This window comes from Serratia sp. CY40230, from assembly GCF_052168835.1.
GTDB lineage: Bacteria > Pseudomonadota > Gammaproteobacteria > Enterobacterales > Enterobacteriaceae > Serratia > Serratia nematodiphila.
On the sequence record NZ_JBJNLX010000001.1, the window covers coordinates 1,021,823 to 1,079,302 of the forward strand.

Annotated in this window: 50 protein-coding genes (1 of these 50 running past the window's edge); 11 read left to right on the top strand and 39 right to left on the bottom strand. The window is 60.2% G+C overall.

The features are described 5' to 3' along the window. The first annotated feature begins 94 nt into the window (after positions 1-94). From nrdA to yfaE, 3 genes are all read left to right on the top strand, one after another. Positions 95-2,383 carry a class 1a ribonucleoside-diphosphate reductase subunit alpha gene (gene nrdA, locus ACJ8IJ_RS04810; protein WP_004935912.1) on the top strand — a complete coding sequence of 763 codons (2,289 nt, stop codon included), beginning with the start codon at positions 95-97 and terminating at the stop codon, positions 2,381-2,383. A gap of 67 nt (positions 2,384-2,450) precedes the next feature. Then, positions 2,451-3,581, top strand: a complete 1,131-nt coding sequence (gene nrdB, locus ACJ8IJ_RS04815) for a class Ia ribonucleoside-diphosphate reductase subunit beta (RefSeq protein WP_004935915.1) — start codon at positions 2,451-2,453, stop codon at positions 3,579-3,581. A 3-nt stretch (positions 3,582-3,584) separates the two neighbouring features. After that, positions 3,585-3,845 (top strand): class I ribonucleotide reductase maintenance protein YfaE, encoded by a 261-nt coding sequence (gene yfaE / locus ACJ8IJ_RS04820; protein ID WP_015378558.1) that lies wholly within the window; start codon positions 3,585-3,587, stop codon positions 3,843-3,845. Between the two features lie 59 nt (positions 3,846-3,904). Here yfaE and ACJ8IJ_RS04825 read toward each other — a convergent pair whose 3' ends face one another. Both ACJ8IJ_RS04825 and ACJ8IJ_RS04830 read right to left on the bottom strand, forming a co-directional pair. After that, positions 3,905-4,057, bottom strand: a complete 153-nt coding sequence (locus ACJ8IJ_RS04825; protein ID WP_004935921.1) for a Hok/Gef family protein — start codon at positions 4,055-4,057, stop codon at positions 3,905-3,907. 231 nt (positions 4,058-4,288) lie between these two features. Beyond that, positions 4,289-5,110: an AraC family transcriptional regulator gene (locus ACJ8IJ_RS04830; protein WP_442518319.1), complete on the bottom strand. Its 822-nt coding sequence runs from the start codon at positions 5,108-5,110 to the stop codon at positions 4,289-4,291. 116 nt (positions 5,111-5,226) lie between these two features. Here ACJ8IJ_RS04830 and ACJ8IJ_RS04835 point away from each other — a divergent pair, with 116 nt between their 5' ends. After that, the gene (locus ACJ8IJ_RS04835; RefSeq protein ID WP_442518320.1) at positions 5,227-6,435 is read left to right on the top strand and encodes an FAD-dependent oxidoreductase; all 1,209 of its coding nucleotides are present in this window, start codon (positions 5,227-5,229) and stop codon (positions 6,433-6,435) included. Positions 6,436-6,438: 3 nt separating this feature from the next. On the opposite strand, the gene ACJ8IJ_RS04840 is transcribed toward ACJ8IJ_RS04835, so the two are convergent. Beyond that, positions 6,439-7,635, bottom strand: a complete 1,197-nt coding sequence (locus tag ACJ8IJ_RS04840) for a nicotinamide mononucleotide deamidase-related protein YfaY (RefSeq protein ID WP_004935929.1) — start codon at positions 7,633-7,635, stop codon at positions 6,439-6,441. Between the two features lie 245 nt (positions 7,636-7,880). On the opposite strand from ACJ8IJ_RS04840, the gene tyrP reads away from it, so the two are divergent. Further along, the gene (gene tyrP / locus ACJ8IJ_RS04845; RefSeq protein WP_004935940.1) at positions 7,881-9,089 is read left to right on the top strand and encodes a tyrosine transporter TyrP; all 1,209 of its coding nucleotides are present in this window, start codon (positions 7,881-7,883) and stop codon (positions 9,087-9,089) included. Positions 9,090-9,150: 61 nt separating this feature from the next. Here tyrP and ACJ8IJ_RS04850 read toward each other — a convergent pair whose 3' ends face one another. After that, positions 9,151-9,690 carry a YfaZ family outer membrane protein gene (locus tag ACJ8IJ_RS04850; protein WP_004935943.1) on the bottom strand — a complete coding sequence of 180 codons (540 nt, stop codon included), beginning with the start codon at positions 9,688-9,690 and terminating at the stop codon, positions 9,151-9,153. Between the two features lie 338 nt (positions 9,691-10,028). Between ACJ8IJ_RS04850 and katA the strand changes: the two genes are divergently transcribed. Then, on the top strand, positions 10,029-11,465 hold the full coding sequence (gene katA, locus ACJ8IJ_RS04855; protein WP_015378563.1) for a catalase KatA: 1,437 nt from the start codon (positions 10,029-10,031) through the stop codon (positions 11,463-11,465). Between the two features lie 43 nt (positions 11,466-11,508). Here katA and menE read toward each other — a convergent pair whose 3' ends face one another. The 14 genes from menE to ACJ8IJ_RS04925 all read right to left on the bottom strand — a co-directional run bounded on the left by menE (position 11,509) and on the right by ACJ8IJ_RS04925 (position 26,058). Further along, entirely contained in the window at positions 11,509-12,894 is a 1,386-nt protein-coding gene (gene menE, locus ACJ8IJ_RS04860) for an o-succinylbenzoate--CoA ligase (RefSeq protein ID WP_442518321.1), read from the bottom strand. Further along, complete coding sequence (gene menC / locus ACJ8IJ_RS04865) at positions 12,882-13,865, bottom strand: o-succinylbenzoate synthase (protein WP_442518322.1); 984 nt, start codon at positions 13,863-13,865, stop codon at positions 12,882-12,884. The genes menE and menC overlap by 13 nt, the downstream gene beginning before the upstream one ends. After that, positions 13,865-14,722 carry a 1,4-dihydroxy-2-naphthoyl-CoA synthase gene (gene menB, locus ACJ8IJ_RS04870; protein WP_033635308.1) on the bottom strand — a complete coding sequence of 286 codons (858 nt, stop codon included), beginning with the start codon at positions 14,720-14,722 and terminating at the stop codon, positions 13,865-13,867. Before menB ends, menC begins: the two co-directional genes overlap by 1 nt. An 11-nt stretch (positions 14,723-14,733) precedes the next feature. Next, positions 14,734-15,504, bottom strand: coding sequence for a 2-succinyl-6-hydroxy-2,4-cyclohexadiene-1-carboxylate synthase (menH, locus tag ACJ8IJ_RS04875; protein WP_342577757.1), 771 nt, complete (start codon positions 15,502-15,504; stop codon positions 14,734-14,736). Then, on the bottom strand, positions 15,501-17,177 hold the full coding sequence (gene menD / locus ACJ8IJ_RS04880) for a 2-succinyl-5-enolpyruvyl-6-hydroxy-3-cyclohexene-1-carboxylic-acid synthase (RefSeq protein WP_442518323.1): 1,677 nt from the start codon (positions 17,175-17,177) through the stop codon (positions 15,501-15,503). The genes menH and menD overlap by 4 nt, the downstream gene beginning before the upstream one ends. Positions 17,178-17,557: 380 nt before the next feature. Continuing rightward, positions 17,558-17,869: a stress response protein ElaB gene (gene elaB / locus ACJ8IJ_RS04885; RefSeq protein WP_004935964.1), complete on the bottom strand. Its 312-nt coding sequence runs from the start codon at positions 17,867-17,869 to the stop codon at positions 17,558-17,560. 81 nt (positions 17,870-17,950) lie between these two features. Then, positions 17,951-18,982 (bottom strand): L-idonate 5-dehydrogenase, encoded by a 1,032-nt coding sequence (gene idnD / locus ACJ8IJ_RS04890; RefSeq protein WP_275095007.1) that lies wholly within the window; start codon positions 18,980-18,982, stop codon positions 17,951-17,953. Between the two features lie 22 nt (positions 18,983-19,004). After that, positions 19,005-19,769 (bottom strand): gluconate 5-dehydrogenase, encoded by a 765-nt coding sequence (gene idnO / locus ACJ8IJ_RS04895; protein ID WP_275095008.1) that lies wholly within the window; start codon positions 19,767-19,769, stop codon positions 19,005-19,007. Positions 19,770-20,131: 362 nt separating this feature from the next. Next, positions 20,132-20,641, bottom strand: a complete 510-nt coding sequence (locus ACJ8IJ_RS04900; RefSeq protein WP_004935976.1) for a DUF1097 domain-containing protein — start codon at positions 20,639-20,641, stop codon at positions 20,132-20,134. Positions 20,642-20,875: 234 nt separating this feature from the next. Beyond that, positions 20,876-22,120: an MFS transporter gene (locus ACJ8IJ_RS04905; RefSeq protein WP_442518324.1), complete on the bottom strand. Its 1,245-nt coding sequence runs from the start codon at positions 22,118-22,120 to the stop codon at positions 20,876-20,878. 137 nt (positions 22,121-22,257) lie between these two features. Beyond that, positions 22,258-22,794, bottom strand: coding sequence for a DUF2938 family protein (locus tag ACJ8IJ_RS04910; RefSeq protein WP_154871011.1), 537 nt, complete (start codon positions 22,792-22,794; stop codon positions 22,258-22,260). A gap of 19 nt (positions 22,795-22,813) precedes the next feature. Then, positions 22,814-23,677: a DMT family transporter gene (locus ACJ8IJ_RS04915; RefSeq protein WP_342577760.1), complete on the bottom strand. Its 864-nt coding sequence runs from the start codon at positions 23,675-23,677 to the stop codon at positions 22,814-22,816. A 43-nt stretch (positions 23,678-23,720) separates the two neighbouring features. After that, complete coding sequence (locus tag ACJ8IJ_RS04920) at positions 23,721-24,146, bottom strand: cupin domain-containing protein (protein WP_004935988.1); 426 nt, start codon at positions 24,144-24,146, stop codon at positions 23,721-23,723. Between the two features lie 82 nt (positions 24,147-24,228). Continuing rightward, a complete protein-coding gene (locus tag ACJ8IJ_RS04925; RefSeq protein WP_015378575.1) occupies positions 24,229-26,058 on the bottom strand; it encodes a thiamine pyrophosphate-binding protein in 1,830 nt (609 codons plus the stop codon). Between the two features lie 347 nt (positions 26,059-26,405). Between ACJ8IJ_RS04925 and ACJ8IJ_RS04930 the strand changes: the two genes are divergently transcribed. After that, positions 26,406-27,278, top strand: coding sequence for a LysR family transcriptional regulator (locus tag ACJ8IJ_RS04930; RefSeq protein WP_004935995.1), 873 nt, complete (start codon positions 26,406-26,408; stop codon positions 27,276-27,278). 60 nt (positions 27,279-27,338) lie between these two features. Here ACJ8IJ_RS04930 and nuoN read toward each other — a convergent pair whose 3' ends face one another. From nuoN to lrhA, 14 genes are all read right to left on the bottom strand, one after another. Next, positions 27,339-28,796 (bottom strand): NADH-quinone oxidoreductase subunit NuoN, encoded by a 1,458-nt coding sequence (gene nuoN / locus ACJ8IJ_RS04935; RefSeq protein WP_004936000.1) that lies wholly within the window; start codon positions 28,794-28,796, stop codon positions 27,339-27,341. Between the two features lie 6 nt (positions 28,797-28,802). Beyond that, a complete protein-coding gene (gene nuoM / locus ACJ8IJ_RS04940; RefSeq protein WP_004936002.1) occupies positions 28,803-30,332 on the bottom strand; it encodes an NADH-quinone oxidoreductase subunit M in 1,530 nt (509 codons plus the stop codon). Positions 30,333-30,427: 95 nt separating this feature from the next. Then, positions 30,428-32,275 (bottom strand): NADH-quinone oxidoreductase subunit L, encoded by a 1,848-nt coding sequence (gene nuoL / locus ACJ8IJ_RS04945; protein ID WP_004936005.1) that lies wholly within the window; start codon positions 32,273-32,275, stop codon positions 30,428-30,430. Further along, a complete protein-coding gene (gene nuoK, locus ACJ8IJ_RS04950; RefSeq protein ID WP_004936014.1) occupies positions 32,272-32,574 on the bottom strand; it encodes an NADH-quinone oxidoreductase subunit NuoK in 303 nt (100 codons plus the stop codon). The genes nuoL and nuoK overlap by 4 nt, the downstream gene beginning before the upstream one ends. Then, positions 32,571-33,128, bottom strand: a complete 558-nt coding sequence (nuoJ, locus tag ACJ8IJ_RS04955) for an NADH-quinone oxidoreductase subunit J (protein WP_004936018.1) — start codon at positions 33,126-33,128, stop codon at positions 32,571-32,573. The genes nuoK and nuoJ overlap by 4 nt, the downstream gene beginning before the upstream one ends. Before the next feature lie 13 nt (positions 33,129-33,141). Then, the gene (nuoI, locus tag ACJ8IJ_RS04960; protein WP_004936019.1) at positions 33,142-33,684 is read right to left on the bottom strand and encodes an NADH-quinone oxidoreductase subunit NuoI; all 543 of its coding nucleotides are present in this window, start codon (positions 33,682-33,684) and stop codon (positions 33,142-33,144) included. Positions 33,685-33,698: 14 nt separating this feature from the next. Continuing rightward, positions 33,699-34,676 carry an NADH-quinone oxidoreductase subunit NuoH gene (gene nuoH, locus ACJ8IJ_RS04965; RefSeq protein ID WP_004936022.1) on the bottom strand — a complete coding sequence of 326 codons (978 nt, stop codon included), beginning with the start codon at positions 34,674-34,676 and terminating at the stop codon, positions 33,699-33,701. Further along, positions 34,673-37,411, bottom strand: coding sequence for an NADH-quinone oxidoreductase subunit NuoG (nuoG, locus tag ACJ8IJ_RS04970; RefSeq protein ID WP_031300541.1), 2,739 nt, complete (start codon positions 37,409-37,411; stop codon positions 34,673-34,675). Before nuoG ends, nuoH begins: the two co-directional genes overlap by 4 nt. A gap of 77 nt (positions 37,412-37,488) precedes the next feature. Continuing rightward, positions 37,489-38,835 carry an NADH-quinone oxidoreductase subunit NuoF gene (gene nuoF / locus ACJ8IJ_RS04975; protein ID WP_004936030.1) on the bottom strand — a complete coding sequence of 449 codons (1,347 nt, stop codon included), beginning with the start codon at positions 38,833-38,835 and terminating at the stop codon, positions 37,489-37,491. Continuing rightward, on the bottom strand, positions 38,832-39,383 hold the full coding sequence (nuoE, locus tag ACJ8IJ_RS04980; protein ID WP_004936034.1) for an NADH-quinone oxidoreductase subunit NuoE: 552 nt from the start codon (positions 39,381-39,383) through the stop codon (positions 38,832-38,834). Before nuoE ends, nuoF begins: the two co-directional genes overlap by 4 nt. Before the next feature lie 2 nt (positions 39,384-39,385). Next, entirely contained in the window at positions 39,386-41,182 is a 1,797-nt protein-coding gene (gene nuoC, locus ACJ8IJ_RS04985; protein ID WP_004936036.1) for an NADH-quinone oxidoreductase subunit C/D, read from the bottom strand. 96 nt (positions 41,183-41,278) lie between these two features. Next, on the bottom strand, positions 41,279-41,953 hold the full coding sequence (locus ACJ8IJ_RS04990) for a NuoB/complex I 20 kDa subunit family protein (protein WP_004936039.1): 675 nt from the start codon (positions 41,951-41,953) through the stop codon (positions 41,279-41,281). A 15-nt stretch (positions 41,954-41,968) separates the two neighbouring features. Further along, complete coding sequence (gene nuoA, locus ACJ8IJ_RS04995) at positions 41,969-42,406, bottom strand: NADH-quinone oxidoreductase subunit NuoA (protein WP_004936040.1); 438 nt, start codon at positions 42,404-42,406, stop codon at positions 41,969-41,971. 708 nt (positions 42,407-43,114) lie between these two features. Further along, positions 43,115-44,059, bottom strand: coding sequence for a transcriptional regulator LrhA (lrhA, locus tag ACJ8IJ_RS05000; RefSeq protein WP_004936045.1), 945 nt, complete (start codon positions 44,057-44,059; stop codon positions 43,115-43,117). 855 nt (positions 44,060-44,914) lie between these two features. On the opposite strand from lrhA, the gene ACJ8IJ_RS05005 reads away from it, so the two are divergent. Both ACJ8IJ_RS05005 and yfbR read left to right on the top strand, forming a co-directional pair. Continuing rightward, the gene (locus tag ACJ8IJ_RS05005; RefSeq protein ID WP_004936047.1) at positions 44,915-46,129 is read left to right on the top strand and encodes a pyridoxal phosphate-dependent aminotransferase; all 1,215 of its coding nucleotides are present in this window, start codon (positions 44,915-44,917) and stop codon (positions 46,127-46,129) included. A 107-nt stretch (positions 46,130-46,236) separates the two neighbouring features. Next, positions 46,237-46,836: a 5'-deoxynucleotidase gene (gene yfbR / locus ACJ8IJ_RS05010; RefSeq protein WP_015378582.1), complete on the top strand. Its 600-nt coding sequence runs from the start codon at positions 46,237-46,239 to the stop codon at positions 46,834-46,836. A gap of 27 nt (positions 46,837-46,863) precedes the next feature. Here yfbR and ACJ8IJ_RS05015 read toward each other — a convergent pair whose 3' ends face one another. The 4 genes from ACJ8IJ_RS05015 to yfbV form a co-directional block, all read right to left on the bottom strand. Further along, entirely contained in the window at positions 46,864-48,714 is a 1,851-nt protein-coding gene (locus tag ACJ8IJ_RS05015; protein WP_071591449.1) for an SLC13 family permease, read from the bottom strand. Between the two features lie 79 nt (positions 48,715-48,793). Then, entirely contained in the window at positions 48,794-49,450 is a 657-nt protein-coding gene (locus tag ACJ8IJ_RS05020) for a sugar phosphatase (protein WP_265260980.1), read from the bottom strand. Positions 49,451-49,467: 17 nt separating this feature from the next. Next, positions 49,468-49,962 (bottom strand): YfbU family protein, encoded by a 495-nt coding sequence (locus tag ACJ8IJ_RS05025; protein ID WP_004936059.1) that lies wholly within the window; start codon positions 49,960-49,962, stop codon positions 49,468-49,470. A 142-nt stretch (positions 49,963-50,104) separates the two neighbouring features. Continuing rightward, a complete protein-coding gene (gene yfbV / locus ACJ8IJ_RS05030; RefSeq protein ID WP_004936061.1) occupies positions 50,105-50,560 on the bottom strand; it encodes a terminus macrodomain insulation protein YfbV in 456 nt (151 codons plus the stop codon). A gap of 358 nt (positions 50,561-50,918) precedes the next feature. On the opposite strand from yfbV, the gene ackA reads away from it, so the two are divergent. After that, positions 50,919-52,121, top strand: a complete 1,203-nt coding sequence (gene ackA / locus ACJ8IJ_RS05035; protein WP_004936063.1) for an acetate kinase — start codon at positions 50,919-50,921, stop codon at positions 52,119-52,121. 74 nt (positions 52,122-52,195) lie between these two features. Then, entirely contained in the window at positions 52,196-54,355 is a 2,160-nt protein-coding gene (gene pta / locus ACJ8IJ_RS05040) for a phosphate acetyltransferase (RefSeq protein ID WP_004936066.1), read from the top strand. A gap of 63 nt (positions 54,356-54,418) precedes the next feature. Here pta and ACJ8IJ_RS05045 read toward each other — a convergent pair whose 3' ends face one another. The 3 genes in view from ACJ8IJ_RS05045 to ACJ8IJ_RS05055 are tightly spaced (at most 13 nt apart) and all read right to left on the bottom strand, a layout consistent with a single transcriptional unit that may run on beyond the window. After that, a complete protein-coding gene (locus tag ACJ8IJ_RS05045; RefSeq protein ID WP_049189230.1) occupies positions 54,419-55,378 on the bottom strand; it encodes a transketolase family protein in 960 nt (319 codons plus the stop codon). Then, positions 55,371-56,222 (bottom strand): transketolase, encoded by an 852-nt coding sequence (locus tag ACJ8IJ_RS05050; protein ID WP_004936071.1) that lies wholly within the window; start codon positions 56,220-56,222, stop codon positions 55,371-55,373. The genes ACJ8IJ_RS05045 and ACJ8IJ_RS05050 overlap by 8 nt, the downstream gene beginning before the upstream one ends. A 13-nt stretch (positions 56,223-56,235) precedes the next feature. Then, positions 56,236-57,480, bottom strand: the 3' portion of a protein-coding gene (locus ACJ8IJ_RS05055) for a PTS ascorbate transporter subunit IIC (protein WP_004936074.1). 135 nt of this gene lie beyond the right edge of the window; only the last 1,245 of its 1,380 coding nucleotides appear in the window; its start codon lies off the right edge, out of view — the gene reads right to left on this strand; it ends in the stop codon at positions 56,236-56,238.

Below are 57,480 nucleotides of genomic sequence, written 5' to 3' on the forward strand. Positions count from 1 at the left end.
CACCGACATACAACCCCTATATATAGTGTTTACATACTGAGCAGAGCGACTACACTTCTGCTTAGGGGCACCATACGGACAGGTAAAACACCACATGAACCAAAGTCTGCTTGTAACTAAACGCGATGGCCGTAAAGAGCGCATCAACCTCGACAAAATCCACCGGGTCATCGATTGGGCCGCAGAAGGATTGCACAACGTCTCGGTTTCTCAAGTAGAGTTGCGTTCCCACATTCAGTTTTATGACGGCATCAAAACTGCCGACATTCACGAAACCATCATCAAAGCCGCTGCCGATCTGATCTCCCGCGATGCGCCGGACTATCAGTACCTGGCCGCTCGCCTGGCGATCTTCCACCTGCGTAAAAAGGCTTACGGTCAGTTCGAACCGCCGAAGCTGCACGCTCACGTGACCCGCATGGTCGAGATGGGCAAATACGATAAACATCTGCTGGAAGACTACAGCGCTGAAGAGTTCGAGCAGATGGACTCCTTTATCGATCACTGGCGCGACATGAACTTCTCTTATGCCGCCGTCAAGCAGCTGGAAGGCAAGTATCTGGTGCAGAACCGCGTCAGCGGCGAGATCTACGAAAGCGCCCAGTTCCTGTACATGCTGGTGTCCGCGTGCCTGTTCTCCAACTACCCGCGTGAAACTCGTCTGGACTACGTCAAACGTTTCTACGACGCGATTTCCACCTTCAAGATTTCGCTGCCTACGCCGATCATGTCCGGCGTACGCACCCCAACCCGCCAGTTCAGCTCCTGCGTGCTGATCGAGTGCGGCGACAGCCTGGACTCCATCAACGCCACCTCCAGCGCCATTGTGAAATACGTTTCGCAACGCGCCGGCATCGGCATCAACGCCGGCCGCATCCGCGCGCTGGGCAGCCCGATCCGTGGCGGGGAAGCCTTCCATACCGGCTGCATCCCGTTCTACAAACACTTCCAGACCGCCGTCAAATCCTGCTCGCAGGGCGGCGTGCGCGGTGGCGCGGCAACGCTGTTCTACCCGATGTGGCACCTGGAAGTGGAAAGCCTGCTGGTGCTGAAAAACAACCGCGGCGTTGAAGGCAACCGCGTGCGTCACATGGACTACGGCGTGCAGCTGAACCGCCTGATGTACCAGCGTCTGATCAAGGGCGAAGACATCACCCTGTTCAGCCCGTCCGACGTGCCGGGGCTGTATGACGCATTCTTCGCCGATCAGGACGAATTCGAGCGTCTGTACACTCAGTACGAAAAAGACGACAGCATTCGCCAGAAGCGCGTGAAAGCGGTTGAGCTGTTCTCGCTGATGATGCAAGAACGCGCCTCTACCGGCCGCATCTACATCCAGAACGTCGACCACTGCAACACCCACAGCCCGTTCGATCCGCAGATCGCGCCGGTGCGTCAGTCCAACCTGTGCCTGGAAATCGCCCTGCCGACCAAGCCGCTGGAAGACGTCAACGACGAGAACGGCGAAATTGCGCTGTGCACCCTGTCCGCCTTCAACCTGGGCGCGATCGACAGCCTGGACGATCTGGAAGAGCTGGCGACCCTGGCGGTGCGTTCACTCGACGCCCTGCTGGATTATCAGGATTATCCGATCAAGGCCGCACACCGTGGCGCGATGGGGCGTCGCACCCTGGGCATTGGCGTGATCAACTTCGCCTATTACCTGGCGAAGAACGGCGTGCGCTACTCCGATGGCAGCGCCAACAACCTGACCCACAAAACGTTCGAAGCCATTCAGTACTACCTGCTGAAAGCCTCCAACCGCCTGGCTCAGGAACAAGGCGCTTGCCCGTGGTTCAAAGAAACCACCTATTCGCAGGGTATCCTGCCGATCGACACCTACAAGAAAGACCTGGATGCGATCTGCAACGAACCGCTGCACTACGACTGGGAAACCCTGCGTAAAGAGATCCAGGAAACCGGTCTGCGCAACTCGACGCTGTCCGCCCTGATGCCGTCGGAAACCTCTTCGCAGATTTCCAACGCCACCAACGGCATCGAGCCGCCGCGCGGCCACATCAGCATCAAGGCGTCGAAAGACGGCATCCTGCGCCAGGTGGTGCCGGAGTATGAGCGTCTGAAAGACAACTACGAGCTGCTGTGGGAAATGCCGAGCAACGACGGCTATCTGCAGCTGGTGGGGCTGATGCAGAAATTCATCGACCAGTCGATTTCGGCCAACACCAACTACGATCCGACCCGCTTCCCGGGCGGCAAGGTGCCGATGAAGCAGCTGTTGAAAGACCTGCTCACCACCTACAAGTTCGGCGTGAAAACGCTGTACTACCAAAACACCCGCGACGGCGCGGAAGACGCCCAGGAAGATTTGCAGCCTGCCAAGGCCGGCGATGATGACTGCGAAAGCGGCGCCTGCAAGATCTAAAGTTTGACCTAGCGGGCCGGAATTTTCCGGCCCCTTCATTTAGCCACGTTACGATGGATTCAGGCTTATGGCTTACACCACTTTTTCTCAGACCAAAAACGACCAGCTGCAAGAGCCGATGTTCTTCGGCCAATCGGTAAACGTTGCGCGTTTCGACCAGCAAAAGCATGAAATCTTCGAAAAACTGATCGAAAAACAGCTCTCCTTCTTCTGGCGCCCGGAAGAGGTTGACGTCTCTCGCGATCGCATCGATTATCAGGCGCTGCCGGAGCACGAGAAGCACATCTTCATCAGCAACCTGAAGTATCAGACCCTGCTGGACTCCATTCAGGGCCGCAGCCCGAACGTCGCCCTGCTGCCGCTGATCTCGATCCCTGAACTGGAAACCTGGGTGGAAACCTGGTCGTTCTCCGAGACCATCCACTCCCGTTCCTACACCCACATCATCCGCAACATCGTCAACGATCCGGCGCTGGTGTTCGACGACATCGTCACCAACGAAGAGATCAAGAAGCGCGCGAAAGACATTTCCGGCTACTACGACGATCTGATCGAGATGACCAGCTACTATCACCTGCTGGGTGAAGGCACCCACCAGGTGAACGGTAAAACCGTCACCGTCAATCTGCGTGCGCTGAAGAAGCAGCTGTACCTGTGCCTGATGAGCGTGAACGCGCTGGAAGCGATCCGCTTCTACGTCAGCTTTGCCTGCTCCTTCGCGTTCGCCGAGCGCGAATTGATGGAAGGCAACGCCAAGATCATCAAACTGATCGCCCGCGACGAAGCGCTGCACCTGACCGGCACCCAGCACATGCTGAACCTGATGCGTTCCGGCGCCGACGATCCTGAAATGGCGGAGATCGCCGAGGAGTGCCAGCAAGAGTGCTACGATCTGTTCGTGCTGGCCGCCCAGCAGGAGAAAGAGTGGGCGGAATACCTGTTCCGCGACGGCTCGATGATTGGCCTGAACAAAGACATCCTGTGCCAGTATGTGGAATACATCACCAATATCCGCATGCAGGCGGTCGGCCTCGGTCTGCCGTTCGAAACCCGCTCCAACCCGATCCCGTGGATCAACGCCTGGTTGGTGTCCGACAACGTGCAGGTAGCGCCGCAGGAAGTGGAAGTGAGCTCTTACCTGGTTGGCCAGATCGACTCGGAGATCAACGCCGACGACCTGAGCGACTTCGAACTGTAAGCGATGGCGACGCCAACCGTAACGCTGCGCGCCGCCGGCACGCAGCTCTCTTGCCCTAACAGTGAAAACTGCCTGCTCGACGTGCTGGAACTGCACGACGTGCAGGTGGAGTACCAATGCCGCTCCGGCTATTGCGGCGCCTGCCGCCTGAAGCTGGTGAAAGGCGAAGTAGCCTACCGCCAACAGCCGCTGGCGTTTATCAACGCCGGTGAAATCCTGCCCTGCTGCTGCATGCCGCTGACGGATATCGAGCTGGAAATGTAAAGTCGGGTGCCGGAAACCGCGCCTGGAGACCAGAAGGCGGGGTTGCCCCCGCCCTAGGATTACCTCTTCACCTCACACGCCAACCTGATCAGGATAGTGATATTTTCCTGGTAGATTTTCAGCTCGCACAGCGAGTCTCTTATCATCCAGATAAATAACAAAACCGTAATACATACAACGGTTAGCGAGTGAAACACATGCCTTAAGCGCATGCTTGCCTCCTTGCTGTGAAGGGGCTACCATACCGGTGTCTAGGCGGTATGTGCAGCCCCATTCTGATTGAGAGTCAGTCTGGGGCTTTCATCTATCCGCCCTGTCACACAATGCCCAAGACGAACAGTCTCAAGCACCCGTCAAGAGAGTAACAGCATTCCCTCACCGCGAATATCCCCTATAAGATTATGATTAATCAGGGATATATAACTATCCTCAAAGTATCTCGCTTAGCGCCCCTTTCCCGCCGATGTGGAAAAATAACGCGCCGGGGAATCGCCGAAGGCTTTACGAAACATGGCGATAAAATTGCTCGGCGAGGCATACCCCAGCGCCTCCGCAATCTGCAGCACCGTTTCGCCTTCGGCCAGCTTCGCCAATGCATATGACAACCGGGCCTGCTGACGCCACTGGGCAAAACTCAACCCCGTCTCGCCGATCATCAGCCGCCGCAGGGTACGCGGCGACATCGCCCCCCATTCAGCCCACGCCTCCAGTGAACGTTCGCTCCCCGGTTGCGCCAGCAAGGCCTGCAGAACGCCGGCCAGGCGCGGATGGAACGACATCGGCAAATACAGCGGCTCCGTCGGCGCCTGACGTATCTCATCCCGCATCACCTGCGCCATACGATCCTGCTCCAGGGTAAGCGCGCAGCGTTTATCCCAGCCTTCCGCACGCTGAGCCAGCGCCTGCAGCACGGCGCTGATGCCGATAACGCAAGGTGTATTCGACAGATCGTGGCAGGCCTCAGGCGCCAGCAGCAAACTCCAGCCGCTCAGCGCGCCGCAAACCTGCACCCGGTGCTCCGTCGCCGGCGGGATCCAACCCGCCCGCTGAGGCGGCAGCACCCAATCGCCCTGCGCCGTGCGTACATGCAGCAAGCCGCTTTCGACGCACAGCAACTGCCCGCGCACATGCTGATGCCAGTCGTATTCTCGCGTGCCCAACCGATACTCCCGGCCTGCCGCGTCGCGGCCGCCAAGAGCGATCAGCCAGGGGCCCGCGGACCATTCGCTGCAGTCAGCGTCGAGGGCATGAAGGTTTGCATCCATATTGGCCACTAATCACTATTTTTAGTCCAGATACCGTTATACCAACCTTTTCCCGCGCCGACATAATGAAATGCTTCCGGCCGCGACCGTCTGCGGCCACTGACACACGAGGGAACATGATGACAACACTCAGCATTGGCATTATCGGCGCCGGGCCCGGCGGCCTGTGTCTGGCTCAGGGACTGCGCCGCTTCGGCATCCACGCCACGGTATTTGAACGCGACGCCACACCGCAGGCGCGCGATCAGGGCTACCGGCTGCGCATCGATCCGTCGGGCCAGCAGGCGCTGGCCGCCTGTCTGCCGCCGGCACACTACCGGTTGCTCTGCGCCGGCAGCGCGCAAAACAGCGGCGAGAGCAATCTATGGGATCCGCAGCTTGCCCCGCTCACCGGCCGGCGCCCCGAGCACTGGTTGCCCTCCAGCCAGCGCCAAACGCAAGAACCGGGCGGCGATCTCGGCATTCATCGCCAAACGCTGCGCGAGATCCTGCTTACCGGTCTGCAAGATCAGGTGCGCTTCGGCCATACCTTGCGTGAATTTGCACAAACGCCGCAGGGCGTGGAACTGCAGTTCGCCAACGGCGAGCAAGTGCGGGTCGATGTGCTGATCGCCGCCGACGGCGTCAACTCGCTGGTACGGCGGCGCTGCCTGCCTGAGGCGGGGCCCAAAGACAGCGGCGCGGTCACCCTTTACGGTAAAACGCCGCTCGATGCGGCGACCGGGGCCCAATTGGCCCCCGAGCTGCTGAACGGCGTATCGGTGATCTTCGCCGACGGCGTGTCGCTGGTGGTTGAACCGATGCGCTTTCAGGCCCCCATGGCGCAGCTGGCGGCCGACTACGCGCCCGATTGCCGCCTCTCACCGGTCGACGACTATCTCTATTGGGCCTGTATCGGATCGGCTGGGCGTCTCGGCGGGCCGGTGCGAACTGAGGGAACCGCTGCGCTGCAGGCGCGCGTACGGCATATCTCGCAGGGATGGGCGCCCGCCTTGCAAACGGCGTTAGCGCTGGCGGATCCCCTGTCGCTCAGCGTGCGGACGGTGCAGGTTACGGCGGCGATGCCAGAATGGCACAGCGAACGCATCGCCTTTCTCGGCGACGCCGTGCACGCCATGAGCCCGGCGGGTGGGCTCGGCGCCAACACCGCACTGGTAGACGCCGCCAGCCTGGCGGCGCATCTGGCGCACTCAGACAGCGCCGCGCAGGCGCTCAGGAACTACGGTACAGAGCTGCAAACGCGAGGCGCCGCGGCAATACGTCTTTCACGCCTGGCGTCCGAACAGCTACAACAAAACAGTGAGGCAGACAACTCAGCGCCATGAGCGTCACTCGATAATTTCCACCACCTCCAGCCAGGCGTTTTTACCGCACGCCTGGCCCCCATTCAGCCAGCGGCGCAGCATATCCAACGCCAGCATCGCGACCGACTCCTGACGCAGCCGCAGGCCGTGGCGCGACGCGCGATAACGCACGGTCTGGCCAATGCCGCCGCGAGGCGTGTGCAGCGCAATACTCACCTGCTCATCGCGCATGGCGCTGACCGCCAACGCCAACGGCGCGCCGGTCAATTCTGCCAGCGAGCGGGCGCGCGCCAGCGTCGTTTCCAGCGTTTCGATGCAGTGCGCCGGCAGCAGCTCGCCACCCGCCAGAGGCGCCCCTTCGCTCTGCAGCTGCAGATTGATCAAACCGCCGCTGAACTGCTCGCTCAACGCCAGCTTCAGCCCTTGCTGATTCAGACGCTGCGTCAGCGTCGCCGGCAACCCGTCGGTGCCTTCAAAGATGCAGTTGTCCCCCGCCACTTCGCGCACGCGTCGCCAGGCCAGCTCCATCTCCGCACGCCGGCTTTCCGGCCCGGTCAGCTTCAGTTCGATGATCGGGCTGGAGGAACGGTAACCCAACACCACGTCCGGCGGCAGCGGCATGCCGTCCAGCTCGGCGGCCAGATCGCTCTCGGAGGTGCCGAAGGTCGTCAGGCGCAGGCACAGCGGCGGCGCCGGCAAGGTGAAGCGCTGGCGCAGACGCGGCACGATCTGCTGTTCAACCATCACTTTGAATTCCGACGGCACGCCGGGGGTGAAGAACATCAGGCATTGGTTCAGCTGCAGCGCGAACCCGCAGGCGGTGCCCACCGGGTTATCCAGCATTTCCGCGTTGGCCGGGATCTGCGCCTGCTTGCGGTTGGAAGGGGCCATCGGCCGCCCGCGCTCGGCGAAATAGGCTTCCATGCGCGCCACCCAGTCGGCCCGTTCGACCAGCTCTACGCCGCTGGCTTTCGCGGCGGCCAGCGCGCTGAGATCGTCGCTGGTCGGCCCCAGGCCGCCGTTGACGATCAACACATCGGCGATGTGGCTGCGTTCCTGCAGGATCTCGATCAACGCAGAGAGGCTGTCCCCGACCGTTTCCCGCCCGCTCATCGGCACCCCCTGCTGGAACAGGTAGTCCGCCAGCCAGGCGGCGTTGGTATCAATAATTTGCCCGTGCAGCACCTCATCGCCGGTGCTGAGCATCTCCACCCTTAACATTGATCTCTCCCACATTTTTTGGTCATTCCACTATAGAAGCCCGTAAATAACTTTTCACTAGCCGCCTGCGGATAATTTCAGCCATGGGTTCGTTTCTCATGTGCCATGCCGGTCGCCACGATGTAAATATTTATGTACACCGCGCGTAACGCCGGTTTGACACAAATTAGGGCTTCCACTATCCTGCCATCCTCATAAATCGTTACCTATAATTTTCAAAATCTTTCGGCTGGTAGAGAAAAAACGTGAAGAATCGCACTCTTGGCAGTGTTTTTATCGTGGCGGGCACCACCATTGGCGCCGGGATGCTGGCGATGCCACTGGCGGCGGCCGGCGTCGGCTTCGGCGTCACGCTGGCCTTACTGGTCGGGCTGTGGCTATTGATGTGTTACACCGCGCTGCTGCTGGTAGAGGTTTACCAGCATGAGCAGGCGGATACCGGTCTGGGTACCCTCGCCAAACGTTATCTCGGCGGCGGCGGCCAATGGCTGACCAGCTTCAGCATGATGTTTCTGATGTACGCCCTCACCGCCGCCTACATCAGCGGCGCCGGCGAATTGCTCGCCACCAGTATCAGCCAATGGACATCGCAGGACTTCCCGGTGTCGCTCGGCGTTCTGTTGTTCACCCTGGTGGCCGGTGGCGTAGTGTGCATCGGTACCCACTCGGTCGACTTGTTCAACCGTATCCTGTTCAGCGCCAAAGTGGTATTTCTGGTGGTGATGCTCGGCCTGATGTTGCCGAATATCCACCAAACCAACCTGATGACGTTGCCGCTGGAGCAAGGCCTGGCGCTGTCGGCCATTCCGGTGATCTTCACCTCATTTGGCTTCCACGGCAGCGTGCCGAGCATCGTCAACTACATGGGCGGCAACATTCGCAAACTGCGTTGGGTGTTTATCATCGGCAGCGCCATCCCGCTGATCGCCTATATCTTCTGGCAACTGGCGACGCTGGGCAGCATCAGCTCCGACACCTTCGTCGGCATTCTGGCACAGCAGGCCGGGCTGAATGGCCTGTTGCAGGCGGTGCGTGATGCAGTAGCTTCGCCGCACGTTGAACTGGCGGTGCACCTGTTCGCCGATCTGGCGCTGGCGACCTCGTTCCTCGGCGTTGCGCTTGGGCTGTTCGATTTCCTGGCTGACCTGTTCAAGCGGCAAGATAACGTGCGTGGCCGCCTGCAAACCGGCGCCATCACCTTCCTGCCGCCGCTGGCCTTCGCGCTGTTCTACCCGCGCGGTTTCGTGCTGGCGCTGGGTTTCGCCGCCATCGCCCTGTCGGTGCTGGCGCTGCTGCTGCCTTCGCTGCTGGTGTGGAAAACCCGCCAAAAACATCAGGCGCAGTATCGCGTCTGGGGCGGCACCCCAGCGCTGGCGTTGGTGTTTGTCTGCGGGGTAACGGTGATCGCCATCCAACTGGGCATCGCCAGCGGCATGCTGCCGGCGGTCGGGTAAGCGACGAAAGACAAGAAATGATAAAGAGAAAGGGGCCGCAATGGCCCCTTTTTGCTGAGCGTCAGAAGCTCAGACCGACACCGACATAAGGGCCATCGGCCAGGGTGTTGTCGCGACGCCCGTCTTTGCCTTCCATCTGCATGTAACGGTAGCCCACGTCCACGCTCAGCGGACGGAACTTCCAGCGCAGGCCGCCGCTGGCTTCGTTATAGGCCTTCACGCCGCTGGTGAAAGACTCAGGGGCAAAGTAACCTTCGCCGTGCAGGCTGAAGTAACGGTTAATCTCCCACTCCAGGCCGCCGCCCAGCGCCACCGCCCCGCCGCTCTTCCCGTCTTTCGGGCTGAGGTACAGCGCTTTGGCGCCCACGGTCGCCGTCAACGGCCCCAGCGGCACGCCGAAGTTCAACCCCACGCTGCCGACGTTGCCGTCATGGTCGCTGCGCGCCCAGTTGCCGGTCAGGCCCAGACCTGAAGAGCCGGTGCTCATGCCAACGCCCAGGTTGGTGTAGTGCTGCCCGGCTTCGCCCGACACGCTGATGGCGTTCGCCGCGCCGGTCACCAACAGCAATCCTGCCGCGCACGCGACCCAAGTCTTTTTCATCATCTTTCCCTCTGGTTTGTCATCCGTACCGAATGATCGAATCAACGCATAATAATAACGTCACGAGTCTATACCAAAGCGCAATGAGTATTTAAGGGATAAAAGCGAAAAAATTCTTCAATAATCAAATAAATGTAAAAATTTGCAAACAAAAATCCATATTCGTCAAGGCGATGCCAACGATAACCGAGACCTATTTGCCGTCGCTCGGCAATAGGGCTACAACTAGTAGTGGCTTTGACCAAGGTCAGGGGAAGAAGCCCCGCCAAAGGACTATGCTGATGAACGCTTAAACCGCCCGAGTCTTTACTTAAATGCACTACGATAAGGAGCAAGTGATGAGCAAGAAAGGACTGACCACCGCAGCCGGCGCCCCGGTTGTCGATAACAATAACGTGATCACCGCGGGCAAACGCGGCCCGATGCTGTTGCAGGACGTGTGGTTCCTGGAAAAACTGGCCCACTTCGACCGTGAAGTCATCCCCGAGCGCCGCATGCATGCCAAGGGATCCGGCGCCTACGGTACCTTTACCGTCACCCACGACATCACCCGCTACACCCGCGCCAAGATCTTCTCCGAAATCGGTAAGCAGACCGACATGTTTATCCGCTTCTCCACCGTCGCCGGTGAACGCGGCGCCGCCGACGCCGAACGCGACATTCGCGGCTTCGCCATGAAGTTCTATACCGAAGAAGGCAACTGGGATCTGGTGGGTAACGATACGCCGGTGTTCTATCTGCGCGATCCGCTGAAATTCCCCGATCTCAACCACGTGGTGAAACGCGATCCGCATACCAACCTGCGTAACCCGGTCTACAAGTGGGACTTCTTCTCCCACCTGCCGGAATCACTGCACCAGTTGACCATCGACTTCAGCGATCGCGGTATTCCGAAGTCCTACCGCCACATGCACGGCTTCGGCAGCCACACCTTCAGCTTTATCAATGCCGCCAACGAGCGCTTCTGGGTGAAATTCCACTTCCGCTGCGAACAAGGCATTGAAAACCTGATGGATGAAGAAGCGGAAGCGATCATCGCCAAGGATCGCGAAAGCTCACAGCGCGATCTGTTCGAGGCGATCAAACGCGGCGACTTCCCGCGCTGGAAGCTGCAAATTCAGATCATGCCGGAACACGAGGCCTCGCAGACGCCCTATAACCCGTTCGATCTGACCAAGGTGTGGCCGCACGGCGACTACCCGCTGATCGACGTCGGCTATTTCGAGCTCAACCGCAACCCCGACAACTACTTCTCCGAGGTCGAGCAGGTAGCGATGAACCCCGCCAACGTGGTGCCGGGCATCAGCTTCTCGCCGGATAAAATGCTGCAGGGCCGTCTGTTCTCCTATGGCGATGCGCACCGCTACCGCCTGGGCGTCAACCACCACCAGATCCCGGTGAACGGCGCCAAATGCCCGTTCCACAACTACCATCGCGACGGCGCGATGCGCGTGGACGGCAACAGCGGCAACGGCGCCACCTACGAACCGAACAGCTTCGGCCTGTTCCAGGAGCAGCCGGACTTCAGCGAACCGCCGCTGAGCATTGAGGGCGCGGCCGACCACTGGAACCATCGTGAAGACGACGATTACTACAGCCAGCCGCGCGCGCTGTTCAACCTGCTGAGCGCCGAAGAGCACCAGCGCATGTTCACCCGCATCGCCGGCGAACTGTCGCAGGTGCCGGAACAGATCCAGCGCCGTCAGGTCGAGCTGTTCACCAAGGTGCACCCGGACTACGGCGCCGGCGTCGCCAAGGCGTTGGGGCTGAAATAACCTCCTGCGGCCATCCACTCAGCCGCCCTTTCGGGCGGCTTTTTTATGCCTGGGAGAGACGCTGCGCCACCCACTGCTGCAACTGGCGGCGCGAAATCTTGATGCCGCCGTTTTTCAGCTCGTCAGGCAGCGGAAGCAATGCCGTCGGGCGTTGGAAATTGGCCAGCTTATCCTGCGACCAGGCGAGCAGCGCCCCCAACGACAGCCCCGGATCGCCGTCGATCACCGCCACCGGCCGCTGGCCGAATTCGGCGTCCGCCATCGGCACTACAAACGCCTGCGTGATCTGCGGGTGCGCCGCCAGCACGCGTTCGATATCCTCGGGCTGCACCCCTTCGCCGCCGCTGAAAAACAGGTTGTCCAGCCGGCCGAGAATGCGCAGTTCCCCCTCCGCCATCACGCCGCGATCGCGGGTCGCGAACCAGCCCTGCTCATCGGCCAACGGCTGCAGATGCCCATGACGCCAGTAGCCGAGCGCCAGGCTGTCGGCGCGGATCCAGACCTCTTCGTCCACCAGTTTTACTTCGCGGCCGCCGAGCGGCAGGCCGACGCCCGGCCGCGCATCGGCGCGCTTGGCGCACACCGTGGAGGCCAGTTCGGTCAGCCCGTAGCCGCACCAGCAGCGGATCCCCGCCGCCTCCGCCCGTTCGGTCAACTCCACCGGGATCATCGCTCCGCCGAGCAGCACCGCCTTCAACGTCATGCCCGTCAGCGGTTGCGCCAACAGCCGCCAGAGCTGCGTCGGCACCAGCGAAGCATGCGTGCATCCTGCCAATGCCTCCGCCAGCGGGTGCGTCTCGCGCACCGCCAGCCGCGCGCCCGCCGCCAGCCAGCGCCAGACGATGCCCTGGCCAGAAACATGAAACAGCGGCAGTGACAACAGCCAGCAATCCTCGCGTTGAAAATCCATCAGCTGCAACACCCCGGCGGCGCTGGCCAGATGATTGGCGTAGCTGTGCACGGCCGCTTTCGGCATGCCGCTGGAACCGGAAGTCAACGTCAGCGTCGCCAGACGCTGCGCATCCCACGTCGGCAGGTCTGGCCAACGCGGCTCGGTCGAGGGCGGCGTCAATCGAATCACGTCCTCCGGCAGCGCCGGCAACGAGTCCGGGCCGAAGACAAAGGTCATATCCAATTCCGGCAACAGCTGCGCCAGCAGCGGCGTCGGCAAGGCGGGATTAAGCGGCAACAGGCGCGCGCCGCATTGCAGCAGCGCCAGATAGGCCAGCAGCAGTGGATAGCTGTTTTTACCGCACAGCGCCACGCCGCAGCCCGGTTCAACGCCCTGATGCTGGAAATCCGCCGCCAGCTCATCCACCTGGCTTTGCAACGCCAGCCAGCTCAGCGGTTGTTCGCCGAGCATCAGCGCCGTCGCCTGCGGCTGAGTGCGCGCCCAGTGTCGCCACGGCCAATCGTTCAACGGCGCCATAGGCACTCCAACGCCGAGACATCCAGCAGCGGCAACGCGCTGCCCGGCCACGGGCGCAGCACTTGCGCCTGCATCAACCCCAGCGTGTCCAGGCCCGGCACGGTATCCGGCGTCAGCCAATGGGCAATGCGCGCCAGTTGGGTCAACCCCAGGCTGGATTCGAGGCTGGAACTGATCACCGCCGTCAGGCCCGCCGCGTGCGCCTGCGCCACCAGCGTCTGGCAACGCGCCAGGCTGCCGACCAGCGTCGGCTTGATCACGATGGCCGCTACACCCGGCTCGGCCTGCACCACAAAATCCGCCTCGCGCACGCTCTCATCCCAGGCGATGGCAATGCCGGTCGCCCGGGCGAAATCACGCGATTCATCACGGGTCTTGCAGGGCTCTTCCAGGAAGGCGATGCGATCGCGCCACGCTGGGTTAACGTACCTGGCGAAGCCGTCGGCCTTGGCGCGGGTCCAGCTGCGGTTGGCGTCCAGCCGCAGCCGCAGATCCGGCAGCGCCTCCAGCAGCACGTTGACGATCATGCCGTCGCGCACCGCCTCATACAGCCCTACTTTCACCTTGGCGACTTTCTCGCCCGGCAAAGCGCTCAATGTCTCGAACAGCTCGTCCGGATCGCCGGTGCACAGCGGCGCCTTGCGGAAATCCGCCTGCGTCGGCAAACGCTGCTCCAGCTCGGCCTGCGCACAGCTGAGCCCAAAGGCCACCGAGGGCAGCTCGCTGTCATCCGGTTCGTTGCCCGCCAGCCACGCCTGCAGCCAGTCCAATGCGGCTCGTTCGGCCTGTTCCAGCGTTTCCCGGCTGAACTCCGGCAGCGGCGCGATCTCGCCCCACCCCTCACGCTCGCCCTGACACAGCTGCACCACCCATCCGTCACGCGTTTTCAACCGCTGATTGCGCAGCACCACGCCCGCCTCCATCGGCAGGCTGTAACGGTATAGCGCCGCGCTGCGGTTTGCCCCGCTCATTACGGGTTACGCTTGAATTTGCTGAAATCCGGCTGGCGCTTCTCGTTGAAGGCGTTGCGCCCTTCCTGCCCTTCGTCGGTCATGTAGAACAACATGGTGGCGTTGCCCGCCAGCTCCTGCAAACCGGCCTGGCCGTCGCAGTCGGCGTTCAGCGCCGCCTTCAGGCAGCGCAGCGCCATCGGGCTGTTCTGCAGCATTTCGCGGCACCAGCGCACCGTCTCTTTTTCCAGATCGGCCAGCGGCACCACGGTATTGACCAGCCCCATGTCCAGCGCGGCGGCGGCGTCGTACTGGCGGCACAGGAACCAGATTTCGCGCGCCTTCTTCTGGCCGACGATGCGCGCCATGTAAGACGCCCCCCAGCCGCCGTCGAACGAGCCCACTTTCGGGCCGGTCTGGCCGAAGATGGCGTTATCCGCCGCGATGGTCAGATCGCACATCATGTGCAACACGTGGCCGCCGCCGATCGAATAACCGGCCACCATCGCCACCACCGGTTTCGGGCAGGTGCGGATCTGGCGCTGGAAGTCCAGCACGTTGAGGTGGTGTACGCCGCTGTCGTCGCGATAGCCGCCGTAGTCGCCGCGCACTTTCTGATCGCCGCCGGAGCAGAAGGCCTTATCGCCGGCGCCGGTGAGAATAATGACGCCGATGCCGTCGTCGTAACGGGCGTTGGCCAGCGCGTCGATCATCTCTTTGACCGTTTGCGGGCGGAACGCATTGCGCACCTGCGGCCGGTTGATGGTGATTTTGGCGATGCCGTCGGCGGACTTGTGATACAGAATGTCTTCGAAATCGCCGGTGCAATCCTGCCAGGCGATGGCGGCATACAGCTGTTCTTCATTCGGATAAAGCATGTTCGGTTCCTTTAACCAGGGTTAACGAGAAAGGTCTGCAGCTCGGCGACGAACTCCTGCGGATTGGCCAGATGCGCGTTGTGGCCGGCCTGCGGCACGATGCGCAACGGCAACCCGGCGTCGCGCGCCAGCCGTTGAAATTTGGGGTCGTTCTCACCGCACAGCACCCGCAGCGGCACGGTCAGTTGGCGCAGCTGCGACGCCAGATAAGGCTGTCGCCCGAGCGATGTGGCTTCGAGCATGTCGGCGATCGCCGGGCCGCTGTTGACCGAGCGCGCGGCGATCAGCGCCTGGCGGTGCACGTGGCTGAGCTCTTTGAACACCGGTTGCTGATACCAGTCCGCCAGGACTTCGGCAATCGGCTCACTGCGAAAACGCGCCGCCCATCGCGCATCCTGCTCGCAACGATCGCGGCGCAGTTGTTCGTCCTCAAGCCCCGGATTGCCGCCCTCGACCAGCACGCCTTGCAGACCGTCGTGGCGTCCGTGGCAAGCGTGATACATGGCGATGCGCCCGCCAAGCGAGTAGCCCACCAGCCAATAACGCTCGATATTGCGCAGTTGCAGGGTCGCGGCGATTTGCGCGCTGATGTCGTCGAAGCCGCGGCAGCTCACCGCCACGGAATCGCCGTGGCCGGGCAGATCGATGGCCAACGACGGCCATTCCGGGCAGCGCGCGGCGATCACCCGCCATTCATTGTTGTTGCCGAGCAGGCCATGCAACCATATCAGCCAGGGGCGGCCCGCTTCGCCCTGTTGCAAAATTCGCGTCGCCAGCATCATTGCACCGCCATCTGTTGCACCAGGTCTTGCAGGCTTTCGGCCCCTGCGCTCGGCGACACCTGCAGCTCTATCAACGTGGCGCCGCCGCGCCGCCAGCCTTGCTCAACCGCCTGTTGCAGCTGGCTCCAGTTTTCCGGCCGCGCATAGTCAAGCTGGAACATCGCCGCCGCGTGGCTGAACTCAACGTTCTGCGGCATGCAGTAAAAGCGCTGACGCTCCTCTTCCGGCGTCGGCAGCAGCGAGAAAATTTGGCCGCCATTGTTATTGACGACGATCAGCACCGTCGGCGCCGAACAGTGGCGCAGCAGCGCCAGCGCATTGAGGTCATACAGGGCGGAAAGGTCGCCCACCACCGCCAACGTCGGCCTGGCGGTGGCGCGCTGTACGCCGGCGGCGGTGGAAATCAGACCGTCGATGCCGCTGGCGCCGCGGTTGCTGAATACCGGGTAAGCGGCAGGCAGCATCGTTAACGCGTCGATCAGTCGCACCACCAGGCTGTTGCCGAGAAACAGCTGGCCGTTCTCCGGCAGCAGTTCCGGCAGGCGGTGCGCCAGCTGCGCTTCGCCAAAGTTATCGTGCAGATGCGTGGACGCCGCCGTCAGCGCTTTATCCGCCAGCGCTGCCAGCCCGGCGGCCCACGGCGCGCGCGGTTGCGCGGGATGCTGCGCCAACCACTGCGCCACGCCGGCGCGCAGGCGCCGCCCCCGGTGTTGGGCCGGATCGAGCCGCCCCGGCAGCTCGTCGATAATCCAATATTCTTCCGGCTGACACTGCGCCTGCCATTGCAGCAGGCGTTTGCCGGTCAGGCTGCCGCCGAACTGCACCACCAGCTGCGCATCTTGCAGTACGCGCTGCGCCTGCGGATGCGCGAGCCACAAATCGGCGCAGGGCAGCGGTTGCCCGGTCTGCGACAGCACATCGCCGATCAGCGGCCAGCCCAGCGTTTCGGCCCAGTCGGCCACCTGCGCGCCCTCTTGTGCGCTCATGCGACCGGCCAGCACCACGCCGCGCTTTTGCCGCCAGGAGAACCAGTCCGGCTGCGGCGACGGCGCCGTACGCGTCTCGCTTTCCTGCAGCCACGGACGATCGCTCTGCCACCAGTCGCCCAGCGCGGCGGACCAATCGGCATAGTGACGCTCATCGCCGCCGTACAGCGGTTCGGCGAACGGGCAGTTGATATGCAAAGCGCCATGCTGCAGGCGCGCCATCGCGCTGTCGACGCTGGAGGCCAGCCACGCGGCCGGAATATCCGGCGTCGGACGCGGCAGATCGATCGCCAACATCGGGTGGCTGCTGTAGAGACCGTTTTGACGGATCGCCTGATTGGCGCCGCAGTCGATCAGTTCCGGCGGCCGATCGGCGGTGAGAAACACCAGCCGTTCACCGGTCAGGCCGGCTTCGATCAACGCGGGATAAAGGTTCGCCGCCGCGGTGCCGGACGTAACGATCACCGCCACCGGCTCACGCGCCGCCTTCGCCAGCCCGAGCGCCAAATGGCCGAGCCCGCGCTCATCAAAATGGGTATGGCAGATAAACGATCGGTTGGCCGCGGCGGCCAGCGTCAGCGGCGTGGAGCGCGATCCCGGAGCGATACAAACATGCCGCACCCCATGGCGGGCCAGCGCCTCGAGCAGCACAGCCGCCCACCGGCGATTAAAAACACTTGTCGACATAGTTCGCTCACAAGTCAGTTAGCAGAGATCGTCCCCGGCGCAGCCGACGGACGCCGCGCCTGTAGTTACGCTCTGTATTATATGAGGTGTTATTTTCACGGCTTTTGCGCCAGCGCAAGAACGCCGTATATCCCTGGGTGTTTACACCAGATAATTGTTTGATTTAGAACAAAAAACAAACAATTAAAACACAAATACTTTACACTTGCGGCGACGCCGGCTCAATCCGTCCATACAAAAACAAGGGAGATAAAGGCGCTCCAACGGCGGCCAGCGGGAAGTATAGGCGGGATAAGGGAAAGCGATCGGGGAAACGGCGGGATGAACGACACAGTCTGCAGAAAAGCACGAGGCGGCCTGCGCCGCCCCGATGACATGATTTATTTGCGGGCCAGCAGCAGCCCCAGCACCAGCCCGACGGTGGCACCGATGCCTACGCTGTGCCAGGGTTTATCCCGCACGTAGTCGTCGGTGCGGTGCACCGCTTCTTTGGCGCGCGCATAGTAGGATTCGCCGGTGTTCGCCCAGCGCGCCTTGACCTCACTCAGCGCCTGCTCGGCGTGCGACTTGATGTCAATGTAGGCCTGATCCGCGCGATCGCCGGTGTATTGCAACACTTCTTCCAGCGTCTCGGTCAGCATTCTCAGATCGTCATCCAGCGTAGTTTGCTCAGCATCCGAATGTCTTGCCATAGTGAGATCTCCGTGGTTGAAAAATTAAGCGTTCCTACACTATAGACAAGGATCGTCGCCTGCGGCCATCGGACTTTTACCCTAAAACACCAATTGCACCTTGGCGGCCTGGCGCTTGTCGCCGGCAAACTCCAGCGCCTGCGCCAGTTGGTCCCCGGCGAATTCCGCCGACAACAGCGGCAGCGGATCGACCACATCGCCGGCCAGCCAGGCCACCGCCAGCGCGAATTCCGCCACGAAGCGAAACGATCCGAGCAGGTTCAACTCTTTGGCGATCAACAACATCAACGGGAAATCAGGGAAACCGCCGCCCATGCCGACCTGCACCACGGTGCCTTTGGCGCAGGTGATCTCCAGACAGCGCTGCAGCGACAGCGGGTGCCCCGCCACTTCGAAGGCGACATCGAAATAGCCCTTGTCCTGCTGATAGTCGCTAAAATCGTCGTCCGCGGCATGCAGGCAGCGATTGGCCCCCATTTGGCTGGCGATCGCCAGGCAGCGCGGACTGAGATCGGCGCAGACAATCTCGGCGGCGCCCAGCGCTTTCAGCGCCGCCACCAGCAGACAGCCGATCGGGCCGACGCCGGACACGAAGACCTTTTTTCCCGTCACGTCACCGGGCTGCTTCGCCGCGTGAACAGCCACCGCCAGCGGTTCGGCGAACACCATCACCCTGTCGTCGCGATCGGCGGCGTAAGGAATGCACTGCGCGCTATCCACCACTTTGTATTGGGTAAAAGCGCCGTCGACGTGCGGAAAATACATCGCGCTGCCGAAAAAGCGCATCTCGACGCATTGATTGCTTTGCTGCTCCAGACAGTATTTGCACTGCCCGCAGGGTTTGCTGGGATTGAGCGCCACCTTCTGCCCGGCCGGCAACTGCGGCGAATCGCTGGCGACCACCTCACCGATCACCTCATGGCCCAGCACCATCGGCTGACGCACCTGAAAATTGCCGACCTTGCCTTCCTGGAAGTAATGCAGATCCGAGCCGCAGATGCCGCCGCGGCTGATTTTCACCAGCGTTCCCTGCCCTCGATAATCCACTTCTTGCGCGATCACCGCCACGTCTCGCTTGCCGTTGACCACACAGGACTGAGTTTGAATTTTCATCGCAAGACTCCACGGAAAAAGATTACACCGCCGCCGACATGCCGCCATCGACAAACAGCAGTTGCCCGTTGACGAAGGCGGAGGCGTCGGCAGCCAGGAACACCGCCGCGCCGATCAGCTCCTGCGGATCGCCCCAGCGCGCGGCGGGCGTGCGTTGGGTCAGCCAGGCGGTGAAGGCCGGATCGTCGGCCAGCGCCTGCGTCATCTCGGTTTTGAAGTAGCCGGGGGCAATGCCGTTGACCTGAATGTTGTAGCGCGCCAGCTCCACGCACATGCCGCGCGTGAGCATTTTCACCGCCCCTTTGGACGCCGCATAAGGGGTGATGGTGTCGCGGCCCAGCTCACTTTGCATCGAGCCGATGTTGACTATCTTGCCGCGCCGGCGCGGCACCATGTAACGCGCCACGGTCTGCGACACGATGAAGACCGCCTTCTGGTTGACGGCAATGATGTCGTCCCAGTCTTGCTCCGGAAACTCGGTGAACGGGTGGCGGCGCTGGATGCCGGCGTTGTTGATCAAAACGTCTATCGCGCCGATGTCCGCTTCGATACGGGCGATGGCGGCATGCACCGCCTGAGAATCGGTGACATCGAACGCCGCCGCCTCGGCGCGCAGCCCCTCTTCGCGCAAACGTTCGGCGGCGTGCAGGGCATGTTCTTCGGTGGTGGCGTTGACCAGAATATGCGCGCCTTGCTGCGCCAGGCCGCGTGCCAGCAGAAAACCGATGCCGCGCGAGGCGCCGGTGATCAAGACGGTCTTGTTATCCAGTGAAAACAGATTGTTCATAGTGATTCCCGGCCATCAGGCCTCCAATCGGACAGGCTTCTATCTCAGCCGATTGTTACCGGTAAAAACGTGATGGAAATCACTGAAAATCATGTTACGAAACCCTGTTACCCTTAACGTGATCTCACGCAGGCAGTCAGCGGGTAAAACTTATCTATCTGATTGAAAAACGGCTATTTTCAATAGAAGTACATTCATTGTTATCGCTAAATCGATGGGTTAACATGCCGCTATCCCCCTTACCGCGCCGCCCGTGAAGGCACCGAATGAAACACCTCCGCGTTACGCGACAGGACATCGCACAATGGGCCGGCGTAACCCAAACGCCGGGTAACCAAACGCTGGTGGTGAACTGCCGTCTCTCACTCGGCGGCACCGTTTGAGCCGGCATTCGGGCCAATCGGCGGCGTAGCGCGGGCTTTTTCGCTACGTGCCGCCCACCACAGACCGCTGTTTTTCATCGCATAGCCGAATAGCAGGCCCACCAGCAGGGAAAGCGTCACCAGCGGCCAATCGCCGCCGCCGGCGAAGGTCGCACAGGCGCCGATAAAGGTGCCGGGCACGAACCCCAGCCACTGCTGTTTGGCCTGAATGCACATCAGGAACGCCACGACGCCGGTCAGCAGATACCCCAGCAGATTCCACTGCGGCGCCAGTTCGCTGCCGTGGATGATCGCCATTGCCCAGAAGACGCCGCTGCAGCAGGTCAACGCGCCGATCAACAGCCCTTTCAGCCCGCCCTGCGGGCAGGCGAAATACGCCGTGCAGCCGAGAAAACCGGCCCAACCGATCAGCCCCAGGCTGACGGCAACCCAGCCCCAAACGCCGGAGAGGATCCCGGTAGTAACGGCAATGGCGAAAAGAACGTTCATAAAGTGACCCGCGGCAAAAATAAAGCGCGCAGTTTACCCGAAGCGAGTGATTTTTTCGTGACTAAAATCACGAAAAAAATGCAAATAAGGAAATGGAAATATCAAAAAAGCAATGTGCATCACAAAAAAAACCAGCGTGACAAGCACGCTGGAATAACACAACACCAGGGAAATCACGATCTCAAATGAAATGCCTACATGCGACGCCTGTCGCCCCCCTCCCGAACGCCGGTTTCAGCGTGGGAAGCCCGCACGCGTTACCATGACGCTCAACATCAAACAAATCACGGCGCTGCTCAGGAATAACAAGTGGGTCGCCAAATGCAAATCGGCGTGGTCGATCACAACGCCCAACAGGATCGGCACCCAGTTAGCGATATACGCGATCACGTAGAACAGGGAGATCAAACGCGCATGGCTGGCTTTCGGTGAAATCAGATTCACCAGCGTGGCGCTGCCGACGAAGATCGCGCCATAGGCGTAACCGGCGATCACCATGCCTGCGGCGGCCAGCGCCAGCGAATGGATCTGAATCGCCACGGCGAACACCCCGACCGACAAAGCCTGAGCCAGGCAGCCGAACATCAGCGAATGGCGGGCGTTGATGCGACGACTCAAAATCTGGCTGATGCCGGCAATCACCAGGTAGACGGCGACCACATAGCCAAAGACGCCACGGCTCTGCATATCCAACAGTTTTTCGGCGACGCTCGGCCCTATCGCCAGAATACTGGCGGCAACCGCCCAACAAATGAACAATGCCCCGGCGCACAGGAAGAATTTACCGCCGGTCGCGCGCAGGCCATCCGCCAGAGAGCTTTTCGCCACCGGCGCGTTATCCGCCGCTGCGCTATCGGCCTGCGCCGCCACCGCCTCTCGCGGCCAGCGCAGCATCACGCCCAGTGCGGCGAGGGCGGCAATGGCCATGATGATGATGAACGGCAATGACGTGGTATGAAAACCGGTTTGCAGTGCGACGCCGCTAAAGATCGGGCCCAGGGCCAATCCGGTGGTAAAGGACAGCGTCGCGATCAACGCCGCATTTTTTCCGCCGTCCTGCGGCCCGAAACGCACCAACGCGATATTCGCCGCACCGGTCAGGGCGCCGGTGCCGACGCCGGCCAGCAGCCGTGCCATAAACATCATGAAGAACGACGACGCCACCGAAAACAGCAGCGCGCCAAGCAACACCACCAACAGCGCCGGCACGATCATGCTGCGCAGGTCTTTTACTTTCCCCGCCATATTGCCTACGCCGAACAGCGAAATCAGCACGCCGGCGGCATAAGCGCCGTAGATGATCGTCAGGCTGACCGAGCTCAACGCCAGCTCATGTTGATAAAGCGGATAAAGCGGCGTCGGCGCGCTGCTGTTCAACAGCGCTGACATCAATGCCAGCGCCAGAAACAGCAAGATAGCGAAATGCGATGTACCCGCCTTCGCTTTAGCCGTTTCTTCAACGGCGATACTTTCTGACATGTTCAACTCCCGAATCGATCAGGCATTCGCCCTAAATAAATGCGTCTTCCCGCATGCCTCGCGGCTTCAGGAAGCGCGCTTATCATAGCGTTGGGCTATCACGCCCAAAATAGCCAAGAATGCATCATCGTGATTCATTAATGCAGCATCGCAGCGTCAGGCATGCATTTCTGCAGCATGCGACGCCGCCAAGCGATGGCGCAACCGCCCAATGCCACGCCATACACTGCATGGTTGGCCAGGCTGGCGATCAGCAAAGCCGGATTTTTGCCGGCCATTCCCCAAAGCCCCAACCCCACCGAGGGATAAATGAAGCACAGCGAGATCAGCGAACAGGCCAGGCCATACGTCAGCGCCCCGACGAGCAGGCCGCCCCCCGACTTAACGCGCGGGCAGATCAGGCAATAGAACGGGATCGCCAGGCTAATGCCGGCAAAATAGTGCGCGCCGTAGCCCATCATCAGAGCCTCTGGCACATCGGGAATGTCGCCAGGCCGCAAAAACCAAAATTGCCCCTGCAGCCATTGATTCATCAGTTTGCCGATGAAGGCCAGGTTGAGCTTGCCGATGAGACCGACGCTGGAGGCGACACTGTTCACCCCATCCATCGCCAGCGTCGCCACTATGCCAAACAAGACCGCCATCGCCATGACGCCAACCGGACGCATGTTCATTGTTTCGTTCCTTATCACGTTATGCCACCGCCGCCTGCTCGGACTTGGCCGAAGCACGCTTGCGCACCGCCAACGCGCCGGACAACACGATCAGCGCCATACCGGCGGCGGCGATATAAGACAGCTGTTCGCCAAATATCAGATAGCCAAGCAGCGTAGAGAAAATAATGGTGCTGTAAGAGAGAATGCTGACAATCACCGCATTGCCGCCCCCGTAGGCGCGAGTCATGGCGATCTGCCCCAGACTGCCGAAGACGCCAATGGCGCAGACGCACAGCAGCATTGCGCCGTCCAGCAAGGAAAAGCCCAGCAACGCAGTCATCAGGCCGCCAACCAGCGTTCCCACCAGCGAGAAATAGAACACCACGCGCAGTTCCGGCTCACCGCGTCGCACCAGCTTGCCGACGTTAAAGTAAGCCAGCGCGGTCAACAAACCGGCCGCCAGCCCGACCAGCGTGGCAACGTACTCCCCGTTGGGGGCGTCGGGGCGCAGCAAGACCAAAATGCCGGTAAAGCCCAACAGCACGGAAAACAACAGCCGACCGGTCAGCTGCCCTCGGGTCGTGATGAACGCGATCGCCGACTGAAAGAGGGGGTTGGTATAACCCAACGTGGTGGCGGTGGCGATCGGCAGATGTATCAGCGAAAAAAAACCGCAGTACATCGCCGCATTGCCTATCGCCGCCCGCTTCATATGCAATCCGAGATGACGGGTGCGAAAACCGAGGCGCTGGATCTTGATCAGCGCCGCGACGATCAGCACATTGATGAGAGAACGATAAAAAATGATGTCGAAAAATCCGACCGTCGTCGACGCCAACTTGATGCAAGCACCCATCAGCGCAAAGAATCCGCTGGCGACGACCATCCACAAAGCTACCATGATCTTCTCTTATTAACGGCCTTTGGACAGGGCCGTATCAACACTACCCGGCGGCTTTCACCGTCAACGGTTTATCGTCCGCGCAAGCGAAGAACACCAGCATTTCGGCGCCTTGCTCGCCGGAAACGCCCTGATGCACGATATCCACGGTATCGGTAAACGAATCCCCCTGCCGGAACGTGCGGCGTTCACCGGTTTTCCTGACGGTGAGCGAAACGCTGCCGCCGCTCATGTACACTGCGCTGATGCAAGGATGCGTATGCCAGGCCAGTACCTTGTTCGGCTCTACCGTCACCTTCAGCATGGTGATCTGCGGCGCGCCTGCGGGATACTGACGATATGCCGAGCCCTCCCATGCGCTGTCGGTCTTGAGCAACGTCGTTTTGACGATGCCTTCGCCATGCCCCTCGGCAGCCTGAACCGGCCCCTGAAATACTGCCAACAATGCCAAAATGCCCCACTTAACCATCTTATCGCTCCCTGACTGCCGCGAGTAAAAATGCCAGGCGCCGCGCGCGGTGAACCTGGCGAGTTGAAAAAACAGCGTTGTGCTACAGTCCTTTGATGCGCTGCTCGTATTCTGCGATGCTCTCGGCGTAGTAGCGGTTAGGCGCCGCAAAGTTGCCCACCATCACTTCGATGAGGTACGGCCCCGGATGTTTCGCTGCGGCGCCGAGGGCCTCGTCCAGATCCTCCAGCGTCTCCGCCTTCGCGGAGGCGACCCCCAGGCTGTTGGCAAACGCTTTCCAGTCATGGTTGGGCAAGGCAGTATAGTCGGCGGAAATGCCGCGATTTTGCAGCGTGTCGATGTGCATGGCGCCGTGCGCGCTGTTGTTCATCACCACGAACACCACCTTCACGCCATAACGCGCGGCGGTCTGAATTTCGATGCCGTGCATCAGCATGCAACCGTCGCCGGTCACCACGAGGCAATCCCGCTGCGGTGCCGCCAGCTTGATGCCGATGCCCGCGCAAATGGCCCACCCCATCGGCGCCAGGGAACTGGAGGTGTGATAATCCCCCCGCCCGGCCGCCAGCCAGTGATGCGCCATGAAAATGCGGTGTGCGCCCGAATCGACCACGACGTTGGTATCCGGATTCATGCGGCTGCGAATGTGTTTAATCGCATCGCCGGGATACAGCCGGCTTTCGCCCTGGGCGATGCGCGCCTGCAACGTCGGCTGCGGCTGTTCCAGCGGCAGTGCGCGAACCCCTTCCAACCAGGCGTCACGCAGGTGAGCCGCGTCGCCAAGCCGCGCGTCCTCATCGCCAACCGCGGCCAACAAACAGTGCAACGTACCGCTCAGGCTGGAAAATATCTGCAGATCCGGCTGGTAATGCGAGCTCACTTTGTCGAAGTCTTCGTCGATCGCCACCAGCGTTTTATTGCCGTGCAGTCTCGGGTTCCAGTTCAGACTGTCGCGCTGGCTGAGATCGCAGCCCAGCACCAGCAGCACGTCGACGCCTTCACCGTTGAGGGTTTCTACCGCGCGGGCATGCCCGGCAAAACCGTAGACCCCTAATGCCAGGGCGTGCCCTTCGGGAAACGCGCCCTTGCCGGACAACGTCGTGGCGACAGGCAAGCGGTATTTTTCCGCTACCCGCAACAACAGCGCGGCATCCTGCGGATTGTTCATCCGGTTGCCCACCAGGCAGGCGACGTTGAGGCCGCGCAGCAGATAATCATGCAGCAGCTGTTCCACCGCTTGCACATCCACGGCCGCTTCACGGTGCTGCGGCACTCGCTCAGGCTGGTCGCGACGATCGCCGAACGCGGTTTTCTTCTGCATGTCGACCGGCACGCTCAGATAGGCGCGCCCTTTCCGCTGTGGGTTCAGGCTGGAGAGGCTGCGGCGCAGCTCATGCTGCAAGGTCAGGTTGTTTTTCGTTTCTATCGCGGCGCAAAGCAACGGTTTGACGATGGTCAGCTCATCGATGCCGCTGTTGCTGCCGTCCTGAAAAGCGCCCTGCGCCTCATGATAGGTGGCGATGCTGCCGGCCAGGTACAGCACGGGGATCTTATCGGCTTGCGCGGCGGCCATCGCCGGCAGGAAATTCATGGTGCCGGGGCCTGAAATGCCCAAACAGACGCCAAACTTTCGGCTGGCGCGGGCATAGCCATCGGCCATAAATCCGCATGCGGTTTCATGGGCACCGACGATGCCGACAATCTCGGAACGGTCAATAGAAGTGATTAACGGATAAACCAGTTTGCCAGGGACCAAAAAAATATGTTGAATGCCGCGCGCTGCAAGGCCTTGAATAATGACATCGGCGTTGTTGCGTTCCATCTTCTCGGCGCCTGGCGCCACGGTAACTCTGACTCCGTCCTCCGTCGCCAACGCAACGGGGGGGCACAGCATCTCTGCGTGAGACTCCATTTTTTTATATCCAGTCATATCATCGTGAGCTAACTTGATTCAGAGTCGATCCCACTTGGCGGTCGCCCAGAAATAACGGGAACCGGCTCTTATTCGTATTGCTTATGCATTAGGGTGGCCTTGGTGTAAAATGTGCGTCGGGTCGCAGCATAAGCGCCGATAAGAATAAGCATTACCAGACAAAAATAAAGGTGCAAAACCGCTTCACGGTGATGCATTTATACATATCCTGAAACATTATAAATAATGATGATACGAAGCATTTTTTTCGGTCTCCACACCAGAATAAACACCGCATCACACCGCTTCCTTCCCCCTCCTGCCAGTCTGTACAGAGGAGGTGCGCAATGAACTGGGACGACGCCCGATTTTTTCTCGCCGTTGCGCGCTGCGGCACGCTACGCAAAGCCGCCAGCCAGCTGCATGTCGATCAGGCGACCGTCGGCCGACGGCTCTCCGCTTTCGAAGATGCGCTCGGCTCCAAGCTGTTTATCCGCACGCCGAAATCCTTCGCCCTCAGCCCGCTGGGGGAGGAAATGCTGGCGGACGTGATGAAGATGGAAAATGCGGTGCAGGCGATCAACCGTAAAGCCGCCAGCGGCGACGAAAGCCTGTGCGGCAACGTGCGCATCGCCACCACCGATACCCTGGCCGAAGCCTTCGTGATGCCTGCGCTGCAAGATCTGCGGGAACGCTATCCGGCCATCACCGTCACGCTGCTGACGGCGGTCAACATCGCCGATATTTCTTACCACGGCGCAGATCTGGCGATCCGCGGCGCCCGTCCCGATGACGATGAGCTGATCATCAAACGGTTAGCCACCATCGAAATGGGCCTGTATGCCACTCAGCACTACTTGGCACGGCGCGGCATGCCGGTCAAGGGCGAGCAGTTGCGCGGCCACGATCTGCTGATGTTCCCGCGCGAGCTGGTGCCGCGCCACTGGAACAATTTCTGCGGCGAGGCCCTGCACGAGCCCAACGTCGTGCTGCAATGCAATTCGCAGCTGCTGCTGCGTTCCGCCACCCGCAGCGGGCTGGGCATCGGCCTGCTCTCCGCTTTTTTGGCGGACAAAGACCCGGAACTGGTGCGTCTGTTCCCGGAGAACAAAGACTGGGTGGATATCTGGCTGGTGCTGCATCCCGATTTGCAACGCGCCGCCCGCGTGCGCGCGGTGGTGCAGGCGCTGGAAACGTCGTTTAGCGCCCATTACGGCTGAGTGCCGTTTCGCCCATAAAAAAAGGCCGCCGAAGCGACCTTTTTACCGTCTGAAGCGTTATCAGAACGTCGGCTGCGCCATCTGCACCAGCGAAATCAGCGGCTGCGGGTAGACGCCCAGCAGCAGCACCAGCGCGGCGGAGATCAGCACCACGACGCCGCCGGCGGTCAACGCCCAGTTGTTCGGGGTGTCGCGCTGCAGCGATTCCGGCGCGCTGAGGAACAGGCTGACGGTCACGCGCAGGTAGTAGTACAGACCGATGGCGCTGCCTACCACGACTGCGCCGGTCAGCCACCACAGGTGTGCGCTGACGCCCATCGCGATCACGAAGAACTTACCGATAAAGCCCAGCGTCATCGGAATACCGGCCAGCGACAGCATCATCACCGTCATCACCGCGGACAAGATTGGCTTGTGCCAGAACAGACCACGGTAAGAGAACAGCGAATCCGCATCCGGGCCGCGGTATGGGCTGGACATCAGGCTGACCACGCCGAAGGCGCCCAGGCTGCTGAACAGGTAACCGGCCAGATAAACGCCGGCGGTTTCCAGCGACAGCTGATGGGTTTGCACCGCAATCAGCGCCACCAGCAGGTAGCCCAGGTGAGCGATCGACGAGTAGCCCAGCAGACGCTTGATGTTGGTCTGGCTGATGGCCATCAGGTTACCGAACAAGATGGAGCAGAACGCGATGATCGACAGCACCATGCGCAGCGCTTCGTTGTCGGCGGCCGGGGCATACAGGAACAGACGCATCACGACCGCGAAGATTGCGATCTTGCTGGCGGTCGCCAGGAAGGTCGAAACCGGCGCAGGCGCGCCCTGATACACGTCAGGCGTCCACAGTTGGAACGGCACCAGAGACAGCTTGAAGCCCAGCCCGACGATCATCATGCCCATGCCGGCCAGGATCAGCGGCTGGTGCATCATGTTTTCCTGCAGGCTCTTGCCGAGGCCGGCCAGCGACAGATCGCCGGACTCGGCATACAGCAGCGCCATGCCGAACAGCAGGAACGACGACGCGGCGGCGGACAGCAGCATGTACTTGATGGCAGCTTCCAGCGGGCGCTTCTGGCGATAGGCGTAGCCCACCAGGCCGAACAGCGGCAGCGAGATAAGCTCGATACCGATGAACAGCGAAGCCAGGTGGTTAGCACTCGCCAGCAGGATGCCGCCCAGGGCGGCGATCAGCACCAGCAGGTAGAACTCTTCGCGGTTATCCGGATAGCCGACCAGCCACGGATAGGCGAAGGTGCAGGTCGCCAGACTCGCCAGCAGCACCAGCCCGGTGTAGAACATCGAGTAGCCGTCAACCCGCAGCAGCGGGGTGACGTCCATTGGGCCTGCCTGGCCGACAAAGTACAGCGAAAGCAGCGCCAGGTTGAGACCGATCACGGTCAGGGTGGCGTTGATAAAGTGGTCGCGTCGCCACGCAATGCCTAGCATCACAACCACCACCGTCAATCCGACGATCAACAGCGGCAGCAGTGCGATCAGTTGTTGAGGAGTTATTGTCATGGCGAATTACGGCCTTGTTGTTGAAATTGCTGAAACTGACGAACCAAACCAGTGTTGCACGTTGCTCATCGCCGCGTTGGAAGTATCCAGAATCGGCTGCGGGTAAACCCCCAGCAGAACCAGCAACACCACCAGCAGCAGAATGATGAACAGTTCGCGCGCGGTCATGCCCTGCAGCGGCTGGTCTGACTTAGGCGCACCGTAGTAAGCGCGCTGCATCATGATCAGCGAGTAAACCGAAGCGAACACCAGACCGAAGGTGGAGATCACGGTGATCACCGGCACCACCTGGTAGCTGCCGAACAGAATCATGAATTCGCCGACGAAGTTACCGGTACCCGGCATCCCCAGCGTAGCCACGGCGAAGAACAGCGACAGCGCAGGGATGAACTTGATACGCCCCCACAGGCCGCCCATCTGACGCATGTCGCGGGTGTGCAGACGTTCATACAGCTGGCCGCAGATGATAAACATACCGGCGGCAGACAGACCGTGCGCGATCATCTGGATCACGGCGCCCTGGTAAGCCAGCTGGCTGCCGGTGTAGATGGCGATCAGCACGAAGCCCATGTGCGAGACCGAGGTGTAAGCGATAAGACGCTTGATGTCGGTCTGCGCGAACGCCATCCAGGCGCCGTAGAAGATACCGACCACGCCCAGCCACATGGCGATTGGGGCGAACTCGTGTGAAGCCTCAGGGAACAGCGGCAGGCTGAAACGCAGCAGGCCGTAGGCCGCGGTTTTCAGCAAAATGCCCGCCAGGTCGACGGAACCTGCGGTCGGCGCCTGGCTGTGCGCGTCCGGCAACCAGCCGTGCAGCGGCACCACCGGCATTTTCACCGCGAAGGCGATGAAGAAGCCCAGCATCAGCAGATATTGCACGTTGTGGGACATCGGCGTTTGCAGCAGGTCTTCGTAATCGAAGGTCCACACGCCGGTGGCGTTGTAGTGCACGAACACCAGGCCCAGGATCGCAATCAGCATCACCAGACCGCTGGCCTGGGTGTAGATGAAGAACTTGGTCGCCGCGGTGATGCGGGTTTTACCGTCCGACGCCTTGTGGCCCCACAGCGCGATCAGGAAGTACATCGGCACCAACATCATTTCCCAGAAGAAGAAGAACAGGAACATGTCGATGGCGAGGAACACGCCGATAACGCCGCCCAGGATCCACAGCAGGTTGAGGTGGAAGAAGCCCTGATACTTCTGGATTTCACGCCAGGAACAGAGGATCGCCAGCACGCCCAGCAGACCGGTCAACACCACCATCAGCAGCGACAGACCGTCCAGCGCCAGGTGGATGGAGATGCCGAAGCGCGGGATCCACGGCAGCAGGAATTCGCTCTGCCACTGCGGAATGCCTTTCGGCGTGGTCAATGTATAGCCGCCCTGCATCCACAGCTGCAGAGAGAGCGCCAACGTCAGCCCCATTGCGATCAGCGCTATCCAGCGCGGCACCTTAGTACCGAAGCGCTCAAGCTGCCAGCACAGCAGACCGCCGATAAAGGGGATAAGAATTAGCCAAGGTAATAGCATGGCGTTTTGTGTCCCTTATACGAATAATTTCAAACTTTGTACGTAGCGCCTGCCCGGCGCTACGCCCGAAAAATGCGTCTGTTTAAATTATTCAATTAAACCAGAATCAACAGAGCCAATACGACCACTGCACCCACACCCATAGACGCTATATACCAACGCACCTGGCCGTTCTCGCTCACCGTCAGACCGCGGTTCCCCCAGCGGGAGAAGACGGCCGGCAGGTTCATCAGCGAGTTCAGCGGATCGCGTTGCAGCAGCTTCGCAATGCCCAGATACGGCTTGACGAATACTTTGTCATACAGCCAGTCGAAGCCCCAGGCATGGAACCACCAGGTCGAGAAGAAACGCCCCGGTGCGCTGTTGGCGATGCTGTTGACCAGGCTGCGTTTGCCCAGCCACAGCGCGGCCGCCAGCAGAATGCCGACGATAGCCACCACGCCGGAGGTGATTTCAAGCCGCAGTACGCTGCCGTGCGCCAGCTCGGTCGTCTCCGGCAGCACGCCCTGCAACGGCGGCACGATCATCGCGCCGACGAAGGTGGACAGCACCAGCAGAACCAGCAGCGGCAGGTGGTGAGTGATGCCTTTACCGGCATGCGCTTTGATTTTCTCTTCGCCATGGAACACGATGAAAATCATACGGAAGGTGTACAGCGAGGTCATGAACGCACCGACCAGGCCGGCAACCATCAGGTTGATGTGGCCGTTGGCCATCGCGCCCGCCAGGATCTCGTCCTTACTGAAGAAGCCGGCCGTGACCAGCGGCAACGCAGACAGCGCCGCGCCGCCCACCAGGAAGCAGACGTACACCAGCGGGATGCTCTTGCGCAGGCCGCCCATCTTGAAGATGTTTTGCTCGTGGTGGCAGGCCAGGATCACCGAACCGGACGACAGGAACAGCAGCGCCTTGAAGAACGCGTGAGTCATCAGGTGGAAGATCGCCGCGTCCCATGCCTGCACGCCCAGCGCCAGGAACATGTAACCGATCTGGCTCATGGTGGAGTAAGCGAGCACGCGCTTGATGTCGGTCTGCACCAGCGCGGCGAAGCCGGCCAGCAGCAGAGTGACCGCACCGACGATGCCCACCAGATGCAGCACTTCCGGCGCCATCAGGAACAGGCCGTGCGTGCGGGCGATCAGGTAGACGCCTGCGGTCACCATGGTCGCCGCGTGGATCAGTGCGGAAACCGGGGTTGGGCCCGCCATAGCGTCCGCCAGCCAGGTTTGCAACGGCAGCTGCGCCGATTTACCGACCGCGCCGCCCAGCAGCATCAGCGTCGCCCAGGTGATGGCCGTATCGCCCACCGCCAGTTTCTGCGGCGCCAGGATCATCAGCTCGCGGATGTTCAGCGTGCCCAGCTCGTTGTAGAGGATGAACAGCGCGAACGCCAGGAACACGTCGCCCACGCGGGTGACGATAAAGGCTTTCATCGCCGCCGCGCCGTTGGCCGGATCTTTGTAGTAGAAGCCGATCAACAGGTAGCTGCACAGGCCCACGCCTTCCCAACCCAGATACATCAGCAGCAGGTTGTCCGCCAGCACCAGGACCACCATGCTGGCGATAAACAGGTTGGTGTAGGCGAAGAAGCGCGAATAGCCCTCTTCACCGCGCATGTACCAGGAAGCGAACATGTGGATGAAGAAGCCGACGCCGGTGACCACCGACAGCATGGTCAGCGACAGGCCGTCCAGCACCAGGGTCACGCCGATATTGAAGTTGCCGACGGCCATCCAGGTCCACAGGCTTTGCTCGAACAGCTGCACGCCGGCGGCTTTCTGGGCGAAGAAATCCATCGCCACATACACCGTGACCAGCGCAGCCAGGCCGATAGAGCCCACGCCGACGGTGGCCGCCGTGTTCTCAGACCAACGACCGCGGGAAAATGCCAACAGCAGGAACCCGATCAGCGGTAGCAGAATTGTTAAATATAATAGGTTCATCCGCGCATCTCACTGACAGTATCAATATTCAGGGTATGACGACGACGGTAGAGCTGCAGCAGCAGCGCCAGGCCGATACTGGCCTCGGCTGCCGCCAGGCTGATCGCCAGGATGTACATCACCTGCCCGTCCGCCTGGCCCCAGTAGCTTCCCGCCACGATAAACGCCAACGCCGCAGCGTTGATCATCACTTCCAGGCTGATCAGCATAAACAGCAGGTTGCGGCGCACCAGCAGCCCGGTCAACCCGAGCACAAACAGGATAGCCGCCAGGATCAGGCCGTGTTGAAGAGGGATCATGCTTGCTCCTCCGATTTTCTTCTCGCCATTTCGCCACCCACCGGCGCGTTGCTCAGCACCTCGCCAGGCTTGTGCTCGCGGCCGATATGGAAGGCGACAACCAGCCCCGCCAACAGCAGCATTGAAGCCAGCTCAACCGCCAGTACGTAAGGCCCGAACAGGCTGATGCCCACCGCCTTCGCGTCGACCATCTCACCGCTGATGCCCTGATCGGATACGCTGCGGATCGCAACGATCAATACCACCAGCAGCGCCAGTGACAGCAGGCCAGGCCCGATCCACACCGTCGGTTTCATCCAGTCGCGCTCTTGCTGCTGCACGTTGCCGAGGTTCAGCATCATCACCACGAACACGAACAGCACCATGATGGCGCCCGCATAAACGATGATTTCCAATGCGGCGGCAAAGTAGGCGCCGAGAGAGAAGAAGACTGCCGAGATCGCCAATAACGAGACGATCAGATACAGCAGCGCATGCACAGGGTTGGTATGGGTGATCACGCGAATCGTCGCGGCCACCGCAATCAAACCTGCCAGATAAAATGCAATTTCCATGCTTGCTGGCTCCTTAGGGCAACAGACCTTTGACGTCGATCGGTTTGGCTTCGTTTTCGGCTTCGCCTTTGGCTTTGCCGTCAATCGCCATACCGGCCATCCGGTAGAAGTTATATTCCGGATATTTACCCGGCCCCGAGATCAACAGATCTTCTTTTTCGTACACCAGATCCTGACGCTTGTACTCACCCAGTTCGAAATCCGGCGTCAGCTGGATAGCGGTGGTCGGGCAAGCCTCTTCGCACAGGCCGCAGAAGATGCAGCGCGAGAAGTTGATGCGGAAGAACTCCGGATACCAACGGCCGTCTTTCTGTTCTGCTTTTTGCAGCGAGATACAGCCGACCGGGCAGGCAACCGCACACAGGTTACAGGCGACGCAGCGCTCTTCGCCGTCCGGATCGCGCGTCAGCACGATGCGGCCGCGGTAGCGTGGCGGCAGGTACACCGGTTCTTCCGGATACATCTGGGTTTCGCGCTTGGCGAAGGCATGCATGCCAATCATCCAAATGCTGCGCATCTGGGTGCCGAAACCAACCACTAACTCTTTCAATGTCATGGTTTATTCACCCCTTATTGAGCGTTGTACAAAATGACCGCGGCGGTCGCCAGCAGGTTCAGCAGCGTCAGCGGCAGGCACACTTTCCAGCCGAAGGACATCACCTGGTCATAACGCGGACGCGGCAGCGCGGCGCGGATCAGGATGAACATCATCATGAAGAAGGCCGTTTTCAACGCGAACCAGATGAATGGCGGCAGGAACGGACCCTGCCAACCGCCGAAGAACAACGTCACAATCAGGGCGGACACCGTAACGATACCGATGTATTCCCCCACGAAGAACAGACCGAACTTCATGCCGGAATATTCGATGTGGTAACCGTCGGCCAGTTCCTGCTCGGCTTCCGGCTGGTCAAACGGGTGGCGGTGACACACCGCCACGCCGGCGATCGCGAAGGTCACGAAGCCGAAGAACTGCGGAATGACGTTCCAGACGTGCGCCTGAGATTCAACGATGGCCTGCATGTTGAACGAATCCGCCTGCATTACCACGCCCATCAGCGACAGGCCGATGAACACTTCGTAGCTCAGAGTTTGCGCGGAGGCGCGCATCGCGCCCAACAGCGAGTATTTGTTGTTGCTCGACCATCCGGCGAACAGCACGGCGTACACCGCCAGGCCGGCCATCATCAGGAAGAACAGAATACCGATGTTGAGATCGGACACCGCCCAGGTCGGGCTGACCGGCACGATGGCAAATGCCAGCAACAGGGAAGTAAAGGCGATCATCGGCGCCAGGGTGAAGATCACCCGGTCGGAGAATCTCGGCACCCAGTCTTCCTTGAAGAACATTTTGATCATGTCGGCGACCAGCTGCAGCGAGCCGCCCCAGCCTACGCGGTTCGGTCCGTAACGGTTCTGGAACAGGCCGAGCAGGCGGCGTTCGCCGAAGCTCATGAATGCCCCGCACGCCACGACCACCAACAGGATCACGACCGCTTTAAGAATGGCGATCAAGATGTCGATCACCTCAGGGGTAAACCAGCTCATCGTGCCGCCTCCCGCAGATTGTCTACCTTAGCACCCACCAAGATCGGCGGGATCCCTGGCAAGCCGAGCGGCAAACCAACCTGGCCCTGGGTCAGGGTTTCACTCAGACGCACCGGCAGACGCAAGGTCTGGCCCGCACAGCTGAACTCCACCAGGCTGCCCGCGTTGACGCCAAGCGTCGCCGCGTCGGCCGGGTTGACCATCACGTAGGCTTCCGGCATACGCTGCTGGATCACGTGAGAGCGCTGCGACATTTCATCGCTGCCGAACAGGTGGTAATAAGGCGCGACACGCCAGCCGTCGACCGGATTGAAGGCGGCTGGCACGCGGTCGAAGTAACCGAGGCTGCCCTCCCCCGCTTCGATCAGGCGCACGCCCGGATCGCCGTGGCGCAGTTTGCCGCCCACTTCGGCCTGGAACTTGTTCCAGGCCTGCGGTGAGTTCCAGCCTGGCGCCCAGGCGAACGGGATCTGCTGACGATCGGCCAGCGGGCTGTTGTTCCCTTCCATCGAGAAGGCGAACATGGTGTCTTTATCCTGCGGCTGACGCGGCTCGTGCACGCTGATGTTGGCGCGCATGGCGGTACGGCCGCTGGAACGGTGCGGCGAACGCGCCAGCTTCTGACCGCGAATGCGGAACGTCGCGTCCGGCGCGGCGTCGACGATGCCCTGCAGCTGCGGCAACGCGGCGACGCAAGCGGCGATCACGTCATCGAGCTGGGTCCAGTCCACGTGGCGGCTGGTGTAGGTGGAGTGCAGCGAGTGCATCCAGCGCCAGCTTTCCAGCATCACGGTGAACTGATTCTTCTTGGCGTCGTCGTAATAAGCCGGATCGTATACCTGGAAGAAGCGCTGCGCGCGGCCTTCCTGGTTGATCAGCGTACCGTCGCTCTCGGCGAAGCTGGCCGAGGAGAGGATCAGATTGGCTTTGTCCATGATCGCGGTGCGCTGGTGGTCGGCGACGATCAGGTTATTGACCTTGGCCAACGCCGCGTCCACCTGCGCCGCCGGCGCATGGCGATAGAGATCGTTTTCCATCACGATGGCGGTGTCGGCTGCGCCGCTCGCCAGCTGTTCCAGCGCCTGATCGAGCGAACCGCCGCCGATCATCGCCAAACCCATGCTGTTGGCTGCGCCCGCCACGAAGGTGATGCCGACATCGGAACCGCGGCCCTTCAACGCTTTGGCGATGTTGGCCGCCGCTTCGATGATGGCTTCGCTGCCGGCGTTGCTGCCGGTCACGATCAGCGGTTTGCGTGCGCCGGTCAGCGCCTGCACGATGATGTCGACTTTCTTGTTCAGGCCTTCAGCCAGATCGTTCACCGCCGGCGCTGCGCTATCCAGCGCGTGAGCGATGGCGAAGCCGAAGCGCGCCTGCTCGTCTACCGGCGCGCGGTAGTTCCAGGCGGCGATGTCGTCCAGGCGGGTGTTGTCGACGTTGGTGGTAAACAGCGGGTACTTGGCGTGCTGGCCGATGTTCTGCACCGCCGCGATCTGCCAGTCGGCAACGCGCTGCGCCGCCGCCATCGCGCGGGCTTTACCCTTGACGGCCTGGCGCACGGACAGCGCGATGCGCGCGCCGGTTTGCGTCAGGTCTTCGCCCAGCACCAGCACCGCGTCGTAATCTTCGATCTCACGCAGCGCCGGCGTATGAACGCCGCCGTTCTTCAGCACATTCAGCATCAGCGCCAGGCGTGATTGCTCCGCCTGAGCGATACCGGTGTAGTAGTTCTCGGCGCCGACCAGCTCGCGCAGCGCGAAGTTGCTTTCCAGGCTGGCGCGCGGGGAGCCGATGCCGATGGTTTTCTTCGCCTGACGCAGGATGTCCGCCGCGCCCTGCATCGCCTGCTCGGCGTTCAGGGTGATCCAGTCGTCGCCGCGCAGTTGCTGCGGTTGACGCGGACGATCTTTCTGGTTGACGTAGCCGTAACCGAAACGGCCGCGGTCGCACAGGAAGTAGTGGTTCACGCTGCCGTTGTAACGGTTTTCGATACGGCGCAGCTCACCATAGCGCTCGCCCGGGCTGGTGTTACAGCCGATGCTGCACTGCTGGCAAATGCTCGGCGCGAACTGCATGTCCCATTTACGGTTGTAACGCTCGGAGTGCGTTTTGTCGGTGAAGACGCCGGTCGGGCACACTTCCACCAGGTTGCCGGAGAACTCGCTTTCCAGCGTGCCGCTTTCCGGGCGACCGAAGTAGACGTTGTCGTGTGCGCCGTACACGCCGAAGTCGGTGCCGTCCGCATAGTCTTTGTAGTAACGCACGCAGCGGTAGCAGGCGATGCAGCGGTTCATCTCGTGCGAGATAAACGGCCCCAGCTCCTGGTTGTTGTGGGTGCGCTTGGTGAAGCGGTAGCGACGGAAGCTGTGGCCGGTCATTACCGTCATATCCTGCAGGTGACAGTTACCGCCTTCCTCACAAACCGGGCAATCGTGCGGGTGGTTGGTCATCAACCACTCGACCACGCTTTCACGGAACTGCTTCGCTTCGCCGTCATCGATGGAGATGAAGGTGCCATCGGATGCCGGGGTCATACAGGACATCACCAAACGGCCGCGCGTATCTTCCGCGTTTTGGTATTGCTTTACCGCACATTGGCGGCAAGCGCCGACGCTTCCCAGCGCCGGATGCCAGCAAAAGTAAGGAATATCAAGGCCGAGGGAGAGACAAGCCTGCAGCAGGTTGTCCGCCCCGTCTACCTCATACTCTTTGCCGTCTACATGAATCGTAGCCATAGTCAGCATGCTTCCAAGTGGCCTGCCTTGCGGCAGGCGTTAATCAAAAATTCTGGCCGTGTTCGGGCGAATTCGGCTTACCAGCGCTGCTTCAGCAGGTTGTTCGGCTGAATGCCGCCAATCGCATGAGCGTTGCCGAAGTGCTGCACGGCGATACCCGCCTCGAACTCTTCACGGAAATATTTAATCGCGCTTTGCAGTGGCTCTACGGCACCTGGCGCGTGGGCGCAGAAGGTTTTGCCCGGGCCGAGGGAACGGCACAGCTGTTCGAGGGTTTCGATATCCCCCGGCTGCCCTTCGCCGTTTTCCAACGCACGCAGGATCTTCACGCTCCACGGCAGGCCGTCGCGGCATGGCGTACACCAGCCGCAGGACTCGCGGGCGAAGAACTCTTCCAGGTTGCGCACCAGCGGCACCATGCCGATTTCGTGGTCTACCGCCATCGCCAGCGCGGTGCCGAGACGGCTGCCGGCTTTGCCGATTGCGCCGTATTCCATCGGCAGGTCGAGGTGATCGGCGGTCAGGAAGTCGGTGCCCGCGCCGCCCGGCTGCCAGGCTTTGAAGCGCAGACCGTCGCGCATGCCGCCGGCGTAGTCTTCCAGGATTTCACGCGCGGTGGTGCCGAACGGCAGCTCCCAGACGCCCGGATTTTTCACCCGGCCGGAGAAGCCCATCAGCTTGGTGCCTTTGTCTTCACTGCCGGAGATGCCGGTGTACCACTCCACGCCGTTCGCCAAAATGGCCGGCACGTTGCACAGCGTTTCGACGTTGTTGACGCAGGTCGGCTTGCCCCACACGCCGGCGCTGGCCGGGAATGGCGGCTTGGAGCGCGGGTTGGCGCGGCGGCCTTCCAGCGAGTTGATCAGCGCGGTTTCTTCGCCGCAGATGTAACGGCCGGCGCCGGTGTGCACGATCAGCTCGAAATCAAACCCGGTGCCGAGAATGTTCTTGCCCAGATAGCCGGCTTCGGTGGCTTCCGCGATGGCGCGACGCAGGTGCGCCGCCGCTTCGATGTACTCACCGCGCAGGAAGATGTAGCCACGGTAGGCTTTCAGCGCGAACGCGGAGATCAGCATGCCTTCCACCAGCAGGTGCGGCAACTGCTCCATCAGCAGGCGGTCTTTATAGGTGCCCGGCTCCATCTCATCGGCGTTACACAGCAGGTAACGGATGTTCATGGATTCGTCCTTCGGCATCAGGCTCCACTTCAAACCGGTGGAGAAGCCCGCGCCGCCGCGGCCCTTCAGCCCGGAATCTTTCACCAGGCTGACGATCTCGTCGGGCGCCAGGCCCTTCAGGGCCTTTTCCGCACCGGCATAGCCGTTTTTGCTGCGGTATTCATCCAGCCACAGCGGCTGCTTGTCATCGCGCAGACGCCAGGTCAGCGGATGCGTTTCGGGAGTGCGTACAATGTGCTTGGTCATTGATACTGCTCCAGTAGCGTCTCGATATCTTCAGGCTTCAGCTGACTGTGAGTGTCCTCATCAATCATCATGGTCGGCCCTTTATCGCAGTTGCCCAGACAGCAGGTCGGCAACAGCGTGAAGCGGCCATCAAAGGTGGTTTGACCCGGTTTGATGTTCAGCTTCTTCTCGATAGCGGCCTGAATGCCCTGGTAACCGGTGATGTGACAAACAACGCTGTCACAATAACGGATCACGTGACGTCCTACTGGCTGACGGAAAATCTGGCTGTAGAACGTGGCCACGCCTTCTACGTCGCTGGCGGGGATGCCCAGCACTTCCGCGATGGCGTAAATCGCACCGTCCGGAACCCAGCCGCGCTGCTTCTGCACAATTTTCAGTGCTTCGATGGAAGCGGCGCGCGGATCCTCGTAATGGTGCTTTTCGTGCTCGATCGCATCACGTTCTTCCGCGCTCAGTACAAATGCATCAACGCCGCTCTGAGGAGCGGCTGCGTTGATGGGCTCGAGCGCATCATTGACTGCGTGATTGTCTTTTTGATCATGCATAGTTAGCGGTCCACATCTGACATTACAAAATCGATACTACCCAGATAGACGATCAGGTCGGAAACCAGGCTGCCTCGGATGACCGATGGGATCTGCTGCAGGTGCGCAAAGCTCGGCGTACGTACCCGGGTGCGGTAGCTCATGGTGCTGCCGTCGCTGGTCAGGTAGTAGCTGTTGATCCCTTTGGTGGCTTCAATCATCTGGAATGATTCGTTGGCTGGCATCACCGGGCCCCAGGAAACCTGCAGGAAGTGGGTGATCAGCGTTTCAATGTGCTGCAGCGTGCGCTCTTTCGGCGGCGGCGTAGTCAGCGGGTGATCGGCCTTGAACGGGCCTTCCGGCATGTTGTTCAGGCACTGTTCGAGGATGCGCAGGCTCTGGCGCAGCTCTTCCACCTTCAGCATCACGCGGGTGTAGCAGTCGCTGGTGCCGTCGCCGACCGGCACTTCGAAGTCGAAGTTCTCGTAGCCGGAGTACGGGCGCCATTTACGCACGTCGAACTCAACGCCGGTCGCGCGCAGGCCGGCGCCGGTCACGCCCCACTCCAGCGCTTCTTTGGCGTTATAAGACGCGACGCCGATGGAGCGGCCTTTCAGGATGCTGTTCTTCAGCGCCGCTTTCACGTAGGAGTCCAGACGCTTCGGCATCCAGTCGAGGAATTCACGCAGCAGGCGATCCCAACCGCGCGGCAGATCGTGCGCGACGCCGCCGATGCGGAACCAGGCCGGGTGCATACGGAAGCCGGTGATCGCTTCCACCAGATCGTAGATCTTCTGACGGTCGGTAAAGGCGAAGAACACCGGGGTCATCGCGCCGACGTCCTGAATGAAGGTGGAGATGTACAGCAGGTGGCTGTTGATGCGGAACAGCTCGGACAGCATCACGCGGATGGTGTCGACGCGCTCAGGCACCTTGATGCCGGCCAGCTTTTCAACCGCCAACACGTAAGGCATTTCGTTCACGCAGCCGCCGAGGTACTCGATGCGGTCGGTGTACGGAATGTAGCTGTGCCAGGATTGACGCTCGCCCATCTTCTCGGCGCCGCGGTGGTGATAGCCGATATCCGGCACGCAGTCGACGATCTCTTCGCCGTCCAGCTGCAGAATGATGCGGAACGCACCGTGCGCGGACGGGTGGTTCGGGCCGAGGTTGAGGAACATAAAGTCTTCGTTCTCGGTGCCGCGCTTCATGCCCCAGTCTTCCGGCTTGAAGGTCAGCGCTTCCATCTCCAGATCTTCTTTCTGCTTGGTCAGCACGAAAGGATCGAATTCAGTGGCGCGCGCCGGGTAGTCCTTACGCAGCGGGTGCCCTTCCCAGGTCTGCGGCATCATGATGCGCGACAGGTGCGGGTGGCCGTCGAAGGTGATGCCGAACATTTCCCAGGTCTCGCGCTCATACCAGTTGGCGTTCGGGAACACCTTGGTCGCAGTCGGCACGTGCAGGTCTTTTTCAGACAGCGCCACCTTCAGCATGATGTCGCGGTTGCGTTCGATGGAAATCAGATGGTAGAAAACGGAGAAATCCGCAGCGGGCAGGCCGTCGCGGTGGGTGCGAAGACGTTCGTCCACGCCATGCAGATCGAACAGCATGACATACGGCTTCGGCTGTTTTCTCAGGAACGTCATTACTTCCAGCAACTGGTCAGGTTTAACCCATACCACGGGCATGCCGGTACGGGTGGCCTGAACAGTAAAGGCTTCCGGCCCAAAACGGTTGCGCAGTTCGCCGATCACCGGGTCGTCAAGGTGATCTCGGGTCTGCCAGGCAGGCAAGGCGTCGTGCGTCGTCAAATCTGTCATAATTTTTTTTCACCACACTAAAGGGTTATTCGCCGCAAGTTTCACTTTTCGCTGTGTTAACCAATAGCGCACTAAGATGGACGTTAAATGAACGTCTTAAATCTCGTCAGGCGTCCGGAGGTTGGTCACCGCGATGCGCTCGCCGTGTTTACGCTCTCTTTCAGACTGCATATTGGCGCGGTAAACGCCCTGATCGCCGACAACCCACGACAGCGGGCGACGTTCTTTGCCGATGGATTCCTGCAGCAGCATCAGCGCTTGCATGTAAGCTTCCGGACGCGGTGGGCAGCCGGGAATGTACACGTCGACCGGCAGGAACTTGTCCACGCCCTGCACCACGGAATAGATGTCGTACATGCCGCCGGAGTTGGCGCAGGCGCCCATTGAGATCACCCACTTGGGCTCCAGCATCTGCTCGTACAGGCGTTGGATGACCGGAGCCATCTTGGTGAAGCAGGTGCCGGCCACCACCATCAGGTCAGCCTGACGCGGGGAGGCGCGCAACACTTCCGCACCGAAACGCGCCACGTCGTGAACGGCGGTAAACGACGTCACCATCTCCACGTAACAGCACGAAAGGCCGAAGTTATACGGCCAAATAGAGTTTTTACGCCCCCAGTTCACCATGTCATGCAGCGCATGTTCGAGTTTACCCATGTAAACCGTGCGGTGAACCTGTTGTTCCAGGGGATCGGCGACGATCTCCTGTTTTTGCAGGGGATAACGGTCGTTCTCACCGTTCGGGTCTATGCGGGTGAGCGTATAGTCCATCTTAATGCCTCGCTGTTACTGCGGATGACTGTTGGTGTTAGTGATCGTGCTCGGTTTGCTGCGGCGTTGGGAACGCGCCGGAGTCCAATCCAACGCGCCGATGCGCACCAGATAAACCAGACCGGCCAATAGCACCAAAATGAAAATGGCGGCTTCGATAAAGCCCACCCAGCCGCTCTCGCGAATCGAGACCGACCAGGCATACAGGTATAAGGCTTCAACGTCGAAAATAACGAAGAACATGGCCACCAGGTAAAACTTGGCGGACAAGCGCATGCGCGCCGTGCCGACGGAGTCGATACCTGATTCAAACGGGGTGTGTTTGGCGCGCGCCCGGGCTCTCCCGCCCAAGAAGAACGCACCCAGCAGCATTAAGCCGCAAAGCCCGATAGCCACGACGAGAAATACGGCGAGCGCCCAGTGATGAGCGATAACTTCAGTGGTTGTTGACATACTCTATGCTTACTCATCAAAAGTGGCGTCGATCGCACTGCTCTTGTCACCGGCAGTTAGTGCGCCACATCGATTTAAGGGAAGGATAAATAACCACACAAACAAACTGCTTTTACAGCGAGTTAGGCAGCGTTTTTCTGTGGGCTTTTTACTCCTTTCTATAACCTTTTGTCAACTTTGACAAAAGTATCTACACACTAGTTTACATACGTATCATTTGATTAACATTTGATGCGCCAGGGACAGGCTAAATCGTGTCAGTTAATTTTTGTGTAGAAACAGATAGATATAAACCAACATGCACATTTCAGTTTTACTATACCATTGTCTCAGGAATTCCCTGTTCTTCCACTCACTACCTAGGGGTATTTTTTTGATCCAGGACACGTTTTCAGCATAAATCCTCAAAAAAAGTGTGGCCCTTTAACAATTTTCCTCAAATTACGCCGCAAAAACGGCCGTCATAAGCTAACAAAATAACCCTGCTATTACCATGCCTTTAACTCATTCAATCTTATTGTTCAAAAAATAAACCCAGCATCTTAAACCCGGTCAAATTCTCTTTTCAGCAACGCTTAAAAGTTAATAAAACAGCCAACTCATAACAAAATCGTCATTAAATCCCTATAACAGTAAAAATCGCCAAAAAAAGGGCAAAAAAAACCTCCGCCGAAGCAGAGGTTTTTCATCAGATATCACGCCGCGGCGTTATTCTTCTTCGTCCACCAGGCTGGCGTCATCCTGATCGCCCTGGAGACCGGCTTCCGCGCCGTTGAAACCATAGCCGTCATTGCCGCCCTGCATCGCGCTGAAGATGGCCATTGCCAGTTCGTTGCTGCACTGCGCGTTTTTGCACAGCGCATACTGGGTATCCGGCAGCGGCGGCAAACCTTCCACCGCGCCCAGCACCCGCAGATCGGGGCTCATCATCTCGATCGGCCGCGCGGTCACGCCCAGGCCGGCCTTACAGGCCGCCCGCACCGCAGACAGCGTGGAGGCGACGTAGGCGATACGCCACGGGATACCGGCTTCGTCCAACTGTTTGATCGCCAGCGCGCGGAACGGGCTTGGTTCATCCATCACCACCAGCGGGATAGGTTCGCCGGCCTGATAGTGGTAATCGGCAGCGCAGTACCACAGCGTCGGCGACGTGCGCAGCACGATGTGCGGGTGCCCGGCCGGATCGGCCGTGGTCACCGCCAGATCGATCTCACCCTCTTCCAGCAGATCGACCATCGTCGTGCTGCGCTTTACGCGCACGTCAATGGCCAGCTTCGGATAGATGGCGGTCACGCGGTTCAACAGGAAAGGCAGAATGGTATCGGCGGTGTCGTCGGAAGCGCCGATGGTCAGAACACCTTTAATATTGTTGTACATCAGCGAGGTACAGGCTTCGTCGTTAAAGCGCAGGATCTTCCTGGCATAACCGAGAAGCTGAATACCATGCTCAGTCAGGAGTTTGTTGCGCCCATGGCGGGCAAACAATTCTTTGCCGACCAGTTGCTCTAATCGCTGCATTTGTTGGCTGACGGCTGATTGCGTACGGCAAACGGCAACAGCCGCCGCCGCGAAGGTATTCAAATCAGCAACCGCAACAAAGGTTCTTAGCAGATCGAGGTCGAGATTAAGTATCGGACGATTTGCAGTTGTCATAGTGTATTCTTCACTTTTTTAAATTCTAATTTACGAACTACTACCCTGGTGTGTTTCTCAGACGCCGTTGAAAAGGACGGAGCCTGTTATGACAGTACCCCACTCATAAGTGGAGGGCAAAAAAATTACTTATGATTCGTTACCTCTATCGCCTTTTAAAATGCGATCTATCGATGGTGCTTATAGAACGCGGGGGACTGAATACCGGTGGAAAGGGAAAACCCCCACCGAACCTGAGATTTTACTCATTGATACCGCCTAATTTCCACTCCATTCGTGCTACTGAGAATCCTTATCAACCGGCGTTCAGACTGCATTTACGAGCAAGAAATATAAATAATTAACGGCACCCACTTCGTGTTATCACTCAATGAATTTAATAAATTCAATCAGTAAGATTTTTACTTTAAATAATAATCCTATAACCACATAAACAATGCTTAAGCTGAAATATAAAGTAAAGCTAATGTAAATATGCCATTTTCTTAGTGTGGTGCGCTAACCGGCAACCCGCTATCAGACAACTCCGGTATTATCGTTCCTTTACAGTTTATTGAAGCCCATTCTCACTTTCGGCTTATCATTTCACTGCTACCGGCCGCGATCGCCGGCACGTCTCGTTTATCGACACGCAATTTCACAGAACAAAACCCTAGTAAAATTATAGTTCATGAAATTATGAACCACAAAATAACTTTACCTTTGCTTATCATAACTAAAATCCCCCGTTACGACATGCATTTGCACCAAAGGCGTGCAAAACCCTTCAAAAGCAACTACGCCAGGAGTACATTGGGCGGGTTGCGGCGTCCCACGGTAGGAGCGCCCCTATCCCAGCAAAAGGCTCAACTTTTTATGTCCCCCATTGAGAAATCCAGCAAACTGGACAACGTCTGCTATGACATTCGCGGCCCGGTGCTTAAAGAAGCTAAACGTCTTGAAGAAGAAGGCAACAAAGTCCTGAAACTGAACATCGGCAACCCTGCCCCGTTCGGTTTCGACGCCCCGGACGAAATCCTGGTCGACGTGATCCGCAATCTGCCCACGGCGCAAGGTTACTCCGATTCCAAAGGCCTCTTCTCGGCGCGTAAAGCGATCATGCAGCACTATCAGGCGCGCAACATGCGTGACGTGACCGTTGAGGATATCTACATTGGCAACGGCGTCTCCGAGCTGATCGTTCAATCCATGCAGGCGCTGCTCAACAGCGGCGACGAAATGCTGGTGCCGGCGCCGGACTATCCGCTGTGGACCGCCGCGGTCTCGCTGTCCGGCGGCAAGGCCGTACATTACCTGTGCGATGAGCAGGCCGGCTGGTTCCCGGATCTGGACGACATCATCAGCAAGATCACCCCGCGCACCCGCGGCATCGTGATCATCAACCCGAACAACCCGACCGGCGCGGTGTACAGTAAAGCGCTGCTGGAGCAGATCGTCGAGATCGCCCGCCAACACAACCTGATCATCTTCGCCGACGAAATCTACGACAAGATCCTGTATGACGAAGCGGAGCATCATTCGATCGCTGCGCTGGCGCCGGATCTGTTGACCGTGACCTTCAACGGCCTGTCGAAAACCTACCGCGTGGCGGGCTTCCGTCAGGGCTGGATGGTGCTGAACGGGCCGAAGAAGCACGCCAAAGGCTATATCGAAGGGCTGGAGATGCTGGCTTCGATGCGCCTGTGCGCCAACGTGCCGATGCAGCACGCCATTCAGACCGCGCTGGGCGGTTATCAAAGCATCAGCGAATTCATTCAGCCCGGTGGCCGTCTTTACGAACAGCGCAACCGCACCTGGGAACTGCTCAACGACATTCCGGGCGTCTCATGCGTGAAGCCGCAGGGCGCGCTGTATATGTTCCCGCGCATCGATGCCAAACGCTTCAATATCCATGACGACCAGAAACTGGTGCTGGATCTGCTGCTGCAGGAAAAAGTGCTGCTGGTACAGGGGACCGCATTCAACTGGCCCTACCCGGATCACGTGCGTATCGTCACCCTGCCGCGCGTAGACGAGCTGGAAATGGCGGTCGGCAAGCTAGGCCGTTTCCTTGAAGGCTACCATCAGTAATCGCCTGGGGCGCAGCGCCTTGCTGCGCCCTTCTCTCATTGCCCGGTTGCAAAATTCGCCGTCACTGCTTCACAATGGGGCCCTCACTTGCCGTTAAAGAGAGCACCATGAGCCAGAGCCATTTCTTCGCCCATCTGTCCCGCCTGAAACTGATCAACCGCTGGCCACTGATGCGCAACGTGCGTACCGAGAACGTCTCCGAACACAGTCTGCAGGTGGCCTTTGTCGCCCACGCGTTGGCGGTGATCAAGAACCGCAAATTCAACGGCAATCTCAACGCCGACCGCGTTGCCCTGTTGGCGATGTACCACGACGCCAGCGAAGTGATCACCGGCGACATGCCGACGCCGATCAAGTACTACAATCCGCAGATCGCCCACGAGTACAAGAAGATCGAGAAGATCGCCCAGCAAAAGCTGCTGGACATGATCCCCGCTGAGCTGCGCAACGATTTCCGCACCATTCTCGATGAGCATTACTACAGCGAAGATGAAAAACAGGTGGTAAAGCAGGCGGACGCACTGTGCGCCTACCTGAAATGCCTGGAGGAGCTGTCTGCCGGCAACAACGAATTCACCCTGGCCAAGGCGCGGCTGGATAAAACCCTGGAGCAGCGCCGCAGCCCGGAAATGGACTACTTCATGGAGGTATTCATTCCCAGTTTCAGCCTGTCATTGGACGAAATCAGCCTCGACAGCTCGCTGTAACCCCGCAGGCGCAGCCTCGCTGCGCCGTTAAAAGCCGTAGAGCCACGGCACCACAATCACGCTGACCGCCATCACCAACAGAGTGAACGGCACGCCGAGCCGCACGAAATCGCCGAACTTGTAATTGCCCGGCCCCAGCACCAGCGTATTGACCGGTGAAGAGACCGGCGTCATAAAGGCGGCGGACGCGGCGACGGCGATAATCATCGCGAACGGGTATGGCGAGACCCCCATTTCGCGCGCGGCGGCAATGGCGATCGGCGCCATCAGCACCGCCGTCGCGGTGTTGGAAATAAACAGGCCGATGGTGGCGCACAAGACGAACAGGCACAGCAGCATCACGCGCGGCCCCGCGCCACCGGCGACGTCCATCAGCCCGCTGACGATCAGATCGACCCCGCCGGTCTTTTGCAGCGCCTGCGCGAACGGCATCATGCCGACGATCAAAATAATGCTCGGCCAATGGATCGATTTATAGGCGCTCTCCATGTCGATGCAGCGGAACTTGCCCATCAGCAAACAGGCGATCAGCGCCGCGATTGGGTTGGGGATTTCGTCGGTCAGCATCATCGCCACCATCAGCGCCAGACAAAACAGCGCGTGCGGCGCCTGCGTGATGGCCGGTGCCACTTCGTCCACCTCGGCCGGCAGATTGAGCACGATAAAGTCGTGGGTTTTGGCCTGCAGCTGACGAATCGCCTTCCAGTCGCCGATCACCAGCAAGATGTCGCCCAGTTCCAGCGGCTCGTCCACCAATTTGCCGCCCAGCGTCTCGCCGTGACGGCGGATACCCACCACGTTCAGATCGTAGCGGCTGCGGAACGCCGCTTCGCGCAGGCTTTTACCCAGCAGCGCCGAGTCCGGGATCAGCGAGACCTCCGCCATGCCGACGTTGCGCGACTGTTCCGAAAAGTAATCACCGCGCAGCACCATCGGCTCCAGCCGCTGTTCGCCGCAGAATTCGCGCAGATCGACCTGGCTGTCCGACATGTCGATCAAGAGGACGTCGCCCTCGCGCAGCTCGGTGCTGCCGGAGGCGCTGACCATCACCCGCCGGAAGCGTTTCCAGCGCTCGATGCCCACCACGTTGGCGCCATAGCGCGCACGCAGGTGCAGCTCGTCCAGCGAACGCCCGATCAGCGGCGAAGCGCTGCGGACAGCCAACCGCCGCGCACGGCCGGTCAGCTTATAATCGCGGATCAGGTCACGGAAGGAGCGGCGCTGCCAGTCGTCGCCGGCTTTGCCCGTGTCACTGCTGCCCAGCCAACGGCGGGCGATCAGCATGTAGCCGACGCCCAGCGCCAGCACCGCCAGGCCGATCGGCGTCACGCTGAAGAAACCGAAACCATGGATGCCTTCGCGCACCAGTTCGCTGTTGACCACCATGTTGGGCGGCGTGGCCACCAGCGTCATCATGCCGCTGATAAGCCCGGCGAAACTGAGCGGCATCATCAGCCGCCCCGGCGCGATCTTCATTCTCGCCGTCACGCTGAGCACCACCGGGATAAAGATCGCCACCACGCCGGTCGAGCTCATAAATGCCCCCAGCCCGGCGACCGTCACCATCAGCAGCATCAACATTTTGGTTTCGCTGCTGCCGGCCACTTTGACCAGCCAGTCGCCCACCTGATAAGCCACGCCAGTGCGCACCAGCCCTTCGCCGATCACGAACAGCGCGGCGATCAAAATCACGTTGGGATCGCTGAAACCGACCGTCGCCTCCTGCAGGCTGAGCGTGCCGCTCAGCACGAAAGCGATGATCACCAACAGCGCCACCACGTCCATACGCAGCTTGTTGGTGGTAAACAGCACGATGGCAATCAGCAGTAAACTCAGCACCCACAGTAATTCGCTGTTCAAAACGGCCTCATCCGGCAAATGTCCAAGGGCCTAAAAAATAGCATAAAAAAACCCCGCCGAGGCGGGGTCTAATCAATTAGGGTGAAGATAATGCCACTCAGGCCAGCCGGCGAACGATCGCGCCCTGCGCCGTTTTATCGACGGCGATCTGCGCCAGCGAATCCAGCCGCAGGTCGACCTGCTCCAGCTTCGGCGCATCGGCCGGGGCGTTGACCGCAATCACCTGGCAACCCGCCGCCAGGCCGGAGAGAATACCGGCCGGTGCGTCTTCGACCACCACGCACTCGTGCGGCGCCAGCCCCAGGCGCTCGGCGCCCAGCAGATAGGCGTCGGGCTGCGGCTTGCCATGTTTAACCTGCTCAGCGGTGATGAACACCGCCGGCTGCGGCAAGCCGCCGGCCTGGCGGCGGGCGCTCGCCACCGGCACCGAACCGGAGGTGACGATCGCCCAAGGGATGCCGAGCGCGTTCAAGCGCTCCAGCAATGCAATGGCGCCCTGCAGCGCGCGAACGCCGTCGGTATCCTGCGCTTCCACCTGCTCCAGCAATTGGAATTCACGCTGAATTTCCGCTTCGCTTTCACCCGGCATAAAGTGGCGCAGAGAAGTAATGGCCTGTTTACCGTGAATGAAGTCCAGCACCGCTTGCGGATCGACGCTGCGGCGCTCGGCCCAGTGCGTCCAGGCGCGCTCTACCGCCGGCAGCGAATCCACCAGGGTGCCATCAAGATCGAACAGAAAACCCTTACACTCCACAGAAAACCTCTTCTTAATCAAGCATTGATGATTTGCGCTATCTCAACGGCGCTCAAGTGATACTGGCGCGGGCAGGCCTGCCAAATCGCCAGCATACGCTGATATTTTTCCCACATTTTGGTCTGGGCGTTAAAACCGTGGCTGCCGGAATCAAAGTGAGTATAGCGCCCCTCGGTGCTGACCAGGAAACGTACGTAACTCAGGTAGCGCGCCTCGGTCGCGGCATCGAAACCGAGAAACGCCAGGCGGCGCTCGTCCAGATCCTGCTTCTCTTTCAGGTTGCCCCAGGAAACCTGCAGCGCATGATGCATCTCCATCACGTTGATGATGGTGCGGCACACCTCTTCGCTCAGTTCGCCGAAGTCGCGATCCAGCTCGCGCATTTGCAAACCGAAGCCGCGTTCGACGATGGTTTGCAACCGGCGATAACGATCGCCGTTGTCCGGATCGAGCAGGGTCATCATCTTGTACTGATTCGACAGGATCAGCCGCTGGGCGTTGGTCATTTCCATCAGGATTTCCTCATTTCTGTGTGATGGCGGGAGCATCGCACAGCGCAAGAACGCAGGAAATCACAACTCGACCGTTCTTTGATTTAAACCGGGGTTATTGGCGCTTAGACGAAAAAGGCCGCACAGTGCGGCCTTTTTTCATTTACAGATCGTCGAGGAAGGTTTTGTCCAGCTGCTTGAAGGCACGCTTGAGCAAATCAGCCAACGTCTGATAGGTCGGCGTGCCTTCGAGCGGCGCCACCGCCTGCCCGGCTTCCGTCAGCTTGTTGCGCACCTCATGGAACCATTGCAGCAGCGTCGGCGGCAGCGGCGTGACCGAACGGCGCCCCAGCCACCACAAGCCCTGCATCGGCAGGCTGCAAGCGAACAGCGCGGTGGCGATCGCCGGGCCGAGCTGGCCGCCGAGCGCGATCTGCCAGGTCAGCGTGAAAATCGCCAACGGCGGCATGAAACGAATAGCGAAACGGGTGGCACGCGCAACGCGGTTCTCCGGAAAGACCGGTGCCAGACGTTTGTCTGACGGCCAGGTTTTCATATAATGCTGCCCGCGCTGGAAGACCTGAAACCAGCTTACGGAACCGGACGGTTTGCTCGTCATTGCGTACCTCAACGTCACGTAAAGAAACTAAAAGCGTGCTGCCAGAGACCATACTAAAAAATTTGAAGCTTTAAATTTATTTTGTGTTTGCACCGGGCTATCGGTATCCTAAGCCGGCCTTGTGGCCGGTAGAAGATGACGTAAATTTTGTCAACTTTTAGCCCTATAAAAATCAAGATTATTTAAACCGCAGAGAAATCATCGGTTTTTCCATCATCCTGTGATTTGTGCACTTCACATGATGTTAATCATAAATGTCATCGGCACTATGCGCTACGCTTGTTGTCTGATTGACGATTAATTCACCACGTGTGTTCGATTTTCTTTTAACAACACGACTATTTAAGTAGGTACTTCCATGTCGAGTAAGCTAGTACTGGTTCTTAACTGCGGCAGTTCTTCTCTGAAATTCGCCATCATCGATGCCGTTAACGGCGACGAATTCCTCTCCGGTTTGGCCGAGTGTTTCCACCTGCCTGAAGCTCGCATCAAGTGGAAAATGGACGGCGCCAAACACGAAGCTGCCCTGGGGGCCGGCGCTGCACACAGCGAAGCGCTGAACTTCATTGTTAATACTATTCTGGCACAAAAACCAGAGCTTTCCGCGCAGCTGACCGCCATCGGCCACCGCATCGTGCACGGCGGCGAGAAGTTCACCGCTTCCGCCGTGATCAACGACGAAGTTCTGCAGGGTATCAAAGATTCCGTGCCGTTTGCACCACTGCACAACCCAGCTCACCTGATCGGCATCGCGGAAGCGCTGAAATCCTTCCCTCACCTGGCTGACAAGAACGTTGCCGTGTTCGACACCGCGTTCCACCAGACCATGCCGGAAGAATCTTACCTGTACGCCCTGCCGTACAGCCTGTACCGCGACCACGGCGTTCGCCGCTACGGCGCACACGGCACCAGCCACTTCTACGTGACTCAGGAAGCCGCGAAGATGCTGAACAAGCCGGTGGAAGAAGTGAACGTGATCACTTGCCACCTGGGCAACGGCGGTTCCGTCACCGCAGTGCGCAACGGCCAATGCGTTGACACCTCCATGGGTCTGACCCCGCTGGAAGGCCTGGTAATGGGCACCCGCAGCGGTGACATCGATCCGGCTATCATCTTCCACCTGCACGATTCTCTGGGCATGAGCGTTGATCAGATCAACAAGATGCTGACCAAAGAATCCGGCCTGCTGGGCCTGACCGAAGTCACCAGCGACTGCCGTTACGTTGAAGACAACTACGACAGCAAAGCCGACGCCAAACGCGCCATGGACGTGTTCTGCCACCGTCTGGCCAAATACGTCGGCGCCTACAGCGCGCTGATGGAAGGCCGTCTGGACGCGGTGATCTTCACCGGCGGCATCGGCGAGAACGCCGGCATGGTGCGTGAGCTGACCCTGAACAAACTGGGCCTGCTGGGCTTCGAAATCGATCACGACCGCAACATGGCCGCTCGCTTCGGCAAATCCGGCGCCATCACCAAAGACGGCAGCCGCCTGGCGCTGGTGATCCCGACCAACGAAGAGTTGGTCATCGCGCAGGACGCATCCCGCCTGACCGCGTAATGCTCTCAAAACACCGTCAGCCCAGGCTGACGGTGTTGTTTTAGCCTCATGTTAATCGTGAAGAGGACTATTCTGTGTCACGTACTATTATGTTGATCCCCACCGGCACCAGCGTCGGCCTGACCAGCGTCAGCCTGGGTGTCATCCGCTCCATGGAGCAAAAAGGCGTTCGTCTGAGCGTGTTCAAACCTATCGCTCAACCGCGCACCGGCGACAACGCACTCGACCAGACCACCACCATCATCCGCAGCAACTCCACCATCCCAGCGGCCGAACCGCTGCGCATGGATTACGTTGAGGGCCTGCTGAGCTCCAACCAGCAAGACGTGCTGATGGAAGAGATCGTGGCGCGCTACCACGAGAACACCAAAGACGCGGAAGTGGTGCTGATCGAAGGCCTGGTGCCGACCCGCAAGCATCAGTTCGCCAACGCGCTGAACTACGAGATCGCCAAAACCCTGAACGCCGAGATCGTCTTCGTGCTGGCGCTGGGCAACGACTCCCCGGCGCAGCTGAAAGAGCGCATCGAACTGGCGCGCACCAGCTTCGGCGGCAGCAAGAACAAAAACATCACCGGCGTGATCATCAACAAGCTGAACGCACCGGTCGACGATCAGGGCCGCACCCGTCCTGACCTGTCCGAAATCTTCGACGACTCCACCAAGGCCAGCATCGCCCATGTCGATCCTGCGCAGCTGTTCGCCAACAGCCCGCTGCCGGTTCTGGGCTGCGTGCCGTGGAGCTTCGATCTGATCGCCACCCGCGCCATCGACATGGCTCGCCACCTGAAGGCCCGCGTGGTCAACGAAGGCGACATCATGACCCGCCGCGTGAAGTCCGTGACCTTCTGTGCGCGCAGCATTCCGCACATGCTGGAACACTTCCGCCCAGGCTCCCTGCTGGTGACCTCCGCAGACCGTCCTGACGTACTGGTCTCCGCCTGCCTGGCGGCGATGAACGGCGTGGAAATCGGCGCTATCCTGCTGACCGGCGGCTACGCCATCGACGAGCCGATCAAGAAGCTGTGCGAACGCGCCTTCCAGACCGGCCTGCCGGTGTTCATGGTCGACACCAACACCTGGCAGACCTCGCTGAGCCTGCAGAGCTTCAACCTCGAAGTGCCGGCGGACGACCACCAGCGCATCGAGAAAGTGCAGAACTACGTGGCCAGCCACATCAGCACCGAGTGGATCGATTCGCTGACCGCCACCTCCGAGCGTTCACGCCGCCTGTCTCCACCGGCGTTCCGTTACGAGCTGACCGAACTGGCGCGTAAAGCCGGCAAGCGCATCGTGCTGCCGGAAGGCGACGAGCCGCGCACCGTGAAAGCGGCGGCCATCTGTGCCGAACGCGGCATCGCGGAATGCGTGCTGCTCGGTAACCCGGACGAGATCCAGCGCGTCGCGGCGGCGCAAGGCGTTGAGCTGGGCAAAGGCATCGAAATCGTCGATCCGGTCGCCGTGCGTGAAAACTACGTGCCGCGTCTGGTTGAGCTGCGCAAGAGCAAGGGCATGACCGAAGTGGTCGCGCGCGAGCAGCTGGAAGACAACGTGGTGCTCGGCACCCTGATGCTGGAACAAGGCGAAGTCGACGGTCTGGTCTCCGGCGCGGTTCACACCACCGCCAACACCATCCGTCCGCCGTTGCAGCTGATCAAAACCGCGCCGGGCAGCTCGCTGGTGTCCTCCGTGTTCTTCATGCTGCTGCCTGACCAGGTACTGGTCTACGGCGACTGCGCGATCAACCCGGATCCGACCGCCGAGCAGCTGTCTGAAATCGCCATCCAGTCTGCGGATTCCGCCGCCGCCTTCGGCATCGAGCCGCGCGTAGCGATGATCTCCTACTCCACCGGCAACTCCGGTGCGGGCAGCGACGTCGAGAAAGTGCGCGAAGCGACCCGTCTGGCGCAGGAAAAACGCCCGGACCTGATCATCGACGGCCCGCTGCAGTACGACGCCGCCATCATGGCCGACGTTGCCAAATCCAAGGCGCCGAACTCACCGGTGGCCGGCCAGGCGACCGTGTTCATCTTCCCGGATCTGAACACCGGCAACACCACCTACAAAGCGGTACAGCGTTCCGCTGACCTGGTCTCCATCGGGCCGATGCTGCAAGGCATGCGCAAGCCGGTGAACGACCTGTCGCGCGGCGCACTGGTTGACGATATCGTCTACACCGTTGCGCTGACGGCGATCCAGTCTTCCCAGGCTGACGCTGCCGCCGCCAAGGCCTGATATTCTTCAGGTTGAGCGATAAAAAAGCGCCGGTCATTGACCGGCGCTTTTCTTTTGCGTTCCCTAACGCGCCAGCAACTGCCCGGCGGCCTCCAGAATATGTTCGGCGGTCAGACCATACTCCTGCTGTAAAAACGCCTGGGTGCCCACCTGGCCGTAACGCTCCTTCACCCCCACGCGCCGCATCGGCGTCGGGCACTCCTCCGCCAACACCTCCGCCACCGCCGATCCCAGCCCGTTATGAATGCTGTGGTTTTCACAGGTGACGATGCGTCCGGTCTTGGCCGCGTAGGTTTTGATCAGTTCACGGTCGATAGGCTTGAGGGTGAACATATCGATCACCGCCGCGCTGACACCTTGCCGCGCCAGCATCTCCGCCGCCTTCAGCGCCTCCGCCACCATGATGCCGTTGGCGATCAGCGTGATATCGTCGCCGTCGCGCAGCAGGTTGCCCTTGCCGATGGTAAAGCGCGAGCCTTCCAGGTAGATGCGCGTCGCCTGCTTGCGGATGGTACGCACCCAGTAGAAGCCGCGCAGATCCATCAGCTGGCGCAGAACGTCGGCGAACATGGTGGCGTCGGTCACCTCCAGCACCACCGAATGCGCCAGCCCGCGCACGATGCCCATGTCTTCGAACGACATGTGGGTGCCGCCGTTGTGGCAGGCGCTCACCCCCGCGTCGGAGGCGATCACCTTGACGTTGTTGCGCTGGTAATCCAGCGACATGAACAGCTGATCGAAACAGCGGCGGCTGGCGAAGGCGGTGAAGGTGTGCACGAACGGCACCCGGCCGGTGAGCGACAGCCCGGCGGCGACGCCGATCACGTTGGCCTCCATGATGCCGCAGTTGATCACGTGCTGCGGGTGATCCTTGTGCACGCCGTCCATCGCCATCGAGCTCATCAAATCCGCCTCCAGCGCGATGATCGGCGCGCCCGCCTCAATCTGCCGCCGCACCGCGCCGGCGTAGACTTTGCGCATTTCGACGGTGTCGTTTTCCAACTGCGTCACTACGTTAAACATGGGCGGCCTCCAGTTCGGCGATGGCTTTTTCGATCTCCAGCTGCACGTCCGGCGTCAGGCGCAGGTGGTGTGAGTTCGACAGGTTTTCCAGATAGGTCACGCCCTGTCCCTTGATGCTGTCGAGCACGATCGCCAGCGGCCGCTGTTCACCGCCGCGCGCCGGCGCTACCGCCGCCAGCAGCGCCGCGATGTCGTCGCCCTTGACAGTCTGCACCTCAAAGCCGAAGGCGCGGAACTTGGCAGCCAGATCGAACGGTTGGATCACCTCATCCAGCGCGCCGTCCAGCTGTTGCTTGTTGTAATCGATGAACAGCGTCAGGTTGTTCAGGTTGTGGTGGGCGATAAACTGGAACGCCTCCCAGCACTGTCCTTCATTCAGCTCCCCGTCGCCGAGAATGCTGAACACCCGGTTGCGCCGCCCCGCCAGCCGGTGGGACAACGCCATGCCGGCGGCGATCGACACGCCCTGCCCCAGCGAACCTGTGGTAGCGTCCACGCCGCGCGTACGCAGCCGGTCCGGGTGGCTCGGCAGACGCGTGCCGTTCTGGTTGAGGGTCTTCAGTTCCGCCAGCGGGAAGTAGCCCTTGATCGCCAGCGTGCTGTACAACGCCGGGCCGGCGTGCCCTTTCGACAGCACGAAGTCATCGCGCTCCGGCCAGTCCGGATCCGCCGGATCGATGCGCATCACGCCGCCGTACAGCACCGCCAGCGTCTCCACCACCGACATGCAGCCGCCATAGTGGCCGAAGCCCAGCCCGGTCAGCGCTTTCAGCGTTTCCAGGCGGATCGCGCGCGCCAAGGCACGCAGCTCTTCAATTTCCGTTTCACTCGTTGTGTCGTTCATCAGTCTGCCCTCGTTATTTCTCGACGCGGTCAGCGGCCGGCGCGCCTTTGCGTTTTCCCAGGAAGTTATGCGCCACCAGCAGCGCGAACACGGCGACGATCGCCAACATGATCATCTCCTTCGACATAAAGCGCGCCATATTGCCCAGCAGGATGCCGATCGCGCCGAAGTCGGCGTCGGAGAAGGTGGTGTTGGCAAAGCCCAGCGCCCCCAACACCGGCAGCAGCAGCACCGGCAGGAAGGTGATCAGCAGCCCGTTGGCAAAGGCGCCCAGCATCGCGCCGCGCCGCCCGCCGGTCGCGTTGCCGAACACCCCGGCGGTAGCGCCGGTGAAGAAATGCGGCACCACGCCGGGCAGGATCAGCACCATCTTCAGTTGCCCCAGCAGGAACAGCCCGGCCAACCCGCCAAGGAAGCTGAACAGGAAGCCGATCAGCACCGCGTTGGGGGCATAGGGATAAACCACCGGACAATCCAACGCCGGCCGCGCGTTAGGCACCAGTTTTTCCGAGAAGCCGGTGAACGCCGGCACGATCTCCGCCAGAATCAAGCGCACGCCCTGCAGAATGATGAACACCCCGGCGGCGAAGGTGATGGCCTGGATAATCGAATACACCAGGTAGTTCTGGCCGCCGCTGAGCTCGCTTTCCACATAGGCCCGCCCGGCGCAGATCGCCAGGATCAGGTAGATGACGATCATGGTCATCGAGATCGAAATGGAACTGTCGCGCAGGAAGCTGAGATTTTTCGGCAGGTTCATCTCCTCGGTTGAGCGCGAATTTTTGCCCACCTTCGAGCCGATCCAGCCGGACAACACATAGCCCAGGGTGCCAAAGTGGCCGAAAGCGATATCGTCGTTGCCGGTGATGCGGCGCATATAGCGCTGGGCAATCGCCGGGAAGAACGCCATCACCAGCCCCAAGGTCAACGCGCCGGTAAACACCAGCTGCACGCCCTCGAAGCCTGCCACCGTCAGGATGATGCCGATCATGCAGGCCATGTAGAAGGTGTGGTGGCCGGTGAGGAAGATGTATTTCAGCCGGGTGAAGCGCGCCACCACGATGTTTGCCACCATGCCAAACGCCATGATCAAGGCGGTGGAAGCGCCGTATTTCTCCAGCGCGATAGAGACGATCGCTTCGTTGTTCGGAATGATGCCCTGAATATTAAACGCGTGTTCGAACATGCCGCCCAACGGATTGAGCGACCCGACCAATACCGTGGCACCGCCGCCCAAAACGATAAAGCCGAGAATGGT

What these genes read in the sequence shown, in the direction of transcription:
- nrdA (WP_004935912.1), top strand. Translation starts at nt 95, where the DNA reads ATGAACCAAAGTCTGCTTGTAACTAAACGCGATGGCCGTAAAGAGCGC.
- nrdB (WP_004935915.1), top strand. Translation starts at nt 2,451, where the DNA reads ATGGCTTACACCACTTTTTCTCAGACCAAAAACGACCAGCTGCAAGAG.
- yfaE (WP_015378558.1), top strand. Translation starts at nt 3,585, where the DNA reads ATGGCGACGCCAACCGTAACGCTGCGCGCCGCCGGCACGCAGCTCTCT.
- ACJ8IJ_RS04825 (WP_004935921.1), bottom strand. Translation starts at nt 4,057, where the DNA reads ATGCGCTTAAGGCATGTGTTTCACTCGCTAACCGTTGTATGTATTACG.
- ACJ8IJ_RS04830 (WP_442518319.1), bottom strand. Translation starts at nt 5,110, where the DNA reads ATGGATGCAAACCTTCATGCCCTCGACGCTGACTGCAGCGAATGGTCC.
- ACJ8IJ_RS04835 (WP_442518320.1), top strand. Translation starts at nt 5,227, where the DNA reads ATGATGACAACACTCAGCATTGGCATTATCGGCGCCGGGCCCGGCGGC.
- ACJ8IJ_RS04840 (WP_004935929.1), bottom strand. Translation starts at nt 7,635, where the DNA reads ATGTTAAGGGTGGAGATGCTCAGCACCGGCGATGAGGTGCTGCACGGG.
- ACJ8IJ_RS04850 (WP_004935943.1), bottom strand. Translation starts at nt 9,690, where the DNA reads ATGAAAAAGACTTGGGTCGCGTGCGCGGCAGGATTGCTGTTGGTGACC.
- katA (WP_015378563.1), top strand. Translation starts at nt 10,029, where the DNA reads ATGAGCAAGAAAGGACTGACCACCGCAGCCGGCGCCCCGGTTGTCGAT.
- menE (WP_442518321.1), bottom strand. Translation starts at nt 12,894, where the DNA reads ATGGCGCCGTTGAACGATTGGCCGTGGCGACACTGGGCGCGCACTCAG.
- menC (WP_442518322.1), bottom strand. Translation starts at nt 13,865, where the DNA reads ATGAGCGGGGCAAACCGCAGCGCGGCGCTATACCGTTACAGCCTGCCG.
- menB (WP_033635308.1), bottom strand. Translation starts at nt 14,722, where the DNA reads ATGCTTTATCCGAATGAAGAACAGCTGTATGCCGCCATCGCCTGGCAG.
- menH (WP_342577757.1), bottom strand. Translation starts at nt 15,504, where the DNA reads ATGATGCTGGCGACGCGAATTTTGCAACAGGGCGAAGCGGGCCGCCCC.
- menD (WP_442518323.1), bottom strand. Translation starts at nt 17,177, where the DNA reads ATGTCGACAAGTGTTTTTAATCGCCGGTGGGCGGCTGTGCTGCTCGAG.
- elaB (WP_004935964.1), bottom strand. Translation starts at nt 17,869, where the DNA reads ATGGCAAGACATTCGGATGCTGAGCAAACTACGCTGGATGACGATCTG.
- idnD (WP_275095007.1), bottom strand. Translation starts at nt 18,982, where the DNA reads ATGAAAATTCAAACTCAGTCCTGTGTGGTCAACGGCAAGCGAGACGTG.
- idnO (WP_275095008.1), bottom strand. Translation starts at nt 19,769, where the DNA reads ATGAACAATCTGTTTTCACTGGATAACAAGACCGTCTTGATCACCGGC.
- ACJ8IJ_RS04900 (WP_004935976.1), bottom strand. Translation starts at nt 20,641, where the DNA reads ATGAACGTTCTTTTCGCCATTGCCGTTACTACCGGGATCCTCTCCGGC.
- ACJ8IJ_RS04905 (WP_442518324.1), bottom strand. Translation starts at nt 22,120, where the DNA reads ATGTCAGAAAGTATCGCCGTTGAAGAAACGGCTAAAGCGAAGGCGGGT.
- ACJ8IJ_RS04910 (WP_154871011.1), bottom strand. Translation starts at nt 22,794, where the DNA reads ATGAACATGCGTCCGGTTGGCGTCATGGCGATGGCGGTCTTGTTTGGC.
- ACJ8IJ_RS04915 (WP_342577760.1), bottom strand. Translation starts at nt 23,677, where the DNA reads ATGGTAGCTTTGTGGATGGTCGTCGCCAGCGGATTCTTTGCGCTGATG.
- ACJ8IJ_RS04920 (WP_004935988.1), bottom strand. Translation starts at nt 24,146, where the DNA reads ATGGTTAAGTGGGGCATTTTGGCATTGTTGGCAGTATTTCAGGGGCCG.
- ACJ8IJ_RS04925 (WP_015378575.1), bottom strand. Translation starts at nt 26,058, where the DNA reads ATGGAGTCTCACGCAGAGATGCTGTGCCCCCCCGTTGCGTTGGCGACG.
- ACJ8IJ_RS04930 (WP_004935995.1), top strand. Translation starts at nt 26,406, where the DNA reads ATGAACTGGGACGACGCCCGATTTTTTCTCGCCGTTGCGCGCTGCGGC.
- nuoN (WP_004936000.1), bottom strand. Translation starts at nt 28,796, where the DNA reads ATGACAATAACTCCTCAACAACTGATCGCACTGCTGCCGCTGTTGATC.
- nuoM (WP_004936002.1), bottom strand. Translation starts at nt 30,332, where the DNA reads ATGCTATTACCTTGGCTAATTCTTATCCCCTTTATCGGCGGTCTGCTG.
- nuoL (WP_004936005.1), bottom strand. Translation starts at nt 32,275, where the DNA reads ATGAACCTATTATATTTAACAATTCTGCTACCGCTGATCGGGTTCCTG.
- nuoK (WP_004936014.1), bottom strand. Translation starts at nt 32,574, where the DNA reads ATGATCCCTCTTCAACACGGCCTGATCCTGGCGGCTATCCTGTTTGTG.
- nuoJ (WP_004936018.1), bottom strand. Translation starts at nt 33,128, where the DNA reads ATGGAAATTGCATTTTATCTGGCAGGTTTGATTGCGGTGGCCGCGACG.
- nuoI (WP_004936019.1), bottom strand. Translation starts at nt 33,684, where the DNA reads ATGACATTGAAAGAGTTAGTGGTTGGTTTCGGCACCCAGATGCGCAGC.
- nuoH (WP_004936022.1), bottom strand. Translation starts at nt 34,676, where the DNA reads ATGAGCTGGTTTACCCCTGAGGTGATCGACATCTTGATCGCCATTCTT.
- nuoG (WP_031300541.1), bottom strand. Translation starts at nt 37,411, where the DNA reads ATGGCTACGATTCATGTAGACGGCAAAGAGTATGAGGTAGACGGGGCG.
- nuoF (WP_004936030.1), bottom strand. Translation starts at nt 38,835, where the DNA reads ATGACCAAGCACATTGTACGCACTCCCGAAACGCATCCGCTGACCTGG.
- nuoE (WP_004936034.1), bottom strand. Translation starts at nt 39,383, where the DNA reads ATGCATGATCAAAAAGACAATCACGCAGTCAATGATGCGCTCGAGCCC.
- nuoC (WP_004936036.1), bottom strand. Translation starts at nt 41,182, where the DNA reads ATGACAGATTTGACGACGCACGACGCCTTGCCTGCCTGGCAGACCCGA.
- ACJ8IJ_RS04990 (WP_004936039.1), bottom strand. Translation starts at nt 41,953, where the DNA reads ATGGACTATACGCTCACCCGCATAGACCCGAACGGTGAGAACGACCGT.
- nuoA (WP_004936040.1), bottom strand. Translation starts at nt 42,406, where the DNA reads ATGTCAACAACCACTGAAGTTATCGCTCATCACTGGGCGCTCGCCGTA.
- lrhA (WP_004936045.1), bottom strand. Translation starts at nt 44,059, where the DNA reads ATGACAACTGCAAATCGTCCGATACTTAATCTCGACCTCGATCTGCTA.
- ACJ8IJ_RS05005 (WP_004936047.1), top strand. Translation starts at nt 44,915, where the DNA reads ATGTCCCCCATTGAGAAATCCAGCAAACTGGACAACGTCTGCTATGAC.
- yfbR (WP_015378582.1), top strand. Translation starts at nt 46,237, where the DNA reads ATGAGCCAGAGCCATTTCTTCGCCCATCTGTCCCGCCTGAAACTGATC.
- ACJ8IJ_RS05025 (WP_004936059.1), bottom strand. Translation starts at nt 49,962, where the DNA reads ATGGAAATGACCAACGCCCAGCGGCTGATCCTGTCGAATCAGTACAAG.
- yfbV (WP_004936061.1), bottom strand. Translation starts at nt 50,560, where the DNA reads ATGACGAGCAAACCGTCCGGTTCCGTAAGCTGGTTTCAGGTCTTCCAG.
- ackA (WP_004936063.1), top strand. Translation starts at nt 50,919, where the DNA reads ATGTCGAGTAAGCTAGTACTGGTTCTTAACTGCGGCAGTTCTTCTCTG.
- ACJ8IJ_RS05045 (WP_049189230.1), bottom strand. Translation starts at nt 55,378, where the DNA reads ATGTTTAACGTAGTGACGCAGTTGGAAAACGACACCGTCGAAATGCGC.
- ACJ8IJ_RS05050 (WP_004936071.1), bottom strand. Translation starts at nt 56,222, where the DNA reads ATGAACGACACAACGAGTGAAACGGAAATTGAAGAGCTGCGTGCCTTG.